The 57,671-nt window shown below is 67.6% G+C and carries 40 protein-coding genes (1 of these 40 running past the window's edge); 20 read left to right on the top strand and 20 right to left on the bottom strand.

Annotated features, from left to right (window positions below):
* The 3 genes from V6B97_RS04450 to V6B97_RS04440 all read right to left on the bottom strand — a co-directional run.
* On the bottom strand, positions 1–2,384 hold the 5' portion of the coding sequence (locus V6B97_RS04450) for a pyridine nucleotide-disulfide oxidoreductase/dicluster-binding protein (RefSeq protein WP_442935462.1). 289 nt of this gene lie to the left of the window's left edge; 2,384 of the gene's 2,673 nt are visible here — the first part of the coding sequence; its start codon is at positions 2,382–2,384; its stop codon lies beyond the left edge, outside the window.
* A gap of 125 nt (positions 2,385–2,509) precedes the next feature.
* A complete protein-coding gene (locus V6B97_RS04445; protein ID WP_333505286.1) occupies positions 2,510–5,227 on the bottom strand; it encodes a molybdopterin-dependent aldehyde oxidoreductase in 2,718 nt (905 codons plus the stop codon).
* 138 nt (positions 5,228–5,365) lie between these two features.
* The gene (locus tag V6B97_RS04440; RefSeq protein WP_333505285.1) at positions 5,366–6,409 is read right to left on the bottom strand and encodes a molybdopterin-binding protein; all 1,044 of its coding nucleotides are present in this window, start codon (positions 6,407–6,409) and stop codon (positions 5,366–5,368) included.
* Positions 6,410–7,802: 1,393 nt separating this feature from the next.
* Here V6B97_RS04440 and fdnG point away from each other — a divergent pair.
* From fdnG to V6B97_RS04375, 13 genes are all read left to right on the top strand, one after another.
* Complete coding sequence (gene fdnG / locus V6B97_RS04435; RefSeq protein WP_333505284.1) at positions 7,803–10,844, top strand: formate dehydrogenase-N subunit alpha; 3,042 nt, start codon at positions 7,803–7,805, stop codon at positions 10,842–10,844.
* Positions 10,845–10,895: 51 nt separating this feature from the next.
* Complete coding sequence (locus V6B97_RS04430) at positions 10,896–11,555, top strand: 4Fe-4S dicluster domain-containing protein (RefSeq protein WP_333505283.1); 660 nt, start codon at positions 10,896–10,898, stop codon at positions 11,553–11,555.
* A 75-nt stretch (positions 11,556–11,630) separates the two neighbouring features.
* Entirely contained in the window at positions 11,631–12,584 is a 954-nt protein-coding gene (locus V6B97_RS04425; protein ID WP_333505282.1) for a formate dehydrogenase accessory protein FdhE, read from the top strand.
* A gap of 14 nt (positions 12,585–12,598) precedes the next feature.
* Entirely contained in the window at positions 12,599–13,033 is a 435-nt protein-coding gene (locus tag V6B97_RS04420) for a formate dehydrogenase subunit gamma cytochrome c-553 (protein ID WP_333505281.1), read from the top strand.
* 357 nt (positions 13,034–13,390) lie between these two features.
* Positions 13,391–13,795, top strand: a complete 405-nt coding sequence (locus V6B97_RS04415; RefSeq protein WP_333505280.1) for a winged helix-turn-helix domain-containing protein — start codon at positions 13,391–13,393, stop codon at positions 13,793–13,795.
* 307 nt (positions 13,796–14,102) lie between these two features.
* Positions 14,103–15,479, top strand: coding sequence for a DUF697 domain-containing protein (locus V6B97_RS04410; RefSeq protein WP_333505279.1), 1,377 nt, complete (start codon positions 14,103–14,105; stop codon positions 15,477–15,479).
* A gap of 201 nt (positions 15,480–15,680) precedes the next feature.
* Positions 15,681–17,285 (top strand): amidohydrolase, encoded by a 1,605-nt coding sequence (locus V6B97_RS04405; RefSeq protein WP_333505278.1) that lies wholly within the window; start codon positions 15,681–15,683, stop codon positions 17,283–17,285.
* A 338-nt stretch (positions 17,286–17,623) separates the two neighbouring features.
* Positions 17,624–18,757, top strand: a complete 1,134-nt coding sequence (locus tag V6B97_RS04400; protein ID WP_333505277.1) for a DUF362 domain-containing protein — start codon at positions 17,624–17,626, stop codon at positions 18,755–18,757.
* A gap of 423 nt (positions 18,758–19,180) precedes the next feature.
* On the top strand, positions 19,181–20,233 hold the full coding sequence (locus V6B97_RS04395) for an ABC transporter ATP-binding protein (protein ID WP_333505276.1): 1,053 nt from the start codon (positions 19,181–19,183) through the stop codon (positions 20,231–20,233).
* Positions 20,234–20,328: 95 nt separating this feature from the next.
* Entirely contained in the window at positions 20,329–21,624 is a 1,296-nt protein-coding gene (locus V6B97_RS04390) for an ABC transporter substrate-binding protein (protein WP_333505275.1), read from the top strand.
* A 271-nt stretch (positions 21,625–21,895) separates the two neighbouring features.
* Positions 21,896–22,759 carry a carbohydrate ABC transporter permease gene (locus V6B97_RS04385; RefSeq protein ID WP_333505350.1) on the top strand — a complete coding sequence of 288 codons (864 nt, stop codon included), beginning with the start codon at positions 21,896–21,898 and terminating at the stop codon, positions 22,757–22,759.
* Positions 22,756–23,589, top strand: a complete 834-nt coding sequence (locus V6B97_RS04380) for a carbohydrate ABC transporter permease (protein ID WP_333505274.1) — start codon at positions 22,756–22,758, stop codon at positions 23,587–23,589. The genes V6B97_RS04385 and V6B97_RS04380 overlap by 4 nt, the downstream gene beginning before the upstream one ends.
* 30 nt (positions 23,590–23,619) lie before the next feature.
* Positions 23,620–24,489: a hypothetical protein gene (locus tag V6B97_RS04375; RefSeq protein WP_333505273.1), complete on the top strand. Its 870-nt coding sequence runs from the start codon at positions 23,620–23,622 to the stop codon at positions 24,487–24,489.
* Between the two features lie 73 nt (positions 24,490–24,562).
* On the opposite strand, the gene V6B97_RS04370 is transcribed toward V6B97_RS04375, so the two are convergent.
* The 16 genes from V6B97_RS04370 to V6B97_RS04295 form a co-directional block, all read right to left on the bottom strand.
* Positions 24,563–25,261 (bottom strand): energy transducer TonB, encoded by a 699-nt coding sequence (locus tag V6B97_RS04370; protein WP_333505272.1) that lies wholly within the window; start codon positions 25,259–25,261, stop codon positions 24,563–24,565.
* A gap of 2 nt (positions 25,262–25,263) precedes the next feature.
* The gene (locus tag V6B97_RS04365; RefSeq protein ID WP_333505271.1) at positions 25,264–25,680 is read right to left on the bottom strand and encodes an ExbD/TolR family protein; all 417 of its coding nucleotides are present in this window, start codon (positions 25,678–25,680) and stop codon (positions 25,264–25,266) included.
* A gap of 1 nt (position 25,681) precedes the next feature.
* Entirely contained in the window at positions 25,682–26,380 is a 699-nt protein-coding gene (locus V6B97_RS04360) for a MotA/TolQ/ExbB proton channel family protein (protein ID WP_333505270.1), read from the bottom strand.
* Between the two features lie 105 nt (positions 26,381–26,485).
* On the bottom strand, positions 26,486–27,409 hold the full coding sequence (locus V6B97_RS04355) for a class I SAM-dependent methyltransferase (RefSeq protein ID WP_333505269.1): 924 nt from the start codon (positions 27,407–27,409) through the stop codon (positions 26,486–26,488).
* 11 nt (positions 27,410–27,420) lie between these two features.
* Positions 27,421–28,341, bottom strand: coding sequence for an alpha/beta fold hydrolase (locus V6B97_RS04350; RefSeq protein WP_333505268.1), 921 nt, complete (start codon positions 28,339–28,341; stop codon positions 27,421–27,423).
* Positions 28,338–29,303 carry a class I SAM-dependent methyltransferase gene (locus V6B97_RS04345; RefSeq protein ID WP_333505267.1) on the bottom strand — a complete coding sequence of 322 codons (966 nt, stop codon included), beginning with the start codon at positions 29,301–29,303 and terminating at the stop codon, positions 28,338–28,340. Before V6B97_RS04345 ends, V6B97_RS04350 begins: the two co-directional genes overlap by 4 nt.
* Entirely contained in the window at positions 29,300–30,388 is a 1,089-nt protein-coding gene (locus V6B97_RS04340) for a saccharopine dehydrogenase NADP-binding domain-containing protein (RefSeq protein ID WP_333505266.1), read from the bottom strand. The genes V6B97_RS04345 and V6B97_RS04340 overlap by 4 nt, the downstream gene beginning before the upstream one ends.
* Positions 30,389–31,564 (bottom strand): hypothetical protein, encoded by a 1,176-nt coding sequence (locus V6B97_RS04335; RefSeq protein WP_333505265.1) that lies wholly within the window; start codon positions 31,562–31,564, stop codon positions 30,389–30,391.
* Entirely contained in the window at positions 31,561–32,733 is a 1,173-nt protein-coding gene (locus V6B97_RS04330; RefSeq protein ID WP_333505264.1) for a thioesterase II family protein, read from the bottom strand. The genes V6B97_RS04335 and V6B97_RS04330 overlap by 4 nt, the downstream gene beginning before the upstream one ends.
* Positions 32,734–32,762: 29 nt before the next feature.
* Positions 32,763–33,443, bottom strand: a complete 681-nt coding sequence (locus V6B97_RS04325) for a methyltransferase (RefSeq protein WP_333505263.1) — start codon at positions 33,441–33,443, stop codon at positions 32,763–32,765.
* A gap of 259 nt (positions 33,444–33,702) precedes the next feature.
* Positions 33,703–34,578, bottom strand: a complete 876-nt coding sequence (locus V6B97_RS04320; protein ID WP_333505262.1) for a helix-turn-helix transcriptional regulator — start codon at positions 34,576–34,578, stop codon at positions 33,703–33,705.
* 165 nt (positions 34,579–34,743) lie between these two features.
* Entirely contained in the window at positions 34,744–36,066 is a 1,323-nt protein-coding gene (locus V6B97_RS04315) for an efflux RND transporter periplasmic adaptor subunit (RefSeq protein ID WP_333505261.1), read from the bottom strand.
* Positions 36,067–36,221: 155 nt separating this feature from the next.
* Positions 36,222–38,069 carry an ABC transporter ATP-binding protein gene (locus tag V6B97_RS04310; RefSeq protein ID WP_333505260.1) on the bottom strand — a complete coding sequence of 616 codons (1,848 nt, stop codon included), beginning with the start codon at positions 38,067–38,069 and terminating at the stop codon, positions 36,222–36,224.
* Positions 38,063–39,853, bottom strand: coding sequence for an ABC transporter ATP-binding protein (locus V6B97_RS04305; protein ID WP_333505259.1), 1,791 nt, complete (start codon positions 39,851–39,853; stop codon positions 38,063–38,065). Before V6B97_RS04305 ends, V6B97_RS04310 begins: the two co-directional genes overlap by 7 nt.
* A gap of 148 nt (positions 39,854–40,001) precedes the next feature.
* Positions 40,002–42,191 (bottom strand): TonB-dependent receptor, encoded by a 2,190-nt coding sequence (locus V6B97_RS04300; RefSeq protein WP_333505258.1) that lies wholly within the window; start codon positions 42,189–42,191, stop codon positions 40,002–40,004.
* A gap of 208 nt (positions 42,192–42,399) precedes the next feature.
* The gene (locus V6B97_RS04295) at positions 42,400–43,002 is read right to left on the bottom strand and encodes a TetR/AcrR family transcriptional regulator (RefSeq protein WP_333505257.1); all 603 of its coding nucleotides are present in this window, start codon (positions 43,000–43,002) and stop codon (positions 42,400–42,402) included.
* 641 nt (positions 43,003–43,643) lie between these two features.
* Here V6B97_RS04295 and V6B97_RS04290 point away from each other — a divergent pair.
* From V6B97_RS04290 to V6B97_RS04260, 7 genes are all read left to right on the top strand, one after another.
* A complete protein-coding gene (locus V6B97_RS04290) occupies positions 43,644–50,000 on the top strand; it encodes an amino acid adenylation domain-containing protein (protein ID WP_333505256.1) in 6,357 nt (2,118 codons plus the stop codon).
* A gap of 199 nt (positions 50,001–50,199) precedes the next feature.
* Positions 50,200–51,306 carry a hypothetical protein gene (locus V6B97_RS04285; RefSeq protein WP_333505255.1) on the top strand — a complete coding sequence of 369 codons (1,107 nt, stop codon included), beginning with the start codon at positions 50,200–50,202 and terminating at the stop codon, positions 51,304–51,306.
* Between the two features lie 37 nt (positions 51,307–51,343).
* Positions 51,344–52,015: a methyltransferase family protein gene (locus tag V6B97_RS04280; RefSeq protein ID WP_333505254.1), complete on the top strand. Its 672-nt coding sequence runs from the start codon at positions 51,344–51,346 to the stop codon at positions 52,013–52,015.
* 8 nt (positions 52,016–52,023) lie between these two features.
* Entirely contained in the window at positions 52,024–52,773 is a 750-nt protein-coding gene (locus V6B97_RS04275) for an ABC transporter ATP-binding protein (protein WP_442935461.1), read from the top strand.
* Entirely contained in the window at positions 52,770–54,026 is a 1,257-nt protein-coding gene (locus V6B97_RS04270; RefSeq protein WP_333505253.1) for an ABC transporter permease, read from the top strand. The genes V6B97_RS04275 and V6B97_RS04270 overlap by 4 nt, the downstream gene beginning before the upstream one ends.
* Positions 54,023–55,306, top strand: a complete 1,284-nt coding sequence (locus tag V6B97_RS04265; protein WP_333505252.1) for an ABC transporter permease — start codon at positions 54,023–54,025, stop codon at positions 55,304–55,306. The genes V6B97_RS04270 and V6B97_RS04265 overlap by 4 nt, the downstream gene beginning before the upstream one ends.
* A gap of 315 nt (positions 55,307–55,621) precedes the next feature.
* Positions 55,622–56,809 (top strand): tyrosine-type recombinase/integrase, encoded by a 1,188-nt coding sequence (locus tag V6B97_RS04260; protein WP_333505251.1) that lies wholly within the window; start codon positions 55,622–55,624, stop codon positions 56,807–56,809.
* Between the two features lie 396 nt (positions 56,810–57,205).
* On the opposite strand, the gene V6B97_RS04255 is transcribed toward V6B97_RS04260, so the two are convergent.
* Positions 57,206–57,583 carry a type II toxin-antitoxin system VapC family toxin gene (locus V6B97_RS04255; protein WP_333505250.1) on the bottom strand — a complete coding sequence of 126 codons (378 nt, stop codon included), beginning with the start codon at positions 57,581–57,583 and terminating at the stop codon, positions 57,206–57,208.
* Positions 57,584–57,671: the final 88 nt, after the last annotated feature.

Genomic DNA, 57,671 nt, shown 5'->3' with positions numbered 1-57,671 from the left:
GGCGCGCCGCCCGCGCCCCCACCACCGCCCGCATCCTGCGGCGCGGGCTCGTACCCCGCCCAATGGGTGACGCGCACCCGGCGCAGGCAGGCCAGGCGCATGCCGGCGTCGGCGTCGATGAAATACCGCCCGCTGCGTTCCGCTTCCGCGATCACGCCGCGCAGGTCGTCGTCGAGAATGCGCCGCCGTTCCATCACCAGCCGCATCTCCGGCGCGATGCGCAACGCCAGTTCCGGCGCGACATCAGATGAGGTTTCACCGTAGACCTCGCGCAGCAGGCGGTCGCGCAGCCGGGCGCGGTTCTCCTGCCGGGCGGTGATGTGCGGGCCGGGGGCGGCCGGGTCCGGATTGCCGCCGGGCAGCGGCGGCAGCAGCAGGTCCAGCAGGTGGCTGGCGGGGCTGCCCGCCTCGGCCAGCCGGTCGCGGCACATGGCGCAGTAGGTGACGAAGGGCAGGTCCGAGGCGTCGGCCCTGCGCTTGATGACGGTGCGGGCCAAATCCGGGTCCGCCTCGGCCATCAGGCCGCCGTAGCCGCAACATTCGGTGAGCTGACCGGTCAGGTCCGGCTCGTGCACCGCCACCCCGCGCGCGGCCAGCAGCTTGCGCACCGTGGCCCGCAGGGGTGCGTCCTCGCGCGCCGCGCAAGGGTCGTGCAGGGTGAGGGCCGCCGGGACGGGCACCTCCCGCCCGCCGGTCCCGTATTCCGCCAGCGCGGTCCACAGCATGGTCTGGGGCAGGTCGGGCAGCAGCGTGCGCAATGTGGTTCCACAGGACGGACACCCCACCACCAGCGTGGGCCGCCCCATGGCCTCCCAGCCGTGGCGCAGTTCTTCGGCGGCGGCAGCGGCCAGGTCGTCGCGCCCGGCCCACAGGGCGGGCGCGCCGCAACAGCGCAGGGCGATGCCCGTGCCGCCGGGCAGCCGGTCGGACAGCACGGCCCACGCCTGCGCCACCCTGTCCGGCGCGGACGCCGCAAGCTGGCAGCCGGGCAGGAACAGCCACGCGCAGGTCGTGGCCCCGGCCGGTGCGCGCAGCAGCGCGGCATGCGGCCCGTTGCTGAAGGCCATGTCGTCCAGCGCGAATTCGTGGGTGGAGGGCGGCATCTTGCCGTCATGCACCAGGGTGCGCCGGGCCTCGTGGCACAGCGGGGCCATGTCGAACCCGGTGGGGCACACCGTGCCGCACAGGCCGCACAGGCTGCACGAGTTGATGAACCGGTTGGCCTGATGCACGCCCTTGACGATGGCCAGGTTGTTGTAGATGCGCCGGGCGTGCTTCTTGGGGTAGTCGCCGTACTTTTCCAGATACGGGCACACCTTCACGCATTCCAGACACTGGCATTGCAGGCAGCGGGCCGCCTCTTCCCGGTACGGGGCGTCGGGCGCGGACTCGCCGCCCCCCTCCCCCACTGGCGGCAGCGCGGGCAGCGCCACGGGCGGCTCCGCCCGCACCCCGACAAGGCTGGTGAACAGCCGCGTCTCGAACGGCCCCTGCCGCTCGCGCCCGGCGGCCAGCGACACGCCGGTGAGGTGGCGGTCCATGGAGGTGGCCGCGTGGCGGCCGTCGGCGGCCTCGTCGATGCAGCGCGGCAAACCTGCCGGGCCGTCCACGGGCCAGCCGCCGCAGAACACGCCGGGCAGGTCCGGGTGGGCCAGGGTCAACGCGTCGCACTGGTCGCGGCCGGGCAGGTCCAGCGCGCGGGCGGCCGCCGGGCTCCACGCCACGAACACCGCCCCGTGCGCGGCGCGCATCTCTTCCAGCGCCGCCGCCGTGGGCGCGACCGGTGCGGCGAAGCGCACCTTGAGCCCGGCCAGCCGGTCCAGTTCCTTGTGCAACGCCTGTGACGGCAGCACGTCCGGGGGGATGGCGGCCAGGCGGCCCAAGGCGGCTGATCGGGCGTCACCATCGACATCACCGGCGACATCACCGGCGGCGTCACCATCGGCAGCACTCTCTCCCCCGTCTTCCAGCCATCCGGCCAGGGTCACCGCGTGGCCCTTCTTCGCCAGGTCCCAGGCCACGGTCAGCGCGGCCAGCCCGCCGCCCAGCACGGCGGCGCGCAGCCCCCGCCCCGGCAGGGGGCGCGGGTCGGCCGCAGGAACCGACAGCGCGGCGCAGGCCCGCTCCAGCGCCCCCACGGCAATGGTTCCACCCGCCTCCCCACGCAGGCAGGCCGCCTCGCAGGGGGCCTCGCACAGCCGGGCCAGCACCCCCGGCAGGGGCATGGTGCGTTCCAGCACCCCGCGCGCCTCGCGCCAGCGGCCTTCGGCCGCGTGCCCCAGAAAGGCGCGCGCGTCCACGTGCAGCGGGCACGCCGCCTGGCAGCGGGGCGGTTCTTCCTGTATGCAGCGCGACTCCCAGTCGCGCAGCGAGGTCTGGTCCATGCCGGGCTCCCCCTTGCGGGCTGTACGGACGGGCTGTACGGACGGGCCGCCGGGGAACATCCCACGGCCCGAGAAAATGACGCCCCGGGGCGGAGCGCGTCCACCCCGGGGCCATGTTGGTTGTCCTACGCGCCCTTGAGGCCCGCCAGCACCTTTTCAGGCAGGGCGGGCAACTGGCGGATGCGCACGCCGCACGCGTGGTAGATGCCGTTGATGATGGCCGCATGCGGCACGGTGAGCGGCAGTTCGCCCACGCCCGACGCGCCGAAGGGACCGTCGCCGCGCGGGGTTTCCACGTAGATCAGTTCGATGTCGTCGGGGATGTCCTTGATGTACGGAATCCCCGCGCCCGCCATGGTGGCGTGCTTCTTGAGGTCCTCGTAGTCCTCGGACAGGGCCAGGCCCACGCCCTGGGCCAGGCCGCCATACAGTTGGCCGTCGGTGACCAGCTTGTTGCAGACCTTGCCGATGTCGGCCGCCATGGTCAGCTTGTCCACGGTGGTCTTGCCGGTGGCGACCTCCACGGCCACCTCGGCCATGAACACGCCGTACATGTACGCGGTGAAGGGCTTGCCCTGGGCGTTCTCGTCGCAGTGGGTGCCCGCCGCCGTCCACGCGCCGCGATGCTTGGTGGGGATCTTCTCGTCCACCATCTCCTGGTAGGTGCGGAAGCCGCCGGGCTTGCGCATGGCTTCCACCAGGTTTTCGCAGGCCACGCGCACCGCGTTGCCGGTGACGTACTGCGAACGGCTGCCGCCCGCCGGGCCGCTGTTGGGGGCCTTGCTGGTGTCGTTGAGCACCAGGCGGATGTTCTGCGGCGCGATGCCCAGCGGACGCAACGCCTCGTGGGCGGTGCCCAGCGAGCCCATGTCCGCGCCCTGGCCGTGGTCTTCCCAGCAGTTGTAGATGGTCACGGTGCCGTCGGGGTTCAGTTCGGCGTCGCATTCCGAGGTGTCCGGCCCGTCAAGGCCGCAGCCGTACACGCCCACGGCGACGCCCACGCCCTTCTTGACCGCCGCCGTGGACCCGGCCTTGGCCTTTTCCAGCGCGGCCTTGTACTTGGGCCGCAGGATGTCGATCATTTCCGGCAGGCTGTACACTTCCGGGTCCTGCCCGGTGGGGTTGGTGTCGCCCTTGCGGTAGACGTTCCGGTAGCGCAGTTCCAGCGGGTCCATGCCCAGCTTTTCGGCCAGTTCGTCCATCAGCACTTCGGACGGGAACTCGCTTTCCGGCGCGCCGTAGCCGCGGAAGGCAGAACCCCACGCGTGGTTGGTGCACACCGTGCGGCCCTGGCCCCGGATGTTGGCGATGCCGTAGCCCGCCCCCGCGAACTGCGCGCCGCGCAGGGTCAACAGGTCGCCGAACTCGGAATACGGGCCGTGGTCCACGATCCAGTCGGTTTCCATGGCCTTGATCTTGCCCGACTTGTCGGCGGCGTAGCGCACGTTGAAGAAGAACGGCGAGCGCTTGCCGGTGTAGTTCTGCTGCTGGCGGTAGTTGTAGCGCAGGTGCACCGGACGGCCGGTGGCCATGGCCGCCACGCCCACCAGGGCTTCCATGGTGGGGCTGAACTTGTAGCCGAAGGTGCCGCCCGCCGGGTTCTGCACCATGACGATCTTTTCCGGCTCAAGGCCAAGGCCGGGGGCGATCATGTACAGGTGCAGGTGCAGGCCGATGGACTTGGAGTGGATGACCAGCCGCCCCTCGCCGTCCATGTAGGCGAAGCCCACGTCCGGCTCGATGGGCAGGTGCGGCTGGCGGCCCACGTAGTAGTCGCCTTCCACCACCACGTCGGCCCCGTCGAAGATGGGCCTGGTGTCCTCGCCCTTGGCGATGTTCTGGATGAAGTACACGTTGGGGGTGCCGGGGTGGATCTCGATGGCGTCCTCGGCCATGGCGGCCGGGGCGCTCATGTAGGCGGGCAGTTCCTCCAACTGCACCTTCACCTTTTCGGCGGCGGCGCGGGCGTGCTTTTCGCTGTCGGCGCAGACGATGGCCAGGGCATCACCGTACTGGAACACCTTCTCGTCGCACAGGATGGGCCGGTCCCAGCCGTCGCCCTTGTTGGAGGGGAAGGTGATCAGGCCGGTGATGCGGTTCTTGCCCTTGACGTCCTTGTGGGTGAGCACGCTGTGCACGCCGGGCATCTTTTGCGCTTCGGAGGTGTCGATGGACAGGATTTTGGCGTGCGACACTTCCGCCTGCACCAACGCAAGGTGCAGCGCTTCGGAGGGCAGCTTCAGGCCCAGGTCCGCACCGTAGTCGCAGGTGCCCGTTACCTTGGCAATGGCGGAGGGGCGGGGGTACTTGGTTCCCCAGATGTGGCCATCTGCGGGAATCTTGAAGCAGAGTTCGTCGGTGCTCATCTCGCCGCGCAGCACCTTGGCGGCGTCCATCACGGCATCGACCAGAGGCTTGTAGCCGGTGCAGCGACAGGCGTTGCGGTGCTTCTGGAACCAGTCGCGCACGTCGTCGCGGCTGGGGTTCCTGTTTTCTTCCAGCAACTGTCTGGCAGAGACGATGAACCCCGGCGAGCAGAAGCCGCACTGCGCGCCGCCGTGGGCCGCCCAGGCCAGTTGCAGCGGGTGCAGGCAGTCGGGGGTGCCCACGCCCTCGATGGTGGTCACCGAAGCCCCCTCGGGCAATCGGCGCATCTTGTACGCGCACGAACGCACCACCTTGCCGTCAAGGATGACGCTGCACGCGCCGCACTGCCCTTCGCCGCAGCCCACCTTGACGCCGGTGAGCAGCAGTTGTTCGCGCAGCACGTCCGCCAGCGTCGCGTCCGGATCGACGACGAGGTTGCGGGGTATGCCGTTGACGATGAAATGCTTGTTGATCATGAGCCTGGCCTCCGTGGATCTGTCCGTTGCATGTTGCGCGGGCGGGCGAACCGCCCTTTCCGTCGCGGGCGAATGCATCGCCCTTCCCTGCACGGGCGGCTTGCGCCGCCCCTCCCTTTCCGCCGGTCCGGCTCGGGGTCACGTCCCCTTGCCGAACGGGCAGGCGGGGTACCGGCATTCCTGGCAGCCGAGGCACAGGCCGCCATGGCCGAGCGCGATGATGTCCTCCCGCGTGACGGCAAGCCCGGCCAGCAGCCGGGGCGCCACGAGGTCGAAGATCGACGCCCGGTGGTACATGACACACCCGGGAAGGCCCATGACGGGCACCTCGCCGAGATACGCCAGCATGAACATGGAGCCCGGCAGCACCGGAGCCCCGTAGGCGACGACGCGCGCCCCGGCGGCCCTGATGCCCGCCGGGGTCTGGTCGTCGGGGTCCACGGACATGCCGCCGGTGACGACGACCATGTCCGCCCCTTCATCCACCAGTTCGCGGATGGCCCGGGCCGTGGCGTCGCGGTCGTCGGCCACCAGCACCTGGCGCACCACCTCGCTGCCGAGTTCCGCGAACTTGCGGCGCACCACGGGGCCGAACTTGTCCTTGATGCGACCGTGGAACACCTCGCTGCCCGTGGTCACCATGCCCACGCGGGCGCGGCGGAAGGGCAGCACGGAAACCGCCGATGCGCCGCCAAGGGCGCGTTCGGCATCGTGCAGCAACCGTTCGTGGACGATGAGGGGAATGACGCGCATGCCCGCCACCACCTGGCCCGCGCGCACCGCGCACAGGCCGTGCAGCGTGGACACGGCGAGTCCGCCCAGGCCGTTGACCCGGCCCAGGGCGGGAACATCGACGAGCAGCAGCCCGTCGTGTCCGGCGATGAGATTGACCCGCCCCTCGCATCTGGCTTCCGGGGCCACGCCGGCACCGCCGACGGCGCGCGCCAGACGCAGGGCGGCATCGTCTTCGTGCAGCTGGCCCGCGCCAAGGCGCAGGGCGTAGACGTGCTCCTTCCCCATTTGCAGAAGGAGGGGAATGTCCTCGGGGGCGATGACGTGCCCCTTGCGGAACCCCGGCCCCTTTTCCACGCCGGGGACGATGCGCGTCATGTCGTGACACAGCATCATGCCCACGGCTTCGTGGACGGGGACGACCGAAAGGCCGTGTTCGTGACCATGCATGTGCTTCTGCTCCCGTGAAGGGACAGGCAGCATTCCGGCGTTGCCGCAGTCGGTGTGGGAGCCCTCTCGGACGCAAAGAGAAGGGCATGGCCGGACTGAATATGCAGGCACTCCTAGTGTGCATATGTATCAGCCCTGACAGGTCACGGTCAACGAACAACGCGTGTTAATTCAAGCATGACAACATGTTGCAATGACTGTTCATACAACCTGCCGTTAACCGTACGGAGTATGTACGCATTCACATGCCGTAAGCACTCGCTCGCTTGCGATGGCGCCGTCTTCACGGGTCGTAATGGAACTGTCTGGGGACATGAAACAACGAAGGCAGCCTTATAGCGATGATTTTTGCCGTCATAATTACTTATAAAAACCATAAATGACACTTAAATGCGCTTTAGAGTGTCAAATCATGCGTATATATTCCGTTTGGCGCTGATTTTATTGACCTTGCCCCTAGGGGCTGTTTCTAAAGTAGGATTTTCGTTCGTTGGCAAGGAAAACAAGCCTGCCATGAGGGAGTGCCTCAGCCGTTAGGCGAGCGCGCAGCGCGAGTCTTACGGATGAGGACCGCAGAGCGCGGCAGCCGTTAGGCGAGTCTGCGAGCCTTACGGATGGCGACCGCAGCGCGTACTCTTCTCGTATTCGACCGACATGGCAGGCGAAGTTTGACCTCGTTGCGCACGATGTCCGTAGGGCTCGCAAGCTCGCCCAACGGCCACGCTTCGCGCCCTTCGGGTCGGACGCCAACGGACGAAAGGACAATTTAGATACAGCCCCTACCGCCCGATACAGACCTGCTGCGCTTGGCCCAAACTCACCATGCGGGCACGGCGCATGGCCCGGCGACCAGCCGGTTCCACCAGGCGAGCCCGCACGCGCGCGGCGGTATTCGTGTCGGAATTCACTAGTTTGAACGCGCAACCATCCGTATTTTCACCACTTCATCCTCCCGACGCAAACACATCCGCATTCCAACCAAAAACAACCAGAACAAACCGTAACAGACATCATGCCTGCCCCGCTCAGTGACAAAACCTGCGCATATGCTGCATTTAACTCACCGATTTCTATTAATATTTTCTTGTTTTCACCGCGAACCCTGTTATGGTGCCCCAAAAGATACGATGCGAAGGTGGCGTCAGGTCCATCTTCTCCGGCAGGACCAAGGGTCGTACCGGCCGCGCGAAGCCAGCAGGCACGCGCGTCCGTCCGGAAGCCTGCGGAACCGCGACGGCGTCGATTCCCGAGAACGCCCGGCGGCATCGTGTCGTCTCCCCTCCTTCGCACGGCAGGGGACGCGCGTACGGCCGCGCGCACGGATTCGCGGATGCAGCACGAAGGTCCGCCGGACCTTTCGGATTCTGTGAGGGGCTTTAACAAGGAGTGAAACATGAAAACTACGCGGCGGAGTTTTCTCAAGCTCATGGGCGTGAGCGTTGTCGGTCTCTCGCTCGGCCAGCTTGGGTTCGATCTTGCTGAAGCGCAGGCGTATGCCAGCAAGCTCAAGATCGAAGGCGCGAAGGAAGTGGGCAGCGTCTGTCCCTTCTGTTCCGTCTGTTGTCAGGTCATCGCCTATGTCAAGGACGGCAAGCTCGTTTCCACCGAAGGCGACCCCGACTTCCCGGTGAACGAAGGGGCGCTGTGCGCCAAGGGCGCGGCCCTTTTCTCCATGTACACCAACCCGCACCGCCTGACGAAGCCGCTGTACCGCGCTCCGCACAGCGACAAGTGGGTGGAGAAGGACTGGGAGTGGACCCTGAACCAGATCGCGCGCCGCGTTAAGGACGCCCGCGACAAGGACATTATCCTCAAGAACGAGAAGGGTCAGACGGTCAACCGCTTCGAATCCATTTTCATGATGGGCACCTCGCACGCCTCCAACGAGGAATGCGCCGTCATCCATCAAGCCATGCGCGGCCTGGGTGTTGTCCATATGGACCACCAGGCCCGGGTCTGACACAGTCCCACTGTTGCGGCTCTGGCAGAGTCGTTCGGTCGCGGGGCTATGACGAACCACTGGATCGATATCAAGAATACCGATGCAGTGCTCATTATCGGCAGCAATGCCGCGGAACACCATCCTGTCGCGTTCAAGTGGATCATGCGGGCCAAGGACAACGGCGCGGCGCTCATGCACGTGGACCCCAAGTTCTCCCGCACGTCCGCCCGCTGCGACTTCCACGTGCCCCTGCGTTCGGGCACGGACATCGCCTTCCTGGGCGGCATGGTGAAGTACATCCTTGACAAGGAACTCTACTTCAAGGACTACGTCTTCAACTACACCAACGCCGCCTTCGTCGTGGGCAAGGACTACGCCTTCAACGAGGGCGTCTTCAGCGGGTACGACCCCAAGACCCGCAAGTACGACCAGTCCAAGTGGGCCTTCGAGACGGGTCCCGACGGCGGCCCGGTCATCGACGAAACCCTGAAGAACGAACGGTGCGTCTTCAACCTGATGAAGAAGCACTACGAGCGCTACACGCTGAAGAACGTCTCCGACGTCACCGGCGTCTCCGAGGAAAACCTGCTGCGCGTGTACGATGCGTTCTGCGCCACCGGCAAGCCGGACAAGGCGGGCACCATCCTGTACGCCCTGGGCTGGACCCAGCACACCGTGGGCGTGCAGAACATCCGCACCTCCACCCTCATCCAGCTGCTGCTGGGCAACATCGGCGTCGCCGGGGGCGGCATCAACGCCCTGCGCGGCGAACCCAACGTGCAGGGTTCCACCGACCATGCGCTGCTGTACCACATCCTTCCCGGCTACAACGCCATGCCGGTGGCCCCGTGGCAGACCCTGGCCGACTACAACAAGGCCAACACCCCGGTCAGCAAGCTGAAGAACAGCGCCAACTGGTGGAGCAACCGGCCCAAGTACGTGGCCAGCCTGCTCAAGGGCTGGTACGGCGACGCGGCCACGCCCGAGAACGACCTCTGCTACGAATACCTGCCGAAGCTCGAACCCGGCGAGGACTACTCGTACATGTACGTCATGGACAAGATGTACCATGGCAAGATCAAGGGCGGGTTCATCTTCGGGGTCAACCCGATGAACAGCTTCTCCAACACCAACAAGATGCGGGCCGCCCTGGACAACCTGGACTGGCTGGTCTGCTCCGAACTGCACAACTCGGAAACCACGGACAACTGGCAGCGCCCCGGCGTCGATCCCAAGACCAAGAAGACCGAGGTGTTCCTGCTGCCGTCCGCCCACCGCATCGAGAAGGCGGGCACCATCAGCAACAGCGGCCGCTGGCTGCAATGGTTCGACAAGGCGGTGGAGCCGGGCGGACAGGCCCGCCACTTCGCCGACGTCTTCGTGCCGCTGGTCAACAAGATCCGCGACCTGTACCGCAAGGAAGGCGGCACCCTGCCCGATCCCCTGCTGAAGATGCACTGGACCGAAAAGTTCGACGCCGAGGAATGGACCCGCCGCATCAACGGCTTCTTCTGGGCGGACACCAAGATCGGCGACAAGGAATACAAGCGCGGCCAGCTGGTGCCCGCCTTCGCCCAGTTGAAGGACGACGGCACCACCTCGTCGCTGAACTGGGTCTACGCGGGCAGCTACACCGAGGAGGACGGCAACAAGTCCAAGCGGCGCAACGCCAGCCAGACGCCCATGCAGGCCAACATCGGCCTGTTCCCCAACTGGTCGTGGTGCTGGCCGGTGAACCGGCGCATCCTGTACAACCGCGCCTCGGTGGACCTGAACGGCAAGCCCTTCAATCCCAAGAAGGCCGTCATCGAGTGGGACGGCAGCAAGTGGATCGGCGACGTGCCGGACGGTCCGTGGCCGCCCATGGCCGACAAGGAAAAGGGCAAGCTGCCCTTCATCATGACCAAGGACGGCTACGCCCAGTTCTACGGCACCGGCCGTGTGGACGGTCCCTTCCCCGAGCACTACGAACCCGCGGAAACCCCGCTCGCCAGCCACCCGTTCTCCAAGCAGCTGTCGAGCCCGGTGTACAAGTTCCACACCTCGGACATGGACCAGATGGCCAAGGCGGCCGACCCCGACTACCCGTACGTGCTCACCACCTACAGCCTGACGGAACACTGGTGCGGCGGCGGCGAAACGCGCAACGTGCCCAACCTGCTGGAAACCGAGCCTCAGCTCTACATCGAGATGAGCCACGAGCTGGCCAAGGAAAAGGGCATCAACAACGGCGACGGCGTGATCGTGGAAAGCGCGCGCGGGCGCGTGGAGGCCATAGCCATGGTCACCGTGCGCATCCGGCCCTTCACGGTCATGGGCAAGACGGTGCATCTCGTGGGCATGCCTTTCGCCTACGGCTGGACCACGCCCAAGTGCGGTGACTCCACCAACCGCCTCACCGTCGGCGCGTACGACCCCAACACCACCATTCCCGAAAGCAAGGCTTGCCTCGTCAACTTGCGCAAGGCCGACAAGCTGACCGAAATAGCCTAACCAGAGCCGGGCGCGCCCCGTTGCGGGGCGCGCCCGTCAAGGAGCACTACGATGCCCAAGGCATTTTTAGTTGATACGACCCGATGCACGGCGTGTCGCGGTTGTCAGCTGGCCTGCAAGGAATGGCACGATCTGCCGGCCAACGAGACCAAGCAGCGCGGCTCGCACCAGAATCCGCCGGACCTCAACCCCAACAACCTCAAGATCGTCCGCTTCAACGAGCGGTTGACCAAGGAAGGCGTTGTGGTCTGGAACTTCTTTCCCGACCAGTGCCGCCACTGCGTGACGCCCGTGTGCGTGGACGTGGCGGACATGGCCCTGCCCGGCGCCATGATCAAGGACAAGAAGACCGGCGCCGTGCTGGCCACCGAAAAGTCGGCCAAGCTCAGCCCGGCCGACGCCAAGGCCGTGGCCGAAGCCTGTCCGTACAACATCCCCCGCATCGACCCCAAGACCAAGCGCATCACCAAGTGCGACATGTGCTTCGACCGCGTGTCCGCGGGCATGCAGCCCATCTGCGTGAAGACCTGCCCCACCGGCACCATGGTCTTCGGCGAGCGCGAAGAAGTGCTGGCCGTGGCGCAGAAGCGCCTCGCGGTGGCCAAGGAACGCTTCCCCAAGGCCCATCTGGTCGATATGGAGGACGTGAGCGTCATCTACCTGCTGGCGGAAGAAAAGGAACACTACTACGAGTACGCCGGTTTCATGTAGCAGCTACGCGGGCGCCCCGTGCGCCGCTTTCACCCTCTGATGGGGGCCCCGGCCCCCGGTTCTCGTGGAGCATTCATGGCCGCCAAACGCCAAAGTGTCGCGGAAACGCTGGCAGATGTCACTTCCCGCCGTCCCGTCCTCGAACCCGTGCTGCGGGCCTTCGAACCACTGCTCTCGGCCGGCCACGCGCTGGCCGGGAAACTCGCGGACCCGGTGCGCGAGGCGGGCCTGCGCCTGCCGGAACTGCAATGGGACCGCGCCCAGCAGGGGGTATCCCTGCTGGCGGGGGTTTCCCTGACCGGCATCGCCGGGCCCATGCGCCAGGCGGCGGAAGAACTGCTGCCGCTCCTGACCACCATAGAGGCGGTGGCGCCCCACGCGGATTCGCTGCGGGCGTTCTTCCTGCGTCCGGTGGAGGCCCCGGCGGAGTCCGCTGACAGCCGCGACGCCCTGGCCGAGGCCGTGGTGGCGGGCAGGTCCATCGAATCCATCGCCCGCGATGGCGGCGTGGAGCCGGACGTGCTTGCGTTCGTCACCGGCTTCGTGGTGTCTCCGGTGCTGCACGCCATGGTCGCCGCCGCCGTGCCCGAAGAAGGGGATGCCCCCTGGGACACGGGCGGGGCATGGCAGCAGGGCTACTGCCCGGTGTGCGGCGCCTTTCCCACCATCGCCTGGCTGGACAAGCCCATACTGGACGACAAGAACGCCTACCTGGCCGGCGGCGGCGGCAAGAAGCACCTGCATTGCTCCATGTGCGGCGCCGCCTGGAAGTTCCTGCGGGGGGCCTGCCCCTCGTGCGGAAAGGAGGTCAGCGGCACCATGGAAATGCTGCGCGAGACCGAGGCCGCCCGTGGCGAACGGCTGGACTGGTGCACCAAGTGCAACACCTATTGTCCCACCGTCGACCTGCGGGAACGCGAGGCCGTCCCCAACCTGGACGCCCTGGCGCTGGGCATGATGCATCTGGACATGGTGGCGGCGCGCAAGAAGTTGCGCCCGCTCAGACCATCCTTCTGGAATATGTATTGAACAGGAGCACCTTGATGAAATACCTGGTCATCTCCCTGTTTGCAGTGACCTTGCTCGTGGCCGGTGCGGCCCTGGCGGCCGACGCCGGGGATGCCGCCAAGGCCCCGAAGAAGGCCATCGAACTGAAGCACGGTACCTCCAAGCGGATGCACGTGATGTTCAACCACGCGACCCACAAGGACGTGGCGTGCGAGCAGTGTCACCACGACACGCCGGACCCCGCGAAGCCGTACGTCTCGTGCACCAACGACGACTGCCACGCCACCCCCGGCCCGCGCGAGCGCGACACCATGAGCATGTTCGTGGCCTACCACGCCAAGGACACCGACCGCTCCTGCTACGGCTGCCACAAGCAGATGGCCAAGGACCACCCCGAATTCTCGGGCTGCCGTCCCTGCCACATGAGCCCCCAGGCCAAGAAGGAAGCCGCGGCCGCCAAGAAGAAGTAGCCTCGCGGCCACGAACCGGATAACGCCCACCAGCGCCGGCCGGCCATCCGGCCGGCGCTTTCCGTGGGCTTCGGGACCGGCGGCGCGCCGTCGCGCGGGTTTCATCCCCCGCCGAGGGCTCGCGCGGATTCAATATCAACGGACCGGCCGCGTGCCGGTTTTCATCGGCCCGCGATTATGTCATGATGAACAGGTATGCTCGGGCCAACACATACCCTGCGCAGTCACGCAAACCGCGCCGGGCGTGACCCGTCCCGGTGATGTTTCCGGGACGCGGCTTTTTTCGGGCGTGGCCCTTGCCGGGCGCGCATGCCGCATGCCCCCGGAGGCTGCTTCACACCTACACGGAACACGCGCATGACCACCACTCCCCTTCGCTCCGCACCCGTCCCGCGTCCCACCGTCCGCCTGCACCTGTGGCTGGAGGAGGACGGCGAAATGGTCTTCGGCATGGGCCGGGCCATGCTGCTGCTGGCCATCGACGAGCACGGCTCGCTCAAGAAGGCGGCCGAAGCGCTGGGCATGTCGTACCGCGCCGCGTGGGGCAAGCTGAAGCAGACCGAGACCGCCCTTGGCCTGCGCCTGGTGGAGAAGGCGGGCAGCAACCGCGAGGGGTACCGCCTGACTTCCGCCGGACGCGAGGCCATGGACCGCTTTCGTGCCTGGTTCGCCACCGTGGAGCGCTGCGCCGTGGAAAGCGCGGCCACCGTGCTGCCCTGGCCGGTGCGCCAGTTCGAGGACAAGATCCGCGACGGCGAATAGCCGCCGGACGTCACCGGACGCCGCCGGTCTTGCTCTCCCTGGCCTCTCCCCGGACGCCCCCGGCCATCCGCAGCATCCCCCCGGCCCCACATCCCCCTCCACCGCCACATCCGCCGTCGCGCCCTTTTCCCGGCGGACCTCCCCCTGCCTGCCGGACTGCCGGGCTGCCGGACTTGACGATGCCCCCTTGCTGTCGCACCTAAAAGGAACGGCCCGGCATCGCCAGGCACGGACCCGCCCCCATCGCACGGCGGCGGGCTTGCCGTTCCCGGCCCTTCACACCGCACGTTCCCAGCCAAGGAGCCCCATGCACCAGCTTGTCCCCCGCGCCCTGTTCCTGCTCGTGGCGGCACTGTGCGCGAGCCTGTTCGTGTTCATCGGCGGACAGGTGCTGACCCTGTCCGACATGGCCGCGCGCATCCACCCGTTGCTGGGCCAGGCGGTGTTCTGGGGCGGCATGGCCGCCTACCTCGCCGCGCTGGGCTGGCTGGCGGCCAGCTGGTTCCTGAGGCCCCGCCCGCTGGCGCAGCCGCAGAACCCCACGCCCGAAGAACTGCGCGACTACCTGCGCCGCCTCACCGCGCGGCTGCGGAGCAATCCGCACCTGCGCGAAGGCGGCATGGCCCATCCGATGGCCGAATCCGCAGGCATGGCGGCGGCCGCCCCCCGTGCGCCCGGCGTGCCTGGCATGTCCGGCATGTCCGGCATATCCGGCACAACGGGCGAGGTGGCCGAAGCCGCCGCCCTGCTGCGTTTGCTGGACGCCGCCGCCCTGCGCGAGACCAAGCGCACCGCCTCACGCATCTTCCTGTCCACGGCCGTGGCCCGCAACGGCAGGCTGGACACGCTCATCGTACTGGTGCTGCTGGCGCGGCTGGTGTGGCGCGTCTCGTCCATCTACGACCAGCGGCCCCACCCGCGCGACATGGTGCGCCTGTACATCAACGTGGCGGGCACGGCCCTGGCGGCGGGCGCGCTGGAAGAGGCCGGACTGGAGGAACACATCCACGCCCTGCTCGGCCCGCTGCTCACGGCCTCTCCGCTGGCCTCGGTGCCGGGGGCCTCGCACGTGGGCACCCTGCTGGCAGCCGCCCTGGTGGACGGCTCCGCCAATGCCCTGCTGGCCCTGCGGGTGGGCATCGTCACCCGCAACATGCTCTCGCCCGTGCTGCCCGGCTGCCCGGCGCGCCAGAATCCCTACCGCGAATCGGCGGCCCTTCTGGGCCGCATGACCGCCGGGCTGGTGCGCGCCGTGACCAAGGCCGCCGTGGGCGGCGTGGCCTCGGGCATCCGGTCGGGCCTGGAGGGCACCGCCCGCCGCACCGCCGACGCGGTGCGCAAGGGCGCGCGCGCCACCGCGCATGGAGTGGGCGGCGTGGTGCATCTGGCGGGCGACGTGGCCACATCCGTGGCCCGGGCCATGCCCTTCCGGGCCGACGCACCGTTGGGCGCCCCGCCGGACGCCACCTTGCTAGACACCCCGCTGGATGACCATGGGGAAGGCGGCGAAGCGGCCACGTCACGTACCGGCGCCCCGCCGCACGCGCGCGCCGCCAACTCCCGGCCGCGCCCGCCCGACGAATCGCCCGCTGCATCAGGGGACACGCCCAAGCCTTCCCGCCTCGGGCGTATTCCCGATCCCCTGCGCCTGTTCCGAAAGAAATTCCGCAAGAAGCAGAGCTGACGCCCTTCTTTCCGCGCAGCGCACCCCCGTACCGGAGGACCGCATGGCCGTTGTCGTCGTCTCCGCCGCCCGGACTATCCGGACTGTCCGCATCGGCAGCGCATCCCTCGGCATCCGCGGCATCCGTCGGCAGATGCGGCGGGCCGCCGACGCTCCGCCCTCTCCCTGTGCCGACGGCGGCGGCGGCGCGGGGGCGTGGTCATGACGGCCGCACGCCCGCAAGGCCGCCCGCGCCTGCTGGTCAACGCCCGGTTCCGCGACCCGCTGGCCCCCGCCACGTTGCGCGGGGCCGACCTGCCCGACGCCATGGCCGTGGAGGGCGGGCGCATCGTGGCCGTGGGCCGCGCGGCGGAACTGGCTCCCTTCGCCGACCGGGGCTTCGTCCGCACCGACCTTGGCGGGGCCACGGTGCTGCCCGGCTTCATCGACTGCCATTCGCACCTGCTGCTCACCGGCATCATGGACCTGGGCATGGACGTTTCCGTGGCCCGCACCCTGGACGAGGTGCTCGCCATGGCGGCCGACGCCGCGCGCGACGCATCCCCCGACGAGGTGGTCTACGGCTTCCGGTTCGAGGAACTGGACCTCGCGGAACGGCGCATGCCCACCAGGGCGGAACTGGACCATGCCGCCCCCGACCGCGCCGTGCTGCTGATACACGCCACCTGTCACCGCTGCGTCATGAATTCCCGCGCGCTGAAACTGCTGGCCGTGCCACGCGGGCTGCCCGGCGCGGATACCGAAGACTCCCGCCCCGGCGGCCACCTTACCGGGGTGGTGCGCGACCCCGGCATCCTCACCTGGGTGTTTCCGGCCATGCTGCGCGGCCTGGAGCGCGGCCACCTCGACGCGGCGGCGCAGTCCGCCTCCTGGTCGGCATTGCGGCGGGGCATCACCACCGTGCACTCCATGGAGGGAGGAGAACTGACCCCCGGCTGCTCCGCCGTGCTGCTGGACAATGCCTCCCGCCTGCCGCTGCGCGTGGTGTGCTGGAACCAGAGCATGGACCTGACCGAGGTGGAACGGCTGTCCCTGCCGCGCGTGGGTGGATGCATCTGCGCCGACGGCGAACTGGACGCCCGCACCGCCGCGCTGTTCGAGCCCTATTCCGACGACCCGGACAACGACGGCGCCCTGCTGTACACCCAGCGGGAAATGAACGACTTCGTGCTGTCGGCCCATGCGCGCGGGTTGCAGGTGGCCGTGCACTGCGAATCCGAACGGGCCATCGACCAGGTGCTGCGCGCCATCGAGCGCGCCCAGCGGCTGGAGCCGCGCGCCGACTGCCGCCACCGCATCGAGCATTTCGAACTGCCCACGTGGGACCAGATCGACCGCATGGCCCGCGCCGGGGTGGTGGCCTCCATGCAGCCCGCGTTCGTGGAATCCTATTTCGGCGATGACCGCATGGCCCATCTCGCTTCGCTGTTCGGTCCGCACCGCATGCGCCGCCTGCACCCCTACCGGGCCATCCTTGACGCCGGAGTACGCGTGTGCGGCGGCTCCGACAGCCCGGTGACCGGGTACGACCCGCTGCGCGGCATGGCCTGCGCCGCGGCCCACCCCTTTGCGGAACAATCGGTGACCATGGCCGAGGCCCTGCGCATGTTCACCACCGAGGCCGCGTTTTCCACCTTCGAGGAAGCGGACAAGGGCCGCCTGGCCCCCGGCATGCTGGCCGACCTCGCGGTGCTGGGCGGCGATCCGCTGGATACGTGGAACGGAGGGGGCACGCGTGAGGACGTTGCGTCCATCCCCGTGCTGGGCGCGTGGGTGGGCGGGCGGCCCGTGGACCCGCTGGACTGACCCGGACGGCACGGACCAGTTCCGGCGAGGCTACCCGCCCGGCCTCCTTTTCTGCTGTCCGGGCGTGCCCGGTCCATTCCCCCCCGTTCGGCCCCCAGTCGCCCCCCCATTCAGCCCCCATGCCAGCATCGGGCAATGGCAGGATCAGGCAAACAAATGCGAGGAACGGGCCTCCCCATTTTGCCCTCCGCCGCCTATGCTGCCGCCATCACGACCGGCCGCGCTGCTGAAGTGGCCCGGCAGACGGCGGGCGGTTTTCCGTCGCCCGCCCACCTGCCCCCCGCTCCGGCGTTTCTCCGCTCCCCCCCCCGTCTCCACAAGACAAGAGAGGTACGCCCATGTCCGTTCCCGTCTATCTGGCGAAACTCGCAGTAAAGAATCCCTCGGACAACCGCCTGGCCAAGATCCGGCGCCTGTGCGAGGCCATGGGCCTAGCCGACCGGGTGCGCCCCCTGGGCACCACGGGCGAGGACGAGGTGGTGGCCATCAAGATGCACTTCGGCGAAACCGGCAACGACACCTACGTGCATCCCACCTTCGCCCGGCAGGTGGTGGACTGTGTGAAGGCGGCGGGGGGCCGCCCGTTCCTCACCGACACCTGCACCCTGTACAAGTCCACCCGGCACAATGCCGTGGACCACCTGGAAACCGCCTACCGCCACGGCTTCACCCCCTACGTGGTGGATGCGCCGGTGATCATCGCCGACGGCGTGACCAGCCGCTGCTACGAAGAGGTTCCCGTGAACCTCAAGCACTTCGCCTCGGTCAAGATCGCCCAGGCCTTCCGGTCCGTCAGCGCCATGGTGGTCATCTCGCACTTCAAGGGGCACGCCTTCGGCGGCTTCGGCGGGGCCATCAAGAACCTGGCCATGGGCTGCGCGCCGCAGCTCGGCAAGATCGACCAGCACGGCCGCAGCGTGGTCATCTACCCCGGCTGCATCGGCTGCGGGCAGTGCGTGAAAGCCTGCCCGCGCGACGCCCTGATGCTGAAAAAGGCCAAGAAGGGGCGCAAGGCGGTCATCGACGCGGAACGCTGCATCGGCTGCTACGAATGCGTCAGCGTGTGCAACCAGGGGGCCATCGGCGTGGGGCTGCCCACGGAATACGCGGACTTCGCCGAGCGCATGGCCGAATACGCCTACGGCGCGGTGCTGGGAAAGCAGGACCGCATCTGCTACCTAAACTTCCTGATGAACATCACCCCGCAGTGCGACTGCGCGGGCTGGTCCGACCCGGCCATCGTGCCCGACATCGGCATCCTGGCCTCCACCGACCCGGTGGCCATCGACCAGGCCTGCCACGACCTGGTCAAGGACGCGCCCAACCTGGTGCCCATCGAGGGCCACGAGATGCACAGCCACGGCTACGACAAGTTCGCCGCGCTGCGCCCGCACACGCGCGGCTGGCACCAGGTGGAGTACGCCGCCTCCATCGGCATGGGCAGCCTGGAGTACGAACTGATCACCGTGTAGCGTGCGGGCCGCAGGGAACCCCGCCCCCCTTCGGGCGCGGGCGGCGCGGCCGGGTTCAGGTCCATACGCACAGGCCACGCAAGGGCAGTCCCCGGAATCCACGGATCCGGGGGCTGTTCCGTTTCTTTCCGGCGGCGGCCCCCAATCGACGGCACCGGCAGTGAACGTGCTCTGGCCTGTCGCACCCGGGCGCGAACGTCACCGATATGCCGCGCCATCGTCACCCGGCCCGGCAGCATGACTGTTTAACCATCCAATTACGGGATATTGACGCGAAACTGCAAATGTGTGCAACATATCCTGCCCATAACAGTGCCGTTTTCCGGCCGCTCACGCGGTTGTGCGTAACGGCCACCATATTCCCGGCACTGGACGCGCCGATCCGTGCCATGCCCACCCAACCCCAAGCGACAGGGGGTCGCATTGTCCGCCATTCAACTTCTGAACGTCAGCAGGCACTGGGGCGACGTCCGCGCCGTCGACGACGTCTCCTTCGAGGTGGAACAGGGCACCATGCTGGTGCTGCTGGGGCCTTCGGGCTGCGGCAAGTCCACCACCCTGCGGCTTATCGCGGGCCTGGAATCCGTCACCTCGGGCCGCATCATGATCGGCGAGCGCGACGTCACCAACCTGCCCCCTGCCCAGCGCCAGCTGGCCATGGTCTTCCAGTCCTACGCGCTGTTCCCGCACCTTTCCGTGCGCGACAACATCCTGTTCGGGCTCACCGTGCGCAAGGTGCCGGAGGCCGAGCGCGAAAAACGCCTGGCCCGCGCCGTGGACATCCTGGGCCTGGGCGGCCTGCTGCAACGCAAGCCGGGCGAGCTTTCCGGCGGGCAGCAGCAGCGCGTGGCCCTGGGCCGCGCCCTGGTGGCCGAGGCCGCCGTGTGCCTGATGGACGAGCCGCTCTCCAACCTGGACGCCAAACTGCGCCACGAGATGCGCCGCGAAATCCGCGCCTTGCAGCAGACCCTGGGCATGACCATGGTCTACGTCACCCACGACCAGACCGAGGCCATGAGCATGGCCGACCGCATCATCCTGATGCAGGGCGGGCGCATCGTGCAGAACGCCACCCCCTCCGAGCTGTATTCGCGCCCCGCCACCACCTTCGCGGGCAACTTCATCGGCACCCCGCCCATGAACCTGGTGCGCCTGGACGACCAGCGCGGCACCGTGTGCGTGGCGGGCAGCCGTTCCGGCACGGTGAGCGTGGTGGACAGCCCGGACTACGTCCTGGGCATCCGGCCGGAGCACGTCCGCATCGCGCCCGAAGGGTGGCGCGCCGTGGTGGAAAGCGTGGAATACCTGGGGTCCAGTTCGGTGCTGGGCTGCCGCGTGGGGGGCGAGGAGCTTTCCGTGGTGGTGGACGGCGTGCCGACCATCGCCGTGGGGGCCGAGATCTACCTGCACTGCCCGGACGAGCACATCCACGTCTTCGACGCGAAAACCGGCGAACGGCGCGGCACCTGCCAATGACACGGTTCCGCGACACGACGGACACGATTTCCCCGCACGGGCGGGCCACGATCCACGACCATCATCCCCAACGCAACATCGCAGGAGGCATCACAATGGCCGGATTCAGGAAAGCGTGCACCTTGATGGCGGCGGCCCTGCTGTCGCTCACGCTGCTGGCGGGCACCGCACTGGCGGAAAAGGTGAACCTCACCTTCTACTTCCCGGTTGCCGTCGGCGGGTCCATCACCAAGATCGTGGAGGGCATGACCGACCAGTTCATGAAGGAACACCCCGACATCAAGATCACCCCGGTGTACGCGGGCATCTACCGCGAAACCCTCACCAAGGCCCTCACCGCCCTGCGCGGAGGCGAGCCGCCGCACATCGCGGTGCTGCTGTCCACCGACATGTACACCCTCATCGACGAGGACGCGGTGGTGCCCTACGACGACATCCTGAAGCCCGAGGAAATGGGCTTCGCCAAGGCGTACTTCCCCGGTTTCATGCGCAACAGCCAGACCGGCGGCAAGACCTGGGGCATTCCCTTCCAGCGCTCCACCATCGTGATGTACTGGAACAAGGAGGCCTTCAAGGCCGCCGGGCTGGACCCCGAAAAGGGCCCCGCCAACTGGAACGAACTGGTGGAAATGGGCAAGAAGCTGACCGTGCGCGACGCTTCCGGCAAGGTCACCCAGTGGGGCGTGGCCATTCCCTCCACCGGGTACGCCTACTGGATGTTCCAGGCCCTGGCCATCCAGAACGGCGTGGAACTGATGAACGCCGAAGGCACCAGGACCTACTTCGACGCCCCCAAGGCCGTCGAGGCCCTGCAATTCCTGGTGGACCTGGCCTACAAGCACGAAGTGTCGCCCAAGGGCACCATCGACTGGGCCACCACCCCGCGCGACTTCTTCGAGCGCAAGACCGCCATCATGTGGACCACCACCGGCAACCTGACCAACGTGCGCACCAACGCGCCCTTCCCCTTCGGCGTGGGCATGCTGCCCGCCAGCGAGCGCCCCGGCTCGCCCACGGGCGGCGGCAACTTCTACATCTTCAAGAAGGCCACCCCCGCCGAACGCAAGGCCGCCGTCACCTTCGTGCAGTGGATGACCAGCGCGGAACGCGCCGCCCAGTGGGGCATCGACACCGGCTACGTGGCCGTGCGCCCCGACGCCTGGGAAACCCCGGCCATGAAGGACTACGTGTCCACGTTCCCCGTGGCGGCCGTGGCCCGCGACCAGCTGGCCCACGCCGTGCCGGAACTGTCCACCCACGACAACCAGCGCGTGACCAAGGCGCTGGACGACGCCATCCAGGCCGCCGTGACCGGCTCCAAGAAGCCCGCCGACGCCCTGAAGGACGCCCAGAAGGAAGCGGAACGCATCCTGCGCCGCTACGGCAAGTAGGGGCGCACGCCCGCCGGCTGCCCTCTGGCTGCCCGCCGGCTGCCCTCTGGCTGCCCGCTGGCGGCCTGACGGGCTGACTGACGGGCAGGCCGACTGACCGAAAGCCCCGGCCGGGACGGAGCCGCGTGTTCCGCCCCGGCCGGGGACATAGTCCGCCACCCGGCCGTTCACCCTGCCGCGCGCCGTCCATCCTGCCCTCACTGTCTATTCCGCCCATTCCGCCCATTCCGGAGGTCCATCCGTGTTCCCAGCCTTCCGCAGCCCCGCCACCATGCGGACCATCCACGCCTGGCTCCTGCTGCTGCCGGCCCTGGCGTTCATCGCCGCGTTCACCCACCTTCCGGCGGTGAACACCTTCATCCACAGCTTCTTCCTGGACGGCAGGGGCGGCGCGCCCGCGCAGTTCGTGGGGCTGGAACACTACCAGTACCTGCTGGAGGACGAGGTGTTCCGCAAGGCGCTGGTGAACAACCTGCTGTTCGCCTGCGGCACCATTCCGCTGTCCATCGGCCTGGCCATGACCATGGCCTTCCTGGTCAACGCCGGGCTGGCCGGGCAGTCGGTGCTGCGGCTGTGCTACTTCGTGCCCACGGTGCTGCCCATGATCGCGGTGGCCAACATCTGGCTGTTCTTCTACACGCCGGAATACGGCCTGCTGGAACAGATTCGCGGGGCGCTGGGCCTGACCGGGGTGAACTGGCTGGGCAGCGAATCCACGGCCCTGCCCTGCGTCATCGCCGTGGCGGTGTGGAAGGACGCGGGCTTCTTCATGATCTTCTACCTCGCGGCGTTGCAGCAGATACCCCCTTCGCTGGGCGAAGCGGCCATGCTGGAGGGGGCGTCGCGCCTGTACTACTACCGCCGGGTGGTCATCCCGCTGCTGATGCCCACCACCCTGTTCGTGCTGGTGAACGCCACCATCAACGCCTTCCGCATGGTGGACCACCTGTTCGTGCTCACCCAGGGCGGCCCCAACAACGCCAGTTCGCTGCTGCTCTACTACATCTACGAAGTCAGCTTCAAATACTGGGATACCGGCTACGGAGCGGCGCTGACCATGGTGCTGCTGGGCTTCCTGGCCCTGGCCTCCATCGGCCAGTTCGGTTTCCTCGAACGCAAGGTGCACTACAGATGAGCCCGACCAACATCTACGACAGCCGGGGCCTGGCCCGCGCGCTGGACACCGCCGCCGCGTGGACCCTGGCCCTGTTGTGGGCGCTGCCGCTGCTGTACGCCGTGTGGACCGCCTTTCACCCTTCGGAATTTTCCACCCGGTTCAGCCTCACCGCGCCGCTGACGCTGGAGAACTTCCGTGCGGCGTGGAACGCGGCCCCCTTCGCCCGTTACCTGGTCAACACCGTGCTGCTGGTGACCATGGTGCTGGCCGGGCAACTGGTGCTGTGCACCCTGGCGGCCTACGCCTTCGCCAAGTACGACTTCCCCGGCAAGGGCATCCTGTTCGCGCTGGTGCTCATGCAGCTCATGATCATGCCCGACGTGCTGGTGGTGGAGAACTACCGCACCATGTCGGCCATCGGCGTGCTGGATTCCACGCTGGCCATCGGCCTGCCGTACATGGCGTCGGCCTTCGGCATCTTTCTGCTGCGCCAGACCTTCAAGAGCATCCCGAAGGAACTGGACGAGGCCGCCGCCGTGGAAGGGGCCAGCACCCTGCAAATTCTCTGGAAGGTGTACGTGCCGCTGGGCAAGCCGGTGTACCTGGCCTACGCGCTGGTTTCCATCAGCTACCACTGGAACAACTTCCTGTGGCCGCTCATCGTCACCAACACCACCAATTCACGGCCGCTCACCGTGGGCCTGCAGGTGTTCTCGTCCACCGAACAGGGGGTGGACTGGTCGATCATCACGGCGGCCACCCTGATGACCTCCGGCCCGCTGCTGATCGGCTTTCTGCTGTTCCAGCGGCAGTTCGTGCAGTCGTTCATGCGGGCGGGCATCAAGTAGGACCGGGGAACAATGGACCACGGAACAGCCATGCCGCACCTCGAAATCATTCCGCCGCATGAACTGTCCAGGCTGGCCCGCCATCAGGGCGAACCCGCCCTGGCCGCCATCCGCCGCGAATTCGTGCCCGCCGTGACCAACCCGGTGTGGCGCGGCCTGGTGGAAGAGTTCATGGAACTGGAAGAACCGCTGACGCCCTATGCCCACCCCCGGCACAAGGCGTGGAGCTTTGCCGCGTCGCCCGGATCGGGCGCGCACCACGGGCACATCGGCGGGCTGGCCCTGCACGTGTTGCAGGACCTGCGCAACGCCCGCGCCCTGGGCGACGCGCACGAGGCGCGCGGCCTGCCGCTGGACCGGGGCCTGCTGTACGCCGCCATCCTGCTGCACGACTGCCTGAAGCGCTTCGTCTACGCCTTCGACGCGGACTACGCCCTGCACAAGTCCGAGGACCCGTTCATCGCCCGCAACGAGGACCATCACTCGTGGGTGCTGCGCGAACTGGCCGCGCGCGGGGCGGACGAAGAGATCATCCTGGCCACCGCCGCCATGCACGGGCTGGACGACGTGAGCCTTGCCCAAGGGGTGAAGCCGCTGGCCGTGGTCAACCATTACCTGGACATCGGTCTGACCGGCCTCGCCATGCGGGCCGAGGACGTGCGGGCCGAGCACGCCATCGGCTTCCTGGCCGACTCGGACTGGCCCTGGAGCGGCCGCGCCCAGCAACGCACCCGCGAACTGGCCGGGGCCATGGCCCCGCACTGCGGCGTACCCGCCGGGTACATGCACCTGTACCTGGGCTCGCGCTTCAGCTTCGAGCACGTCGACGGCCTGCTGCTGCGCATGGGCAAAGAACTGGCCATGGCGCGGCTGCTGGAGAGCATGGAGCCTGACGGATAGGGAAGGCGGCCCTTCGGATTTTCACCGCGTGCCCGCGCCGTGCCGCCTCCCCGCCGCCCTCCCCGCCGACGGTTCACTGCAACCTGAACACGAACGGCACCGTGACCAGCGTATTCACGGGGGCTCCCCTGACCTTGCCGGGAATGAACCGCATCTGCCGTGCAGCCTGCAAGGCCACTTCCTCGAAATAGCCTTCGGGGGCGGCCGAGTGGACGGCGCACGCCTGCGGGTTGCCGTCCTTGTCCACCACGATGCGCACCACGACCTGGCCTTGAATGCCCTGCCGCCTGGCGCTCCGGGGGTAGTCGGGCATCACGCGCCGGGCCACGGCGGGCCGCTCGTCCACCTTGTCCGATTCGTAGGCGAGGTAGCCCGAAACATTGCGGGGGGCATACCGGGCCACGACGCGGCCCGCTTCCGGCGATGGCTCCGCCTGCGGGCGGGGATCGGCCGCTGTTTCGGGCGGGGCGGGGGGCGGCGGCGCGGGGGCTTCGGCCTGTACCGGCGGGGCATCCTGCTTCTTTTTCGGCGCGATGGTCTTCGCTTCGCGCCGGGGAGGCGGGGGAGACGGCGGGGGCGGCGGGGCGGGTTCCGCAGGAGGAGGCGGCACGGCCGGAACCTCGGGGGGCGCGGGCGCGAATTCCGCCAGACTCACCTCGTAGACGCGCTCCACGGGGCGGGGCGTGTCCTCGGCCACGGTCGCCCCGTACACCAGGACGCCCGCAAGGCCGCAATGCAGCGCCAGTGACACCATCCAGTCCCGTCCCGACATGGCTACTCCGAACCGGGGTCGCGTTCCGCGACGATTCCCAGCTTTTCTATCCCGGCCGCCCGGACGCGCCCCATCACGCCGACCACGTCGCCGTAGGCCGCGCCCTTGTCCGCCCGCAGGAAAAGCTGACGCTGCATGCGCACGACGTTGCTGCGCAGCAGCCCTTCCAGTTCTTCGGGGGCTACCCGGTACTCATCCAGAAACAGCGCTCCGGCCTTGTCCACGGTCAGGATCACGTGATCGCTGTCCGTGGGCAGCACGTCCACCATCCTGGTCTGCGGCACGTCCACCTCGAGCCCTTCGGTCATCATGGGCGCCGTGACCATGAAGATGATCAGCAGCACCAGCATGACATCGACGAACGGGGTGACGTTGATCTCGGCGACGAAACCGCCGCCGCCACCTACGGACGCGCCCATGTCACTGCCCTCCCATCCCGGCCGTGTCCAACCCCTGCGGATGGCGTTCCGCCTCGTGCTCCACGCGGTTCAGGAACATGCCCGCGAAATTGATGCATTGCGCCTCGATGTTGCCCAGCCGCGAAAGGAACGTGTTGTAGCCAAGCGTTGCGGGAATGGCCACGAACAGCCCCACCGCCGTGGCGATGAGCGCCTCCGATATGCCGGGGGCCACGGTGGCCAGGGCCGCGCTTTTCTCCGTGCCGATGTTGTGGAACGAATGCATGATGCCCCAGACCGTGCCGAACAGGCCGATGAAGGGCGCCGTGTTGGCCACCGAGGCGAGCAGCGACAGCGAGGAGGACAACCGGGCCATTTCCTCGGCGATGCCCTGCCGCAACGCCCGGCGCACGTTGTTGTTCAGCAGCCGGTCCACGTCGCCCGTCCTGGCGATGCGGTTGAACTCGCGCAGGCCGCGCAGCGCCACCGATTGCAGGGGCGAGCACGATCCGGCCCGCAGGGAATCCAGCGCCCCGGCAAGGTCGGGCGCGGCGTCGAACCGGTCTATGCCCTGCTTGTTCCGGGCATGCGCCGCCCGCAGGCAAAGCCACTTGCCGCACATGTAGGCCCAGCTCGCCAGCGACATGAACAGCAGTATCCCCAACACCGCCTTGGCCACGGGCGTTGCCTGGGCCAGGGCGTTCCACAATTGCGCGGTCATGGCAGTCTCCTTGTCTGTCGTCGGCGTGCGGGAATGTCCCCCCTTTCACGCCCGTTCAATGCACTCTTTCCGTCCGCGTGCGCGGCACCTGCGGGTTCGCGGGCGTCACGCCGCGCCGCCGGTGGCGGCATGGCGGAAACGGAAGGAACTTATCTTGACCATCCGCCGGATGTACGGCAGCCACCTGATCCACCACAGCCAGCGCCACCGGTTTCGCGGGCAATCGAAGTAGTGAAGGTCGCCCATGAATTCCAGCCGGGGGGACCACGCGCAGATGTCGCTGCCCTTGTCGATGCCCCAGGTGAATGCGGCATCGCACTTCGAAACGGCGTCATGCCGCGCGCTGCGCCCCACGTACGAACGCGACAAGGCCTCGAAGACCAGTTCGCCGCCGGGAAACGCCTCGGCCATGTCGCGCACGAGGTCGCGCAGTTCATCCGGCGGCAGGTACATGAACAGGCCCTCGGCCAGGATCAGCACCGGACGGTCGGGGGGCACCTCGGCGAACCACGCCGTGTCGAGCACGGAAACGCCCAGCATCCGGTGCCGTGCGTCCTCGTCGAAAAAACCGCGCCGCCAGGCGATGACCTCGGGCAGGTCCAGTTCGATCCACAACGCCGCGTTGTTGTCCATGCGCCGCGACCGGGCATCCAGGCCGCATCCCAGCAGGGCCACCACGCCCTGGGGATGCCTGGCCAGAAAGCGCGCCACGGCCCGGTCCAGGATGCGCGTGCGCACGGCAACGCCCGTCTGCGATATCCAGATGTTCCGGAACTTGCCGAAATCGTAGTCGATGGCATGCACCATCCGCAGCGCGTAAGGATCCTGGACGAGTCCGTCGCCGCGCAGGCTTTCCACCGCCCGCGCCCATACCGGGATGAGCAGCGTTTCGCTGACGCCGTTCAGGCTGATTCCGCCGTGTTCACCGCCGGAAAGCGACCCGGCCGGGGTGGCCGTCCGGGTTGCGTCCCTTCCGGGTCCGGAAGGCCAGGCATCCCCGGCCCCCGCCTCCATCCCGTTCTTCCGCATGCTGTCCTTCCTCATGATGCCGCGCTGTCCTCGATACGTTCGGGGCACACCGCCGCCCCGCAGGGGCCAGCCGGTTTGTCCGAAGCCGCACCCGACAGCGCCAGATGCAGTTCGCGCAGCACCATCCGGCAGATGCCGGGGTGCAGCACCAGCCACATGTGGCTCACCGGCGGGGTTTCCAGCACCTTCCATCCGGCCGACGCAGGCGGCACCAGCGCGTCCTCCGGATGGATGATGTTGTCCATGCGCGAATACAGGGCGGCGCAGGGGATGGCCGCCGGGGTTTCGGACGCCTCCATGTCGCGGAAGAACGCCGAGCCGTAGGCCATGCTCTCGTCCAGTCCGTCCTTGCGCCTGCCGAACATCCGGGCGGTCTTCGACCCCCGGTGCGGGCTGCCCAGCGTCACCATGCCCGCCACGCGCGATTCCGGATGGTGCCTTCCGTGCAGCCAGATGCGGGCCATCAGGCCGCCCATGCTGTGCCCCACCACCAGGGGGCGCTCTCCGGGGAACACCCTGTCCACGGCCAGCAGCGCCGCGTCCACTTCTGCCCCGTATTCCTCCAGCGGACGGCCCGACGGGCGCCAGGCGTGGCAATACACCCGCGTGAAGCCGCCCCGGATCAGCAGCCGCCGCAGCACCACCCACACTCCGGCATGCAGGTCCGACCCGTGGATGAGGATCACGGGCGGCAGGAGCGAAAGGCCGGGGGGCGCGCCGCGCCGCCCGAACCGCCGCAGGTGGAAATGCAGGGGCGCGGTGGCGGCGATCAGCAGAATGCCGGTGAACGACATGGCGACGCCCCGCGCGAGATCGGCAAGGCCATGCGGCGGCGGCACCGGCCGCGTGGAGTTGCACGCCTCGTAGTGGAACAGCAGATACGTCCCGCAGGAAGCCAGGAACAACGGAAGCAACACCGCAAGCACCATCATCGGACGGAACCATCCCCGCACGGCGGACGTTCCCCCGCCTGTGCGCCCGAGGTCAGGTTGCGCGCCAAATCGTGCGCGGGACGCAGGGCGTAGCACCGGTAGTGGTCGGTCATGGCGGCGGGCAGGGGCACCCTGCCAAGGACGGCGGGCAGCCCGTACCGGGCGCAGACCATGGCGGGCACCCGCCCCATGATGGCCTGCGAACGGGTGACGGCCCAGCCCGCGTCCAGGAAGAACAGCCCCGCATCATCGGATGTCCCGTGCACCCGCAGGGCGGGATGCCCGGTGAACCGTTCCGGCCTCCGGTTGTCGAAGGCCGCGCCTGCCGTATCCAGCGCGTCCAGCAGCACGCCCTCGGGCATGGCGTGGCGCAGCGCCACGAGCAGGCCGTGCTTGGCGTGGGCGGGCAGCAGGTCGAGCAGCCCTTCCAGCACCACGATGCGCCGCGTCGGGGACGCGCCCTGGCACATGATGCGGGCAATCTCCCCCATGTCCTCCTCCTCGCGCACCTCGTGGCGCACGACGGCCGCATACGCCCCGGCGAACGGCGAATCGCGCAGCAATGCCTCTTTCAGGGCCAGGACGCGCGGCGTATCCACCTCGTGCCAGACCACTTGGGCGGGCATCTCCGGATGGTGGGGCCCAAGGCGGTGCCAGCGCGCGTCGAACCCGGCCCCGATGCTCCACACCTCGGCGTGGTTCGCCCCGCGCATCGCATCGAGCAGCATTGCATCCAGGATGTGCGCCCGCGCCACCACGCACGGGTTCACCGCCGGGTGCAACGCGGGCAGGTGCGCCGCACCGCCCAGGGCCTTCAACAGATATTCGGCCGGGGGGTCGCGAAAATCGCCGCGCCAGCATCCGGCCCGCGCCCTGGCGGATGCGTCGTGCCATGCCGTGCGCTCCGCCGGGGTCAACGCGGCCAGCGCCTGCCGTGGGGAAAGAGCGCACGCCGCCGTCACGCCGCGTCCTCCGTGCACGCCACGCCGCATGCGGCCAGCGATTCCATGAACGCCCGCGCGGGCACGGCCTCTCCAAGATAGTGCACGCCGGGCCGGGCCAGACCCTGCATGACGGCGTGCGCCGCGTGGGCCGCCGACAGCCCGGTTATCCAGTGGTTGCGGGCTTCCGCCAGGGTCAACCGGAAGGTCCGGCCGGAGCGCGAACGCACCTCGGCGTGCAGGATGCCCATGGGACCCCGGCGCTCCGCGTCGCGGCGGATGGCGCCGTGCAGCATGGCGGCCGCCGCCTTGCGCCGCCGGGACAGGAACAGCTTGGAGAACGCCAGGGCGAACCGGCAGCGCGGCCCCACCAGCACCAGGCCCACGCGCAGGGAAAGGTCGTGGCGTTCCTCGGCCAGCGGGCGCGAGGGCGCGTTGTACATCCACGTCACCTGCTGGCGCGCGTCGGGCAGGGCGGGCAGCGTGACCGCACCGCACGAGGCCCACACCGGACGGTCGCGCCAGACGCCGCGCTCGAACCACCCGAACCGCAATTCGGAAAAGACGTGCCAGACCATGTCCTCGGCGGACGTCAGCGACCAGGTGTCCCGCGCGCCGCAATACAGCACCACGGAATCTGCGGGACCGTGCGCGTCCTCCGCACGCTCCAGGGCATGCCGCACGAACACCTCGGAAAGACCGGGCATCCAGCCCGCTGAAAGCACGAAGCTGCGCCCCGCCGCCTCCAGTTCGCTGCCGCGCCCGGCAAGCTCGCCCATGAGCAGGGAATATCCGCCCACGTCCACCAGATGCGCCCCGGCATGCAGCGCCATGGCGGCGGCGAGCGGCCCCGTGCGCCACGACGGGCCGGTGCAGTTGACGATGAGGGCGCAGTCGCGGAAGGCGTCGCCGCTTTCCGTGCTCACGTCGAACCGGCGCACTTCCGTTTCGCCCGGCAGGGTTGCGGCCAGCGCCTCCGCCGGACCCCGGTTGCGCCCGGCAATGACCAGCCGGTAAGGCCCCAGTCGGGCCAGTTCGGCGCAGACCACCCGTCCGATGTCCCCGCTGCCGCCCAGAACCGCGATTTTTCCCTTGTCGGCGACCATTCACGCATCCTCGATGATTGCGGCGCGCACATGCAGCGCGGCCACGTCGTCCAAGGCCTCGCGCAGCCACGGCAGCGCCGGGGTGGTGGCGTGCACGCCCGGCGGGAGCGCATCCGGGGCGCGCAGGTGCCGGTACGCCGTGGCCGCCGCGTAGGCGGCCGTCAGTCCGAAGGTGGTCTCGCCCGTGGCGAAGGCCGTGTACGTCCCCTGCTCGCCACGGCAGCGCACGGCCAGGGTCGAACGGGCAAGATTGCGCGCGGCCGTGCTGCCCATGCGGTGCATGGCGTGGAACAGTCCGGTCAGCGCGGCCGCCGCCCCGGGGTGGTCCGCCGCGGAAAACCGGCGCAGCACCCCGGCCATGCGGCGGGGCATGCCCTGGAAATGCATGCGGTAGGTCACGGAGTCGGCGGGCAGCGGCAGCCCGCGCGCGGCGGAAAGCTCCAGCAGCGCGGCCTCGGCCGAAAAGCAGTGGATGGCGGGCACGGAAACGCCCACGCCGGGAAACACGTCGTCCCGCAGGGGACCGGCGTCGTCGGCGGGCACCCAGGTCTCGGCCCCGCCGCGCAACTCGCAGACCCTGGGCGTCAGTCCGTGCAGCATGGTCCAGGTGGACGCGCGCCCGGCCCCTTCGTTGCCCCCCGCGAACAGGCGGACGTGCGCCTCGGCGAAGGGGCCGCGCTCCCCGGCGAGCAGGTAAAGCAGCGCCGTGCTCAGGCCGGGATTGACCCCCATGCCCGTGAGCACGCGCACGCCTTCGGCACCGGCCGTTTCGTGCAGCGCCATGATCTCGCGCGCCACGGCCGGGTCGTCGTTGATGTCCAGGCAGTCCACCCCGGCCCGGATGCACGCCGCATGCGCGGCCGTGCGCAGCGTGGCGAAGGGGCCGAGCGCCAGCACTACGAAGTCGTAGGCGGAAAGCAGCACGACCAGCCCGTCGTCGTCCGCGCCTGCTTCGCCTGCTCCGCCCGGTCTGCCCGATCCGCATGGACTGGTGGGCGCGGGAACGGATGCCGCGACCCATCGCCCGCCCCCCGCCGGGGCGTGCGCGCCGCCGTGGCGGGGGGGACGCCGTCCGCCCGCGTCCACCGTGGCCCAGGGCATGAGGCGCAGCAGACCGGCCACGATGCGCCCGCCCGTGCCGCCGCAGCCGCCCAGCACGAGGATGCGCGGGGTCATGCCCGCCTCCCCGCCGTTGCGGCCCCGGCGTGCCCGAGCACGAACTCCGAGACCACGTCCGCGAACTCGCCGGGGTGCGTCTGCACCAGCATGTGCCCGCCGGGTACGGAGGCGAAGCGGCAGTCCGTGAAGCAGCGCGTCCACGACGCGGCGAACTCCGTGACGAACGGGTATTCCTCGCTTTCCCCGGTTATCACCAGACACGGGCAGCCCAGCGGGACAGGCCCGAACTCGTAGTGCTCCATGCGCCTGACCGAAAGGCGGTATTCGACCCAGTATCCGGCCTGCTCCTGCGGGGTGAGTTCGCACAGCAGGGGCGCGTAGATGCGTTCCAGATAGCGCAGCGTGGCTTCGCCGTCGGGGTCGCGCGCCCACTGGCTGCTGCCGTAGACCAGTTCCTGCGCGTCGGGCGGCGTGGCGCCCGCGACGACCATGCACAGGGGCGGCCGCCCCTGCCGCGCCATGGCCCGCGCCAGCGCATGGGCGACATAGGCGCCGTAGCAATGGCCCACGAGCACGGCGGGACCGCCGGACGGCAATGCCGCCAGCAGGGTGCGGGCGATGTCGCCTATCCCCCGCAACGGGCGCAACGGGCGCAACGGCCCGTCCGCGTCCGACTGCCCGTCCGTGTCCGATTTCCCGTACAGGGCCGATGCCACGCGGAAAGAGGCGTCAAGCCGTTCCGCCACCCGGCGGAACATGGCGGGACGCCCCCCGGCATAGGGCAGGCACAACACATTCACCGCACCTGCGGCGGCGGATTCGGCCCGGCGCAGGATGGTCCATCCTTCCTGGCCCTCCCGGTCCTCCCGGCCCGCGCCGTCCGGAACAACCGGAACACCCTGAACAGGGGGCGCAAGGGCTTCGGCCATCCGCCCGAGGGTCGCGCAGCGCAATGCCTGCTCCACGTCGCGGCCCCCGCCGAACACCTCGCGCACCCTTTTCGAAAAGGCATCGAGCCCGAGAAGGTCCGGGGCCTGTTCCGTGATGGGCCGCTTCGGGTCCATCGCCCGTAGTTCACGGCCAAAGCTGTCCGCCGCCATGTCCAGCAGCAGCCGTTCGACATCCGCCGCGCACCGGGGAGAAGCCCCGGCGTCCGGGCTCGCCCGGCGGGCTTCCGTTGCGTGTCCGGACGCAGGCAGGGGCGGCGTTGCATGGGTATCGGTCATGACCATTCCTTATCGCGCACGGTTCGCGCCTACAGCCAGGGCACGATGAGGCCCAGGGCCAGCACGGCGGCCAGCAGCAGCACCTGCGGGCAGATGAAACCGGGCACGCTTCGCCGGTACACGTCGAACTGCTTGCCGAAACACGGTTCGAGCACTTCCCTTTCCTCGATGCGGGCGGTCAGCCAGAGCTGCGCCGCAAGCAGCGGCAACAGCAGGGCCGTGTATGCGGCCCCGGTGACCAGAACCAGCCCGCAGGTGCCGAGAAACCGCGCCACGACCACGGGATGCCGCACATGCCCGTACGCCCCGGACATCAGCAGTTTGGCCGGGCGGCTGTAGTCCCGCGCCGTCACGGTGGCGTTGCGGCGCATCAGCACCACGTAGACGGCGAAGCCGCCCACGGCGAACGGCGCACCCAGCAGCAACTGACCCCAGCGTCCCGGCATGGCGGGAAGCAGATCCGGCGCCCGCGCGGCGGAAAGGGCGGCATCCGGCCATGCGCCCAGCAACGGCTGCGGCAGAAAGGGCATGACGAACCACACCCCCACCACCGACACCGTCATCAGCGCGCGCACGGGAACCGGCATGGGACGCGACGTGCGCCCGGCGGCACGTGCGGCGCGCTCGCCCCTGAAATAGACGCGGTACCCAAGAACCCCCGCCATGCTCGCCAGCGCCAGCGCCAGTTGCACGGCCAATGCGCTATCCATGGATGACCTCCCGCCCTTCACCCGGCGGCAATGGCGCGGCGGGCAACGGCAAGCCTCGGAAACCGCCGCGCCCCGCCGGGGGAGTTTCGGATATGAAATTGGTCTTCATTATCGCTGAATATCCGGGAAGTTCGGGCAGACGCCCGGTGGCCAGGGAAAAACCCGCACGGTACGCAGGCTACGGCAGACGGCAGGCGCTCGCTATCATACGGGGCACTATTCCTTGCATCCGGGGCCGCCGCACGCGCCGCAACGGCCCCTAGCCGTATCTGCCGCAGCCCAGTTGGTAGCGCTTCGGCGGCATGCCGAAGGAATCGGCGAACACCTTGGTGAGGTGACTGGTGCTGGAAAACCCGCATTCGTAGGCGATTTCCGTGATGTTCTTCTCGCCTTCCTCAAGCAGCCGCCTGGCGTATTCCAGACGTTCCCTGCGCAGGATGCCGAACACGGTATCGCCATGCATCACGCGGAACACGGCATTGAGCCGCGTCTTGGTCAGCCCCACCTCGCGGGCCAGTTCCTCCAGCCGGAACGACGAGGCGAAGTCCTGCGATATCTTCCGGTATACCTCGCAGGCCGCGCGGTATTCGCTTCTGGTCACGCTTCTGGTCACACTTCTGACCGGGCCCTGCCGCGCCGAAAGGTAGTTCAGGTGCAGGTACAGCAGTTCCATCTTCTTGCTTTCCAGGAACATGGTGCGCAGGCTGCCGGAAGGCAGCTTTGCGTATATCTGCTGCACCGCGACGCGCAGCGGCGGCGACAGGGTGATCTTTTCGAAGAATACCGTCCGGGCTCTCCTGATGGCGCTTTCCCAGCGGGTCAGGAAGGGGCATTGCGTCTTGCGCGCCAGTTCCGAAAGCTCTCCCTTGCCCAGCCGCAACGCCACCGCCTGCAACGGCACGCCGGGTTCCGCCGTCGAATAGCCGCGCACGCGCTGCATGCAGGATACGACGCCTTCTCCTTCCTCCAGCGTGAAGGGCATCGCGCCCGCGCTGCCGTGCGCCAGCTCGACCCTGACCTTGCCCGAAACGCAATAGACGAACTCCACCGGGGCCACATCCATGCAGAACTCGCATCCGTAGCAGTCTTCCGCGTTCGGATTGTCGTACACATGCAGGGTGACGCCGGGAAACATCAGGTCCCGCTCCTGCGATACAGGGGGGGCCAACACGGGAAACCAACTTGCCGTCTGGAAAGCAGGCATCGCTTATCCCCTTGATCAGCGTTGAAGCCGCTCTCGAAACATGTCCCGAGGCCGCTTTGCGGCATGCCGCCGGCCATGCCGGCCGGACGCCGCCCGTTATCCCCCCGTGACGTCGGGCCGCAGCACGGCGGCCCACTCCCTGGGCAATTCGGCGGGCAGTTGCAGGTTGGTGACCACCAGGTCGCCTTCCTCCAGCCCGGAAACCACCTCCGTCGCCGTGGTGCCCACCAGCCCGGTGACCGGGCGGACGGGCCGGACGTCCGCGCCGTTCCGGACGAACACCGCGTGCACGTTCCCCACCCACTTGAACGCCGCGTTGGGCACCAGCAGCACCTGTTCCCTGCGGTCCACGGCCACCCTGCACCGCGCCGTCATCTCGGGGCGCAGAAGCTGGACGTCCTTTTCCGCCGGGCGGACCAGCGCGCGGTAGTACACGATGTTGTCGCGCAATTCCGGGCCGGGGTGGATGAGGGCCACCGCGCCCTCGAACGTCCGGCCGGGGTAGGCCTCCACCGTGAAGCGCACCATGGCCCCCGGCCGCACCGCGCCGATGTCGTTCTCGTCTATGAATATCTGCAATTCCAGTCTGTTGGGGTCAAGCACCGTGATCAGGTTGACCACCTGCAACCCGGCCACCACCGTCTCGCCTTCCTGCGCCGTGATGGCGCTGACCACGCCGGACATGGGGCTGATGATCCGCGCGTACGAAAGCTGGGTCTGGCACTGCCCGAGCTCGGCCTCGGCCTCGGCGATGGCGTCCTTCAGGTACGGGATCTTCAGCGTGTATTCCGTTTCCAGCCGCGCCTTGGACGTGCGGCGCAACGCCAGCGTGTGCGCGGCCACCTTGCTTTGCTGCCGCACGGAATCCATGTCCGCCTCGGCCACGCCGCCCATTTCCGCCAGCGGCGCGGTGCGGGAAAAGGTGATGTCCGCGTATTCCTTGTCGGCCTGCGCCACGGCCAGGCTTTCCCCGGCTTCCGCTATCTGGAGCGGGTAGTTGCGTTCGGACAGCACCAGTTCCTGCCGCAACTTCTGCACGGTGGCCGTCAGCTTCATGCACTCGAAGCGCTGCTCCCTGTCGTCCAGTTCGGCTATCAGTTGTCCCTTGGTCACGGCGTCCCCCAGCCGCACGTACAGGCGCGAGATGACCCCCGTGAACCGGGTGCCCGTCTTCACCACCGCCCCCTCCTCCGGCTTGATGACGCCCGTGGCCAGTATTTCCCGCTCCAGGTCGCCCCGCTCCACCCGCGCCGTTTCCAGCACCACCGCGCCGGGTCCGGCGCGCCTGGCGCCCACGGCGACCACCGCCAGCAGCGCCACGGCCACGACCAGCAGGCCGGACGACTTCGGATGCCCGGCGATGAACGCCAGGATGCGCCGCGCAAACTCTCCTCCACGGGAAACCACATTCCATTTCATGCCCGGACAACTCCTTGATCCAAAATCGCGCATATGGCGGGGCCGCACATATGGCGGGGCCGCACGTATGGCGGGGCCGCACGTATGGGGGTAGCGCCCATGCCGGGTCCGTCAGAGCTTTCTGGCAGAGCTTTCTGGCGGAGCTTTCCGGCAGGCTATTTCGACATCGGGACATCCCTGAACGCCTGCCGCGATGCGCCGCCGACCTGTTCCGACGGGTTCCACGAACGCACGGTGGACTGCATGTCCCACAGCCGTGCGTACCGCCCGCCACCGGCGAGCAGCCCGGCGTGGGTGCCGCTGTCGACGATCCGCCCTTCGTCCAGCACCAGTATCTGGTGCGCCGACGCCACGGTGGCCAGGCGGTGGGCGATGAGCAGCACCGTCTTCGACTGCACCATGTTCTGGATCGCCTCCTGGATGAGGCGCTCGTTGTCCAGGTCCACCGACGCCGTGGCCTCGTCCAGGACGACGATGGGCGCATTCTTGAGCATGGCCCTGGCGATGGAAAGACGCTGGCGCTGCCCGCCCGAAAGGCTGGCCCCGTTCTCGCCGATCACGGTGTCGTACCCTTCCGGCAGTTCCATGATGAACTCGTGGCAGCGCGCCGCCACCGCCGCCGCCACGACCTCGTCGTCGGTGGCGTCGGGCCGGGCGAAGCGTATGTTGGCCCTGACGGTGTCGTTGAACAGGGAAAACCGCTGGAAGACCACGGTGATGTGCCGCCAGAGGTCTTCCTCGCGCATTTCCCGCACATCCACGCCGCCGATGCGCACGCATCCGGCGTCCACGTCCCAGAACCGGCAGAGCAGGCTGACCAGCGTGGTCTTGCCCGCCCCGGACCCGCCCACCACGGCCGTCATGGTCCGGGGCGCGATGCTGAAGGTGATGTCGCGCAGGACGGGTGTTCCGTCATAGGCAAAGGCCACGTTCTCGAACCGGACCGACGAATCGGCGGGAACGGCGGACACCGGGGGGACGGGCAGCGGCACGTCCGCCTCCACGGAAAGCAGGCGTCGGCCAGAGGTGCGCATCTGGTGCATGAAGCCGCTCAGGTCCACGAGGTCATGGGTCGGGCCGTATATCCTGAAGGCCATCACGGCGGCGAACAGGAAACTGGCGAAGGCCGCGGGGTCCACGCCGCCCGCCCCGCCGACCGTCATATTGCCGGGCACGTCGCCGGGCACGGGCAGGCCGAAGCCGATCAGCCCCGCGTACCCCAGTTCCAGGCAGGTGAAATACAGGGTGGCGGCCGCGCCCACGTACCGCAGCAGGCCAAGGTTCACGTCGCGGTGCGCGGCCACCGCCCGCTCGTAGAGGGCGGTGCTCTTGCCCTGGATGCCGAACGCCTTGACCACGCCGATGCCCTGGCAGAACTCCACGGTTCTGGACGTCAGCGCGGCCAGCACCCGGATGCGCTCGGGCATGCGCCGCCGGAGCCGCCCGTTCACCCACCACATGAGCAGCGCCGCCGGAACGAATCCGCAGCAGACCAGCAGGGCCAGCCGCCAGTCCACGACGGCGATGCAGGCCAGCCCCACGGCGATCTGCGTCACCGCGCTGCCCATGGCCGCCAGCTTTTCCACCAGCACGGGCTCCACGTTCCCCAGGTCCTGCAACAGGGCCCCGCTGACCTCGCCCAGGTCGCGCCGCGAAAACCACGAGACCGGAAGTCCCCGCAAGTGCTCGGCATAGTGCAGGCGCAGCCGCTTCAGGATGTGGAACCCCGCCATGTGCCCCACCCGCACGGACGCGCCGTGCACGATGAACCGCAAGGCCACGATGCCCGCCATGCACAGCCCGGCGCGCAGAGGCGTCCAGCCCGCGCCGCCGTCCCCAGTTCCCGGTGTTCCCGGCGTTCCCGGCATCACGATCTCGCGCAGGACAAGGAACAGCACCAGGACGGGCAGCAGGGCCAGCGCGCCGTCGAGCATGCGCAGCCCAACGCCCGCCAGAAGCCTGTCGCGGTGCGGGCCAGCCAATCGCAGGATCATCGTCAGCATGTCGCCACCTCTCCGACCGGATTCCAGTTCGCGTTGCATTGCGCCAGGTTCCACATGGCCATGTAGGCCGGGCAGCGTTCCAGAAGTTCCTCGTGGCGGCCCGCGTCCACCACGGTACCCTTGTCCAGCACCACGATGCGGTCCGCCCCGGCGATGCTCTCCAGCCGGTGGGCCACCATGATCACGGTGCGCCCTTCCAGCACCCGTGAAAGCGCCGCCTGCATGTTCGCCTCGGTGAAGGCGTCGGCGTAGGCGGTGGCCTCGTCCAGCAGCAGGATGGGGGCGGGTTTCAGCAGGGTCCGGGCAAGGGCCACCCGCTGCCGCTCGCCGCCGGAAAGATTGCCGCCCAGTTCGCCCGCCGGGCTGCCGTAGCCGCCGGGCATGGCACCGATGAAATCCGCGCAGCAAGCCTGTTCCGCCACGGCCCGCACCGCCGCGTCGTCCGCGCCCGCGTTGCCCAGCCGGATGTTCTCCAGCAGGCTTTCGTTGAACAGCACGTTTTCCTGGAACATGAACGCCACCATGCGCATCAGGACGGCCTCGTCCATCTCACGCACGTCCACGCCGCCCACGCGGATGCTGCCGCCGGTGACGTCCCAGAAGCGGGGGATCAGGCGCAGGATGGTGCTCTTGCCGGAGCCGGACAGCCCCACGAGGGCCGTCACCTTTCCCTGCGGCGCGGTGAAGCTGACGCCGCGCAGCACGTCCTCGCCCTCGCCCTCCGCGTAGCGGAAGGACACGTTGTCGAACACGATCCCGGCGTCCTTCGGCGCTCCGGGCGATACGGCCGGCGGCAGGGGCCGGGCGTCCCACACCTCCTTCATCCGGCGAAAGCCCTCGAAAATCCGCAACAGCGCGTCGTTCTGCTGCAACACCTTGAAGATGGGCGTGCTGAACTGCATCGAAAGCAGCAGGCACAGCACAAGCTCGCCGATGCCCACGGAACCCCGCAGGTACAGCCACAGCCCCACGGGCAGGGTGAAGAGCAGGGAATTCTCGATGAACACGACAAAGCCCGCCCTGGGCAACGCCCAGCGCCTGGCCCAGCGCTCCACCACCTGCTGGTACTCGTCGATGGCCGCGGCGAACTTGTCCAGTTCCGCCACCGACCGCGCGAACGCCTTTATTTCGTAGATGCTGCGCACGAACTCGATGATGCGGCCGTTCAGGTTTTCCTGGGCCGTGTGATAGCGTTGCGTTTCTTCCATGTAGCCCTTCGAGGCGAACGACATGGAAAGCATGGCCAGCGGAATGACCGCCACCGCCGCCAGCGCCATGCGCACGTCGATCCAGGCCATGACGCCCAGCACGAGGAACGGCATGCACAGCGCGGCGGCAAGGTCCTCGATGTGGTGGGCGATGAAGCCTTCGAATTCCTCCACGTCGTCGACCATCAGCTTCTTGAGCCGCCCCGTGGCGGCATCGGCAAAGAACCCCAGCGGCAGCCGGGTCAGGTGTCCGGCAAGCCCCGTGCGTATCTCGTACATGGTCTCGTAGGCCGCCGCGTGGGCCAGGCCCCCGGCGGCGGTGCGCAACGCCAGCCGCAGCAGCAGCGCCGCCACGACCACCACCCCGGCCGCCAGCGGCGCGCGCGGGCCGAAGCCCCCGCCCCCCGCGTACCCGTCCACAAGGACGGCAATGACCACGCAGGGCACGAGCCCGAGCAGCGCCGCGCAGGCCGACGCCGCGCAGGCCAGTTGCAGGCGGCGCTTGTTGACCGGGCTGAAGCCCAGCCCCCTGATGAGTTCGCCGACCTGCGCCACGTATCCTTTCCGAGCTTCCATGCTGACCGCCGACTGTTTTGCCCGCTTGCGCGGTATGGAGAGCGGCGGGCAGGGCTGCGTGCCGCCGTTCCGGAAAATGGACGCCGCGCTCGCGGCCTGTCTGTGGCCCGCCCACCTGGCAGCAGACGGGCCGCGAGCGCGGCGTGGTCTAGAACTCCATCTTGGCCATCACCCCGAAGGTGCGGGGCGCGCCCATGGTGCCCACCCGGTCCTGGCCGGGCATCATGCTCGAGTTGTCGAACACCATGGTGTAGTATTCCTCGTTCAGCAGGTTGCGGCCGTAGATGTAGACCCCGTAGTCGTCGAACTCGTAGCCCACCCGGAAGCCCAGCAGGTTGATGGCGTCCTGGCGGACCTTGTTGGCCAGGTCGAGATAGTGCGGGCCGATGAACTCGTTCTCGACGCGGGCGAACACGCCGTTCTCGAAGGTGTACTGGCCGCCGAGGGACGCCTTGTACGTGGGCGCGAACGAGCTTTCCGCGCCGTCGAAGGTGGCGGTGCTGTCGCCCGCATCGTCGATTTCGGTCTTGAGCCAGCCGTAGGAGCCGAACACTTCAAGCCCCTGCACCGGGCGGGCGCGGGCTTCCAGCTCCACGCCCATGCTGTGCGACTCGCCCGCGTTCTGGACCACCGCCGTGCTGCCGCTGATCAGCTGGAACAGCTGCTGATCCTCCATCTGCGTGTAGAAGGCGGCGGCGTTGATATCCAGCTTGTTGTCGAAGAAGCTGCTCTTCATGCCGATTTCGTAGTTCCAGGTGTGTTCCGAGTCGTAGCTTTCGTCCGCGGCGGCGGCGTTGTTGGTCTGGAAGCCGCCCGGCTTGTAGCCCGCGGTGACCGATGCGTAGACGTTGAGGTCGCGCGTGAAGCGGTATTCGATGGCGGCCTTGGGCAGCACGGCCGAGTAGCTTTCCTCGCCGGTGGCCTCCACGGTGTCGGCAAGGCCCATCATGGGCGCGATGGTGCCGACGTTGGCGCCCTTGGCGTCCAGTTCCTTGGTCACGTGGTCGTAGCGAAGCCCCAGGGTGAGGAAGAGCTTTTCCGTGATGCCGTAGGTGCCCTGGCCGAACAATGCCCCGTTGTAGACGTCCACGGTGACGTCGTTGCTCATGCGCAGGTTCCCGAGGCCGGTCATGCCCGTCATGGCGGCCACGTAGTCGTCCTGAAGGGTGTAGTCGTCGCGCGTGCGCTGCTCTTCGTACGATCCGTACACACCCGCCACCCACTGAAGGCGCGCGTCCTTGTCCTGCGAGTGCAGGCGCAGTTCCTGCGTGTACTGGTCGTTGTCCAGGCGGAACCTGTCGGAAAGCAGGTTCGCCTCGATGAAGTCCACGTCGTTGTCTTCGTCCGACGAATAGCGCCGATGGCCGGTTATGGAGGTGAACCCCACGTCGCCGCCATCGTATTCGACGGTAAGGATCTGGCCCAGGGCGTTCGACTTCACGTAGCCGAGGTTGCCGGAATCGGTCTTCCACGGGTCGTCGTCGAAATTGTCGAACGTATTGTAGATGCTGTAATCGTAGTTGCGGTTGTAGCCATTCAGGTTGAAGTTGATGTTCCACGCATCGCTGGGCTTCACGCGAATCTGCCCGCGAAAGTTGTAGTCCTCGCCGCCGGCGCCGGGGTCGTCCTTGACCTCGTTGCGGAAGTAGCCGTCGGTATGGCGATAGGCGCCGGCAAGACGCACCGCGATGGTTTCGGACAGCGGCGCGTTGACCATGCCCGTGAGCAGCTTGGTGTTGAAGGATTCGTAGGCGGCCGAGGCGCCCGTCTCCCAGTCGAACACCGGCTTCTTGGAGTTCACCACCATCGCCCCGCCAAGGGTGTTGCCGCCGTACAGCGTGCCCTGCGGACCGCGCAGCACTTCCACGCTTTCCATGTCGAAGAACTGCGGTTCCAGCCCGCCGTTGACGTTCATGCCGTCGCTGAACACGCCAACGGTCTGGTTGAGAAAGTCGGCACTGCCGGAGACTATCCCCCGGATGGTCAACTGGGTGTTGCCCGGATTGCCCACTGTCTCGCGCACGAAGATGCCCGGCGCCGAACGGGCCAGATCCTTCACATCGGTTATCTGTTTGTTCTCGATCTCCATCTCGTCGTAATGGTTGATACTTATGGGCACTTCATTGAGGCGCTGCTCGATCTTCTGCGAGCTGACGATGACCTCCGGCAGCGCGTAGACGTTCTGCTCCCCTTCTCCCACCTGTTCCGTTCGCGGCATGGTCGCGTTACCCGTCGGCGCGTCCTGCGCCAGGGCCGGGGGCGCCAGCGACGCCCCCCCCGCAACCAGCGCGCACAGCACGCCTCCGGCCAGCAGGCCCCGTCTCACAACAGCGTTCATGTCCTACCCCTCGTACGTCTCCGGTTAGAGGACCGCGGGTGGAACCGCCCGGCGCTGTGCCCATTCGCCCGGCGAGCCCTTTGCGCCACCGTTCGGGCGGCGCGCCTTTTTTGGAAATGAAAATCATTTTCATTAATTACGTAAAAAAATATCCCGCCCCGCCACCATCCGGCAGCGGGATGCGCCACGCAACACGGTGTCCGGCTTGTTATTTCTCGAAGAGAACGTCGATCTGCCGCTGGATTTCCCGCAGCAGAAGTTCCCCGTCCTGGCCTGGGTGCATGGTCAGCCGCACCGGAACCCCGGCGATCAGCAGCATGAGCAGTTCCACTCGCACGGCCGCCTTTTCCGGCGCCCAGCCGGGGCGGAACCGCCGCGTGATGTCCAGCAACTGCCGCCGCACCTTCTCGTCATGCGCCTGCATGGCCGTGGCGATGACCGGGTTCCTGCCCATTTCGGCCATGATGTCGAACATGAGCGCGGACCTGTTCTCCAGGGTACAGTTCCGTATCTGCACGGCCGCCTGCTGCTTGAACGCCTCCGAAATGTCGCCGGTGCTTTCGAGCAGGCGTTCCAGGCCCGCCTGCATGGCGGAAACCTGGGCGTCCACGATGGCGCAGATGATGGCGTCCTTGTTCTCGAAGTACCCGTAGATGTTCCCGATGCTCATGCCGGCCTGGTCCGATATCCGCGCCATGCCCGCCGCGTGGAACCCATGATCGGCAAAGCATGCCTCGGCGGCGTCCAGCAGTTGCCTGCGGCGTGCGTCTGCCCGCGTGTCGTTCTTGCGTACCTTGGGGGTCCGTACCACTCTGCCCACCCGTTTTCTTTATTTTCAAACAATTGCGGTATGCTGCGGGGGAGTTCCCCATTCAGCGGTGAAAAAATAGAACGAACGTTCGTTCTTAGTCAACCGGAAAAATTTCCGCCCTCCCATCGTGCAAGGCAATTCCCCCGGTCCGGCACCAAGGGCAACGGAAGCTCAAAACCCACGCGGAAACCCTTTGCGGCCGCATATCGCCGGACGATCATGTAGTTATATCGAATATTCCATACTCTATGACACTGCATTGCTGTCAATTCTTCCGGCAGCTTCCCCATTGATGCACCCCATTCATCCCATCCGCCCATCTTTTATGAATAATGATAGAGTACCCATGGACATCCCGACATCCCCCAATTCTTGTTGCGCATCACGAAACAGGTCGCGCATATAAAAAATTATTCCCCAAATGGTAGAGGCTGCCCCCTTCCGCACGTAGTATCCCCCACATGTGGCGACAGGCCCTTTTTTTGCCGCAGCAATTGATAACGAATCTCAACACCTCGACAATTCCCCACGAATCCAACCGCCAGGGATTTCCCGGCACTGGCGGCTCAGGGACACGCCCGTGCCGCCCCTGCGGCAAGCCATGCGCAGAACAGGCAAAACCGACGACACGGAAGGACACCATGTATAGCCTCAATACCAGTTCCAGCGATCTTCTGGCAGGCACCCTGGTCGATGTCCTGGAGCGGACGGCCGCGCGCTTCCCCGCGCGCGGCGTGCGCCACGTGGACCCCGCCGGCAGCGAAGAGGAATTCCAGAGCTACGCCGACCTGCTGCTTGCGGGCAGGCGCACCGCGCAGGCCCTGTACCGCAGGGGATTGCGCCCCCGCGACCACCTGATCATCGTCGTCGAATCCTCGCGGCAATTCCTGGAACTGTTCTGGGGATGCCTGTTCGCCGGGGTGACACCCGTACCGCTTGCCAACGTGCGCACCCCCAGGCCCGATTCCATGGAGGCCGTGAAGATCGCCACAGTGCAACGACTGCTGGGCGCGCCCGTGGTCGCGGACGGCGAAGGCGAGCGCGGGTTCGCCATGCTGGCCGAAGTCCTGAAGGAAAGCGGCGCGGCCCTGCTCCCTGCCGGAGACCTGCTGGCCGAGGCGGCCATCACCGGCCAGTCCGCCGCCGAGTTTCACGTCCCGGCGCCCGGCGACATCGCCGTCCTGCAATTTTCCTCCGGCAGCATGGGCGCGCCGAAAGGGGCGCGGCTCACCCACCGCAACCTGTTGGCCAACATCGTGGCCCTGCGCAATCTGGAAGGCGTGGACGAGGACGACCGCATGGTCACCTGGCTGCCCTACTTCCATGATTTCGGACTGTTCGGCTGCCATCTCATGCCCCTGTACGCGGGCATCGACCAGGTGAAGATGAGCCCGTTCCAGTTCGCCCAGCGCCCGTTCCTGTGGATGCAGAAGATCCACGAGCACCGGGCCACGGTCACCTCCACCACCAACACCGGCGTCGAACACCTGCTGTCGTACATGGGGCTGCGGGGGGCACGGCTGCCGGAGGTGGACCTTTCGTGCCTGCGCGTGCTGACCGTGGGGGCCGAGATGATCTCCGCCGCCGCCTGCCGCAGGCTGGAACGGCAACTCGCGCCCATGGGGCTTGCCCGCAACATCATCATGCCCGGCTACGGACTGACGGAAACCACCCTGGTCGCCACCTGCCATCCCAACGGGCTGCCCGTCGAGGCGTATCTCGTCGACCGGCGGTGCCTGGTGAACGAGGGCATCGTCCGCTACGCCAGCGAAAAGACCGACACCACGGCGGAATTCGTCTCCGTGGGCACGCCGGTGGACTTCTGCGAGGTGCGCGTGGTGGACGCCGAAGGGCGGGAACTGCCCCCCGACAGGGTGGGCACCGTGGAAATCAGGGGCGAAAACGTCATCGCCAGCTACCACGAGGCCCCCAACGCCGGCCCGGACGCCAACCGGGAGGCCTTCCGGAACGGCTGGTTCTCGTCCGGGGACGCGGGATTCATGACCGCCACCGGCCAGTTGTGCATCGTGGGCCGCGAAAAGGAGATCATCATCGTGCGCGGGCAGAACTACTACCCGACGGATATCGAGATGATGGCCCTTGAGGGCGCGGGCGACACCTTCCGGCTGGTGGTGGCCTGCGGCGCGTACGACCCGGCGCAGGCGCGCGAAAAGGTGGTCATGTTCTTCGTGCCCGCCGACAGGAAGGCCGACGAGCGCGCCCTGGCCCCTGCCCTGCTGGCCATGAACGAACGCATCGGCGACCTTGCCGGGTTCACCATCGACCACTTCGTGCCCGTGACGCAGGGCGAGATTCCGCGAACCTCCAGCGGCAAGATCATGCGCCGGGTGCTCGCCGACGACTTCGTCTCCGGCGGGTACGCGGAGCGCACCGCCCGGATCGATGCGGCCCTGACCGAACTGGCCCGGCCCGCCAACCCCTCGGACCTGGACCACGACGCCGTGGTGCGCGAGGCGTGGTCGGCGGTGCTGGGGATGGAACCCGGCCGGATCGACCCGCACCGCAGCCTGTTCAAGATGGGGGGCGACTCCATCCGGGCCATGCGCATCCAGGCGCGCCTGGAGGACACCTACCAGGCCAAGATGGAAAGCAACTTCTGCTACCTGTTCCCCACCGTGGCCACCCAGACCGCCTACTTCCGCAACCGCGACTTCAGCGTGGAGCCGCCCCGGAACGAGATCGAGGCCATCCTGCAGAAGATCGTCGCGGGCCGGCTGGGCGTGCGGACGGACACCGTCGGCGCCACCGAAAGCCTGCTGACGCGGATAACCAACGTTTCCGACATGCTGGGCATCATCGAGGACGTGAAGCACTGCTTCGAGGAAGTGCGCGTCTCCGAAGAATTCCTGAAGTTCACCACCATCCGGCAGATGGCCGACCACCTGTGGCCCCGCGTCTTCGAGCCCCAGGCCGACGAGTCCGGAAGTGACGGCGAGCGCTTCCTGCCGCTGATGCACTTCCAGGAAACCCTGTACTTCCACCGCAAGGGGTTCGTGCGCAACGAGCCCAGCGGGCTCAGCTGCTACATCTTCCTGCAAGCCGAAATGACGGGGGAATTCGACCGCGCCACCTTCGACGGCGCCCTCAACTACGTGGTGTCCCGGCATCCGGTGCTGCGCACGGTCATCGACGAGGAGCGCGAACGCCCCCGCATGAAGGTGCTGGACACGGTGCCGCGCCTGCGCACCGCCTACGTGGACATCTCGGACATGACGGAGGAGCGGCAGCGCGCCTACGTGACCCAGCGCGGGCTGGAGCACAACGACCACCGCTTCGACCTCGGCGCGTGGCCCCTGTTCTTCTGCGAGGTGACCCGGCTGGGCCGCAACCGGCACATGTTCATGATGAACATCGACCACCTGCTGGTGGACGGCTACAGCTACATGCAGATCTTCGAGGAGCTCTTCAACACCTACGACAGGATGCGCCTGGGCGAACCGTGGGAACTGCCCGAGGTGCCCATGACCTTCGGCGACTACGTGCTGGTGGAACGCCTGCGCCAGCGCACCCGTGAATACCGCGACGCGCTGGAATTCCAGCTGGACATCTTCCGCAACCTGCCCCCCAAGGCCATGCTGCCTTCGCGGCGCAACCCCGCCATGCTCGACACGGTGCGCTTCGACACCCTGTACCAGACCATCGAGCCGGAGATCATCAACGCGCTGAACCAGGTGGCCATCGAGCACCAGGTCTCGCTCAATTCCGTGCTGCTGGCCGCCTACTTCAAGCTGATGAACATCTGGTGCCACCAGGACGACCTGATCATCAACATGCCGGTGTTCAACCGCGAGCAGTACTTCGCCGGGGCGCGCAAGACCGTGGGCAGCTTCATCGACATCTTTCCCGTGCGGTTGCAGACCCACTTCGAGGAGCCGGTCATCGACATCGCCAGGAAGGCCGAGGCCTTCACGCGCAAGCTGCTGGAGGTGCCCGTGTCGTCCATCGAGCTTTCGCGCAGGATATTCGAGCGCGAAGGGCTGCGGGCCACGTCCATGAGTTCGATCATCTTCAGCAATTCCATAGGGATGTACTCGGGCGAGGTCAGCGGCATGAAGACCGTGCGCCTGAGCACCCCGGAATTCCGCACCGGCGCGCCGGGCACCTTCATCGACCTCGTCATCTACGACTACCGCGCGCGGCAGGACGAGGAGGACGCCTACTACTTCAACTGGAACTACGTGCGCGACCTGTTCGACCGCGACTTCGTCGAGATACTCTCCACCCAGTACCGCACCCTGCTCCGGCAACTGGCCGACGCCCACAGCAGCGGGCACGCGGACGCGCCCTTCACCGGCGAAAACGTCATCCCAGAGAAATACCGCGCGCTGCTCGACGAGGTGAACCGCACCGAGGCCCCCATCCCCGACGACACGCTGCACGGGCTGATCGCGCGCACCGTGGCCCGCACCCCCGACGCGCTGGCCCTGACCTTCGAGGACGCCAGCCTGACCTATGCGGAATTCGACGACAGGGCCGCCCGCGTGGCCGGGCTGCTGGCCTCGCTGGGCGTGGGCAGCGGCGACTTCGTGGCGCTGTTCATGCACCGGAGCATCGAGGTGCCCGTGGCCCAACTGGGCGTCATGAAGGCGGGCGCGGCCTACCTGCCCATCGACATCGACTACCCGGCGGACCGGGTGGCCTACGTGCTGGCCGATTCGCGGACCAGGGTGCTGCTGACCCAGTCGCGCCACCTTGCCGGGCTGGAGGCGCACCTGGGCGGCGTGGGCGCCGTCGTGCTGCTGGACGAGGGCGCGAGCGAGGCCGACGTGCCCGCCGCCCTGCGCGGCAAGGTCGTGCTTCCGGAGGCGGCCTACGCCCCGCGCACCGCCCCGCTGCCCGCGTGCGCCCCGCGCGACCTCGCCTACATGATCTACACCTCCGGCTCCACGGGCAATCCCAAGGGGGTCATGGTCACCCACCGCAACATCGTGAACTTCCTGAACTGGGTGCACCTGGAAATCGGCATCGCCCCGGAGGACAGGCTGGCCCTGCTCACCTCGTACGCCTTCGACATGACCCTCACCAGCAACTGGACGCCCTTCCTGGCCGGGGCGTCGCTGCACATCCTGTCCGAGGAACGCACCAGGGACGTGAACAGCCTGCTGCACTTCCTGGGCGAGCGGGACATCACCTTCCTGAACGTGACCCCCTCGCACTTCTCGCTGCTGGCCGGGGCGCGGGAATACCTGGGCGACCAGCCCATTCCCCTGCGCGACGGCATGCGCATCATGATGGGCGGCGAGATCATCAACACCAAGGACCTCAACCTCTGGCTGCGCCACTACCCCGGCCACCGCTTCATCAACGAATACGGCCCCACGGAAACCACGGTGGCCTCCACCTGGTTCCCCATACCCGTCAACGACGAAGGGCGCGTGGACCTGAACACCGTGCCCATCGGCAAACCCGTGTTCAACACGCGGGTCTACATCCTCAACCGCGACCTCAAGGCGTGCATGCTCGGCGTGCCCGGCGAACTGTGCATCGGCGGCGAGGGCGTGACCAACGGCTACCACGACAAGCCCGACAAGGACGCCGCCGCCTTCGTGCCCGACCCGTACCGGCCCGGCGAGCGCATCTACCGCACCGGGGACGTGGTGCGCATGCTGAACGACGGCAACATCGAATACCTTGGCCGCAACGACCACCAGATCAACCTGCGCGGCTACCGCATCGAGGCGGGCGAGATAGAGTTCGCCCTGCGCGGGCACGACGGCGTGGCCGAAGCCGTGGTGGCCCCCCGCAGGGACACCTCGGGCAGCCTGGTGCTGGTGGCCTTCTACACCGGCCCGACCGATTCGATCGGTTCGACCGGTCCCGTGCCCGTGGCCGACCTGCGCGCCCACCTTGCCCGCAACCTTCCGGAATACATGATTCCCGTGCATTTCGAACACCTGCCCGAAATGCCCTGCACGCCCAGCGGCAAGCTGGACAGGAAGGGGCTGCCCGAGGTGACCATCCAGGCGGGCCGCATCGACGACGCCTCCGACCGTCCCACGACGCCGCTGGAACAGCAGGTGACCCGCATATGGGAGGAAGTGCTGGGCGTGAGCGGCATCGGCCTGAGCAGCAACTTCTGGGACGTGGGCGGCGATTCGCTGAAGGCCATGCGCCTGATCATGCGCATGAAGAAGGAGGGCTTCATCGATTTCGGCCTGCGCGAAGCCTTCGAGTACCAGACCGTGGCCTCCATCGTGGAGCACATCCGCCGCCGTGCCTCGCCGGGCGGGGAAGAGGCGGACATGGTGGAACTGACCGCGCCGCAATTCCCGCTGGCCCGGCTGTTCTGCCTGCCCTACGCCTGCGGCAACCCCACCATGTACCGCGAATTCGCCGCGCACCTGCCCAGGGACTACGGCGTGCTGGCGGCCAGCCTGCCCGGTCACGGCAGAAGCGGCAGCCCGCTGGGCTCCATACCCGAAATCGCCCAAACGTACGCCGGACGGCTGTCCGACCTGGCCCGGGAAACGCCGCTGTTCCTGCTCGGCTACTCGTTCGGCGGGCACGTGGCCTACGAGATCGCCCGCCTGCTGGAGGAACGGGGAACCCCGTCGGCCGGGGTGGTCATCGTGTCCAGCCCTCCGCCGGGGGTGCAGGGCGGGCTGCGGGCCATCCTTTCCGGCTCGGACGAGGACATCCTGCGCCACTCGCGCGAGGTCTACAAATACGACTTCTCCCACATGACCGACGCCGAGCGGGACGACTACCTGAAGACGCTGCGGATCGACACTGCGGCCATGCTGGACTTCACGTTCGGGCCGCAACTGCGCACGCCCGCGCTGGTGGTCGCCGGGCAGGACGAGGAGGACGCCCCCATCCGGAGCCTGGCGGCGCAATGGGAACGCGCCTTCGTCACCTGCCTGCAATGCAACGCGGGCGGGGCGCACATGCTCATCAAGACCCACGCATCGGAACTGGCCGCCCGGACGGCCGAGTTCATCGACGGACTGGCCATCGGGGCCGAGGCCCGCGACTAAGGCCGTCTCGGGGAATCACCCTGAACTTCCGGGTTCCGGCGGCAACGTGCCCTTGCCGCCGGAGCCCAACCGCGCGGCCGCGGCGGGATGCCCATCCCCGAGCCGCGGCCGCGCGGGTACATCCACGTCCGGGCGCCGGGCGGCACGTTCCGGCCATGGCCCACCATCCACCCGGCAACGGCAGGAGAACCCATACGGCATGTTCAGATACACGACCACGGTATGCAGAAAGTGCAACCTCCAGGAAGACCCCTTTCACGGCATCACCATCGATGCCCAGGGGTTGTGCCAGTTCTGCGCGAAACAGGCCCCCCCGCCCCAGCGCGACTGGCCCCGCCTGAAAACCCTCTTCGAGGACACGCTGGCCGGGGTCCGGGGGCGACTGCCCCGCCTGCCTCACGAAGGGCTGGTCATGCTGAGCGGCGGCAAGGACAGCGCGTACATGGCGCACCTGCTGAAGGACGTCTACGGGATGAACCTGCTGGGGTTCATCATCGACATCAATTACGAATACCCGGAAACCTTCGACAACGCGGCCACCATCGCCCGCAGGCTGGAAATACCCTACGTGGTCTACCGGCAGGACCCCGCCCTGATGCGCCGCTACTACCGCTACCTGTTCTGCGAACCCGGCATCCACCAGCAGGACTGCGGGCAGGTCTGCACGTTCTGCGGCCGCTTCCTCATCCGCACGGCCACGGAGTTCGCCCGGGCCATGGGCATTCCGCTGGTGTTCTCCGGGCACAATCCGGACCAGATCCTGCTCATGGGACAGGCCGTGGAACTGGAACCCGCGCAACGGGAATTCATGGAGTTCACCATGGCCGTGGTGGCCGAGGACACGGCAACTGCCAAGGCGGGCTGGCAATCGGCGCACGGGCCGTGCCCGGAAACGCTCTTTCCCGAATCGCTGGCCCCCGCAGGGGTGCAACTGGTCTTTCCCTACCAGCACTTTCCCTACCTGCCGGAAACCATGATGCAGGTGGTGCGCGAGCGGTTGGACTGGACGCCCATCAAGCGGTTTTCCAAGACCTACATCGCCTCGGGATGCCGCCTGGTGAAGCTGTGGTCGTACCTTGCCCGGTGCGGCAACACCAACAGTTACGTGGACTTCGAGTTCAGCAACCAGGTGCGCAACGGCACGCTGGCGCTGGAGACGGTGCGCGCCTTCTACGACCAGGCGGACACCGGATGCGAGGAACTGGCGGAGATCGCCCGCGACCTCGGCATGGTGGACGAGCTGCGGCGCATGCTGCGCGACCGGGTGGGAGAAGACGACGAACTGTACCGCCTGCTGGCGTCATGACCCACGTCCGCTCCGGACGTTCCGCACAGGAGACCCCATGCTTCGCGACCCCTGGTTTCTGGTCCAGCTTGCCTGCGCCCTCAGCGGCTTTCCCGGCGCGCTGCTGTACCGCGCGTATTTCCGGTACCGCGAATCGCTGCGGCGCCGTGGACTGCCGCCGCGCAACATGCTGGCGGCGTTGCACCTCCTGGGCATACCCACCGGGCACGTCTGGCTGGTGATGCCCTGGCTGCCCCAGCCCCGGCTGGGCGCGGGCGATTCCCTGCTTGGGATGTTCACCGCCAGTTCTGCCACGCTGGTCGCGGCGTTGCTGGGGCTGGGGCTGGCCCTGTACGCGGGCGTGTACGTGGTCCGCTTCATGCGCCAGAACTTCGCCGTGACCCTTGCGGACTACGCCGCGCCCAGCACGCTGCTGCGCACCGGCATCTACGCGGAACTGCGCCACCCCGGCGTGGTGGCCATGTTCTACCTGGTGGCAGGGCTTTCCGTGGCCTCCGGCGCCGTCTACACGCTGACCATGCTGCCGCTGTTCGTCGTCATGCTGTGGACGACCACCCTCGTGGAGGAACGGGAAGTGCTGCTGCCCCGCTTCGGCGAGTCCTACCGTGCCTATGCCCGCGAGGTGAGCGGCTTCTTCTGCCCCAAATCCCTTGCCGGGCTGGAGGTGTTCGCCTGCGCGCTGGGGCTCGGACTGTGGGGGGGCCTGTGAGCGAAGGAATGATGCTCCACGGGGCAGTATCCGCCTTGCCCGATGCGCCCCATGCGCACGGTGGTCACGGTGCGCCCGATGCCGCCCCGGTCGTCAGCCTGCGCGGCATCACCCGCAGCTACCCCCAGGGCGAGGCCATGGTGGAAGTGCTGCACGACATCTCCTGCGACGTGCGCCGGGGAGACTTCGTGGCGCTGACGGGCAGTTCCGGGTCCGGAAAGTCCACCCTGCTGCACATCCTGGGGCTGCTGGACCGCCCCACCTCCGGAACCTACCTGCTCAGCGGGCGGGACACCCAGACCCTGGACGACGACGCCCGCAGCGGACTGCGCGGGCGCAGCATCGGCTTCGTGTTCCAGAACTTCTACCTGCTCTCCTACGCCACGGCGCTGGAAAACGTCCTGCTGCCGGGGGCGTACAGCGCGACGCCCCACAGGCAGCTGCACGAACGCGCCCTGCACCTGATGGAGCAGGTGGGCCTTGCCGACCGCATGCACCACACCCCGGCCCGCCTTTCGGGCGGCCAGCAGCAGCGGGTGGCCATTGCCCGCGCCCTGCTGCACGAACCGGACATGATGCTGGCCGACGAACCCACCGGCCAGCTCGACTCCGCCACGGGCTCGGCCATTCTCGACCTGTTCGCGCGGATCAACGGCGCGGGAACCACCGTGGTCATCGTCACCCATGACGAAAAGGTGGCCACGGCCGCGCGGCGGCGCATCCGCATGCAGGACGGCAGGATGGTGGACGCGGCATGAGTGCACGGGACAAGGGCCGCGTTCCGGTGCTGGCCGTGCTGCCGCGCGTGCTGCGCCTTGCGCTGCGCACCATCGTGGTGTTCAGGGCGCGCAGCGTGTTCATCGTGCTGGCCGTGGCCTTCGGCGTGGCCGCGCTGACCGTCATCGTGGCGGCCATGGAAGGAGCGGGCAGGAAGGCCGAGGAACTTGCCGACACCTTCGGCCCCTCGGCCATCTTCGTGGCCGGGGGCAACCTGATGTACCAGCCCATGGGCAACCGCCCGCGCACCCTCACCTGGAACGACGTGCGGCGCGTGGGCAGCGAACTGCCCGGCGCGGTCTCCGCCCAGCCGTTCCTGCTGCGCGAGAAGATGCCCGCCAGCGGCGGGGGCCGACGCCATCTGGTGGCCAGCGTGGTGGGCACCGGGGAAAACTACCGGGCCACGTGGAACTGGCCGCTGGCGGAAGGCGAGGACTTCACCGCCGCCGACGTGCAGGGCGGCGCGGGCGTCTGCCTGCTGGGCAGCATGGTGGCGCGCGGGCTGTTCGGTTCGCGCAGCCCGGTGGGCGACGTGGTGGTGCTGGACCGCGTGCCCCTGGTCGTGCGCGGCGTGCTGCAACCCCGGAACATCGTGGCCGCCGGGGTGGAGCAGGACGACCGCATCGTCCTGCCCGCGACCACCATGGTGCGCCGGTTCAACCTGGACCGCACCTACCTGAACGGCATCCGCATCAACTTCGCCTCGCCCGAGGGGATGGACGGCAACGCCAAGCGGGTGCAGGCCCTGCTGCGCGTGCTGCACGACAGGCAGCCGGACGAGGCCGACGACTTCCTGGTGGTTTCGCCGCTGGTGGTGCTGCGCTTCGTCAGCTTCCTGAAGGGGGGCTTCGGCGTCTTCCTGGGCGTGACGGCGCTGGCCGCCCTGCTGGTGGGCGGGTTCATCCTCGCCAACCTGTTCCACCTGTCCGTGGCAGAACGGCAGACGGAGATCGGCATGAAGAAGGCCATCGGCGCCACCGACGCCGCCATCCTGATGCAGTTCCTGGCCGAAGCCCTGTACCTCACCACGCTGGGGGCCATGGCGGGGCTTGGACTCGGCCTGGTCATCGCGCGGATGCTGGAACGGCTGGACATGCTGACGTTGCGCCTCTCGCCCGCCGTGTTCATGGCCGCCTTCGTCGCGGCGCTGGCCGTGGCGCTGGTCTTCGGCCTGCAACCCGCCCGGCGCGCCGCGCGCATGGAACCGGTGGCCGCGCTGAAGGAGGGGGCATGACCACGCCGCAAACGAAACCGGCGGTAAGGCGGATATCCCTCCTCACGGCGTTCCTTTCACGCCGAGGCAACCTGCGCATCGCGCTGCGGGCGCTGTCCACGCACCGGCTGCGCACCGTGCTCGCCATCCTGGGCGTGTTCCTGGGGGCCTTCATGCTGACGCTGGTGCTGCACATCTCGCAGGCCGTGGGGCTGAAGGTGACCAATGAAAGCAACCGGCTGGGAGCCAACGTGGCGGACGTCACGGCGGGCACGGTGGCCATGACGCGCGGCGACAACAACCGCGCGGGCGGGCGCAACGCGGCCACCCTGACCCTGGACGACGCGCGGGCCATCGAACAGGGCGTCCCCCGCGTGGAACTGGTCGTGCCCTACGCCATGTCCACCAGGCCGGTGGCCAAGGGACGGCGCAACACGTCGTGCCCCGTGGTGGGCGCCGGGGCCGCGTTTCCGGAAATGCGCAACATGGAACTGCTGTGCGGGAGTTTCTTTCGTGGAGGGGACGTGGCCTCCAAGGCCCTGGTCTGCGTGCCGGGGTACGAGATAGCCGCCCGGCTGTTCGACGAACCGGCGCGGGCGCTGGGCCAGCGGCTGCGCTTCGGCAGCCGTGAACTGCTGGTCGTCGGGGTGCTGGCGCAAAAGGGGCAGGACGCCACGGGCGTCAACGTGGACGAGCAGATCTATGTGCCCGTGACCACCTTCATGGAACGCCTGACCACGCAGGAGCACATTTCCGGCATCCTGCTGCGCGTGGCCTCGCGCGATGCGGTGCCCGGCGTGCAGGCGGCGGTGACTACCCTGCTGCGCGCGCGGCACCACCTGGCGCCCGGCCAGCCGAACGATTTCGGCGTCGCCTTTTCCGAGCAGGTCAACGAGTTGCAGGCCAAGGCCATGGGGCTGGTGCGCGTGCTCGGGGCCATCGGAGCCGGGATATCCTTTTCCATCGGCACGCTGGGCATCCTGTCCATCATGACCATCATCGTGCGGGCGCGCAGGCTGGAAATCGGCGTGCGCAGGGCCGTGGGGGCCACGAAACGCAACATCGTCGCCCAGTTCCTGTTCGAATCCGTGCTCATGGCCGGTACCGGGGGGCTGCTGGGGGTGGCGGTGGCCCTTGGCATCGCCTCGGCGGTGTATGCGGCGGGCGTGCTGCCGGCGGCCTACGACCCGCCCCTGGCCGTGGGGGTGCTGCTGGCCTCCGCCGGGTGCGGCCTCATGGCGGGGGCATACCCGGCATGGCAGGCCGCCCGCGTGGACGTCATCCGGACGTTGCGCGGCTGAGCGGGAACAGGGCGGGAAAAAGAAGAAGCCGTTACGGAGCAACTCCATAACGGCTTGATCTTTCTGGTTGCGGGGGCCGGATTTGAACCGACGACCTTCGGGTTATGAGTTTATTAGTCCACGATATTCCTCACCTTTCCCGACCCACCCCAAGCAATCACATTTAAACTATAAAAACAGAATATTGAAGAGAAATATTTAGCTCGGAAGCTCCCTAAACCTTCCCGCGATTTCGCGTTGTCACCCCGCAGGAGGTGGGGCTATAGTGGGGCTGGCTCCCTCTTCGTGAAACATGCCCTTCCCCGCGAGATACCCATGACCACGACGACCTCCACCAGCTACCGCGGCGTTCGTTACCGCGAAAGTCAGACCCGCAAACACGGCTCGAAGCCCGATCGCTATTTCTTCATCCGGTACAAATCCGATGGTAAACCGAAGGAAGAAGGTGCCGGGTGGGCATCCGAAGGCATGACCAGCCAGAAGGCATCTCAACTGCGTGCCAGGATCACGGAGAATATCAGGCTGGGGCGACGCCCGCAGTCTCTCGCCGAAATGCGCGAGATGATGCGCGAGGCCCGCGAACAGGCCGCTGTTGAAGAGCGCCGTGCAGCCCATGCGGCCACAACCTTGGACGAATTCTGGGAGAGGCACTACCTGCCCTCCTCTACCCTGCACAAGACGCCACAGACGATGAGGACGGAATCTGGGTACTACGCCAAATGGATCAAGCCGGTACTCGGCAATTCCCCACTCAGCGCCCTTACCCCACCACTCATTGAGCAGGTAGCCAGCAACGCCATGACCGCTGGGCGAAGTGCGGCCACCATCCGCCACCTGCTGGCCATTATCTCCCAAGTCTGGGGCATGGCCCGGAATCATGAAATCGTGAGCGGAGAGTGCCCCTGCACGCGCATCAAGAAACCTCGCAAGGACAACAGGCGGATGCGCTTCCTGACAGAATCCGAAGCAAGCACCCTACTCGCGGAGCTCAAGAAAAGATCGCAGGACACCCACGACAGCGCCCTACTCTCCCTCTTCTGCGGCCTCAGAGCAGGCGAAATCCATGCGCTCACCTGGACGGACCTTAACTTCACTGCAGGGACCATCTACATCCGCGACCCAAAGAACAAACACAGCAGGCATGCGTACATGACCGACGAGGTCCGGGCGATGCTCACGGAGCGCTCCCAAGGCCCGAACGGCACAGAGTACGTCTTCCCGGCCCAGAACGGCGCCAAACGCAACTGGGTATCCGACACCTTCGAGCGCGTCGTCGAGCAACTCGGCCTCAACGAAGGAATCAGCGACACCAGGCAACGCGTGGTCTTCCATACCCTGCGCCACACGTTCGCCAGTTGGCTCGTGCAAAGCGGCACACCGCTGTATACCGTCGCCGAGCTCATGGGGCATACCACGCTTGAGATGACCAAGCGTTACTCGCACCTCAGCCCCGACACTGTCAGGGCCGCAGCGATGAGCCTGCAGGGCAGACTCAGCCAATAGCCCCCCTCCTCGACTTGCCCACGCGTCTACCCGCCAATTACTAGAGCCTTCCCCTAAAGGGGAAGGCTCTAGCTAGACACACCCAAAAACACCCAACACATTGTTTTTATTAAAAAAACAGAAGAAGCACTCAAACTCATAACGCCAAGCCCTGCCAAGACGTCTAACACACTGAAATTACAGACACAACCAACAGAACCCACGACTCGTCAAGCCTGCCTGCAAGCCTCGACACCGTCAACTCGTCGGTCAAACGTGGCAACATGGCATCACCTGCGGACTACACACCTCCGATCCTTTGCCCCCCCAATTGCTTGTCCGACTCCCCACAGGCAAGACAGGGGCAAGTGAATGCCCCCCGTACGCTCAGCGAGAGGCACGTCCCCCTTAACGCCTTCAAATTTGGAGCACCAGCGGCGTGTAACTGGAGAGCACCGTGGCGCCGGTAATCAGCCGCATGGGTTCGGCCATAGCCTGGGAGACCAGCATATGGTCAAAGGGGTCGTTGTGGTGCTTCGGAAGGGTCGCGAGCATCTCTGCATGCGCACCAAGAAGGGGAAGCTCAAGGAAGCCGCTCTCCCGCGCTGCAGCACGAAGCACGGACAACTCGGCATCAAGTTTGCCGATGCGTGTCTTGCTGGCGATCTCCCACCAAGACACGGAACTGACAAAGACCTCATTCTCATCAGCAAGCAGCAGTTCCCGAACAGGCGCAATGCGCGGGGAATCGGTCAGCGCCCAGAGAAGCGCGTTGGTGTCCAGCAGCAGTCTCATTCCTCGCTCCCTTCAAACGCCGCAAGAAGTTCCGGCGGCAGAGGAGCGTCGAAATCGTCGGGAACCTTCAGTTTGCCCTTCAGAAGAC

Source organism: Nitratidesulfovibrio sp. 1201_IL3209, from assembly GCF_036763125.1.
In the GTDB taxonomy this organism is placed as follows: domain Bacteria; phylum Desulfobacterota; class Desulfovibrionia; order Desulfovibrionales; family Desulfovibrionaceae; genus Cupidesulfovibrio.
Note: the sequence above shows the minus strand (reverse complement) of the source record. Positions and strands in the feature narration are given on the sequence as shown.

What these genes read in the sequence shown, in the direction of transcription:
- V6B97_RS04445 (WP_333505286.1), bottom strand. Translation starts at nt 5,227, where the DNA reads ATGATCAACAAGCATTTCATCGTCAACGGCATACCCCGCAACCTCGTC.
- V6B97_RS04440 (WP_333505285.1), bottom strand. Translation starts at nt 6,409, where the DNA reads ATGCATGGTCACGAACACGGCCTTTCGGTCGTCCCCGTCCACGAAGCC.
- V6B97_RS04430 (WP_333505283.1), top strand. Translation starts at nt 10,896, where the DNA reads ATGCCCAAGGCATTTTTAGTTGATACGACCCGATGCACGGCGTGTCGC.
- V6B97_RS04425 (WP_333505282.1), top strand. Translation starts at nt 11,631, where the DNA reads ATGGCCGCCAAACGCCAAAGTGTCGCGGAAACGCTGGCAGATGTCACT.
- V6B97_RS04420 (WP_333505281.1), top strand. Translation starts at nt 12,599, where the DNA reads ATGAAATACCTGGTCATCTCCCTGTTTGCAGTGACCTTGCTCGTGGCC.
- V6B97_RS04415 (WP_333505280.1), top strand. Translation starts at nt 13,391, where the DNA reads ATGACCACCACTCCCCTTCGCTCCGCACCCGTCCCGCGTCCCACCGTC.
- V6B97_RS04410 (WP_333505279.1), top strand. Translation starts at nt 14,103, where the DNA reads ATGCACCAGCTTGTCCCCCGCGCCCTGTTCCTGCTCGTGGCGGCACTG.
- V6B97_RS04405 (WP_333505278.1), top strand. Translation starts at nt 15,681, where the DNA reads ATGACGGCCGCACGCCCGCAAGGCCGCCCGCGCCTGCTGGTCAACGCC.
- V6B97_RS04400 (WP_333505277.1), top strand. Translation starts at nt 17,624, where the DNA reads ATGTCCGTTCCCGTCTATCTGGCGAAACTCGCAGTAAAGAATCCCTCG.
- V6B97_RS04390 (WP_333505275.1), top strand. Translation starts at nt 20,329, where the DNA reads ATGGCCGGATTCAGGAAAGCGTGCACCTTGATGGCGGCGGCCCTGCTG.
- V6B97_RS04385 (WP_333505350.1), top strand. Translation starts at nt 21,896, where the DNA reads ATGCGGACCATCCACGCCTGGCTCCTGCTGCTGCCGGCCCTGGCGTTC.
- V6B97_RS04380 (WP_333505274.1), top strand. Translation starts at nt 22,756, where the DNA reads ATGAGCCCGACCAACATCTACGACAGCCGGGGCCTGGCCCGCGCGCTG.
- V6B97_RS04375 (WP_333505273.1), top strand. Translation starts at nt 23,620, where the DNA reads ATGCCGCACCTCGAAATCATTCCGCCGCATGAACTGTCCAGGCTGGCC.
- V6B97_RS04370 (WP_333505272.1), bottom strand. Translation starts at nt 25,261, where the DNA reads ATGTCGGGACGGGACTGGATGGTGTCACTGGCGCTGCATTGCGGCCTT.
- V6B97_RS04365 (WP_333505271.1), bottom strand. Translation starts at nt 25,680, where the DNA reads ATGGGCGCGTCCGTAGGTGGCGGCGGCGGTTTCGTCGCCGAGATCAAC.
- V6B97_RS04360 (WP_333505270.1), bottom strand. Translation starts at nt 26,380, where the DNA reads ATGACCGCGCAATTGTGGAACGCCCTGGCCCAGGCAACGCCCGTGGCC.
- V6B97_RS04355 (WP_333505269.1), bottom strand. Translation starts at nt 27,409, where the DNA reads ATGCGGAAGAACGGGATGGAGGCGGGGGCCGGGGATGCCTGGCCTTCC.
- V6B97_RS04350 (WP_333505268.1), bottom strand. Translation starts at nt 28,341, where the DNA reads ATGATGGTGCTTGCGGTGTTGCTTCCGTTGTTCCTGGCTTCCTGCGGG.
- V6B97_RS04340 (WP_333505266.1), bottom strand. Translation starts at nt 30,388, where the DNA reads ATGGTCGCCGACAAGGGAAAAATCGCGGTTCTGGGCGGCAGCGGGGAC.
- V6B97_RS04335 (WP_333505265.1), bottom strand. Translation starts at nt 31,564, where the DNA reads ATGACCCCGCGCATCCTCGTGCTGGGCGGCTGCGGCGGCACGGGCGGG.
- V6B97_RS04330 (WP_333505264.1), bottom strand. Translation starts at nt 32,733, where the DNA reads ATGACCGATACCCATGCAACGCCGCCCCTGCCTGCGTCCGGACACGCA.
- V6B97_RS04325 (WP_333505263.1), bottom strand. Translation starts at nt 33,443, where the DNA reads ATGGATAGCGCATTGGCCGTGCAACTGGCGCTGGCGCTGGCGAGCATG.
- V6B97_RS04320 (WP_333505262.1), bottom strand. Translation starts at nt 34,578, where the DNA reads ATGTTTCCCGGCGTCACCCTGCATGTGTACGACAATCCGAACGCGGAA.
- V6B97_RS04315 (WP_333505261.1), bottom strand. Translation starts at nt 36,066, where the DNA reads ATGAAATGGAATGTGGTTTCCCGTGGAGGAGAGTTTGCGCGGCGCATC.
- V6B97_RS04310 (WP_333505260.1), bottom strand. Translation starts at nt 38,069, where the DNA reads ATGCTGACGATGATCCTGCGATTGGCTGGCCCGCACCGCGACAGGCTT.
- V6B97_RS04305 (WP_333505259.1), bottom strand. Translation starts at nt 39,853, where the DNA reads ATGGAAGCTCGGAAAGGATACGTGGCGCAGGTCGGCGAACTCATCAGG.
- V6B97_RS04300 (WP_333505258.1), bottom strand. Translation starts at nt 42,191, where the DNA reads ATGAACGCTGTTGTGAGACGGGGCCTGCTGGCCGGAGGCGTGCTGTGC.
- V6B97_RS04290 (WP_333505256.1), top strand. Translation starts at nt 43,644, where the DNA reads ATGTATAGCCTCAATACCAGTTCCAGCGATCTTCTGGCAGGCACCCTG.
- V6B97_RS04285 (WP_333505255.1), top strand. Translation starts at nt 50,200, where the DNA reads ATGTTCAGATACACGACCACGGTATGCAGAAAGTGCAACCTCCAGGAA.
- V6B97_RS04280 (WP_333505254.1), top strand. Translation starts at nt 51,344, where the DNA reads ATGCTTCGCGACCCCTGGTTTCTGGTCCAGCTTGCCTGCGCCCTCAGC.
- V6B97_RS04275 (WP_442935461.1), top strand. Translation starts at nt 52,024, where the DNA reads ATGATGCTCCACGGGGCAGTATCCGCCTTGCCCGATGCGCCCCATGCG.
- V6B97_RS04270 (WP_333505253.1), top strand. Translation starts at nt 52,770, where the DNA reads ATGAGTGCACGGGACAAGGGCCGCGTTCCGGTGCTGGCCGTGCTGCCG.
- V6B97_RS04265 (WP_333505252.1), top strand. Translation starts at nt 54,023, where the DNA reads ATGACCACGCCGCAAACGAAACCGGCGGTAAGGCGGATATCCCTCCTC.
- V6B97_RS04260 (WP_333505251.1), top strand. Translation starts at nt 55,622, where the DNA reads ATGACCACGACGACCTCCACCAGCTACCGCGGCGTTCGTTACCGCGAA.
- V6B97_RS04255 (WP_333505250.1), bottom strand. Translation starts at nt 57,583, where the DNA reads ATGAGACTGCTGCTGGACACCAACGCGCTTCTCTGGGCGCTGACCGAT.